Origin of the sequence: Pseudomonas sp. ES3-33 (assembly GCF_000952175.1) — a bacterium.
GTDB lineage: Bacteria > Pseudomonadota > Gammaproteobacteria > Pseudomonadales > Pseudomonadaceae > Aquipseudomonas > Aquipseudomonas gregormendelii.
The window spans coordinates 1-57,671 of record NZ_JZRI01000036.1 but is presented as its reverse complement, the minus strand read 5'-3'; the positions used below and the strand labels follow the sequence as shown (position 1 = coordinate 57,671).

At 59.8% G+C, this 57,671-nt stretch carries 54 protein-coding genes and 1 pseudogene (1 of these 55 running past the window's edge); 33 read left to right on the top strand and 22 right to left on the bottom strand.

The features are described 5' to 3' along the window. The 8 genes from UB23_RS04445 to ppnP all read left to right on the top strand — a co-directional run. On the top strand, positions 1-1,670 hold the 3' portion of the coding sequence (locus tag UB23_RS04445; protein WP_177328530.1) for an acyclic terpene utilization AtuA family protein. 121 nt of this gene lie to the left of the window's left edge; the window shows 1,670 of its 1,791 coding nt (coding positions 122-1,791); the start codon falls outside the window, past its left edge; the stop codon is at positions 1,668-1,670. 12 nt (positions 1,671-1,682) lie between these two features. Continuing rightward, positions 1,683-2,552, top strand: a complete 870-nt coding sequence (locus tag UB23_RS04440) for an SDR family oxidoreductase (protein WP_045058116.1) — start codon at positions 1,683-1,685, stop codon at positions 2,550-2,552. Between the two features lie 3 nt (positions 2,553-2,555). After that, positions 2,556-4,172 (top strand): geranyl-CoA carboxylase subunit beta, encoded by a 1,617-nt coding sequence (gene atuC / locus UB23_RS04435; protein ID WP_045058115.1) that lies wholly within the window; start codon positions 2,556-2,558, stop codon positions 4,170-4,172. A 24-nt stretch (positions 4,173-4,196) separates the two neighbouring features. After that, positions 4,197-5,354 carry a citronellyl-CoA dehydrogenase gene (gene atuD, locus UB23_RS04430; protein ID WP_045058114.1) on the top strand — a complete coding sequence of 386 codons (1,158 nt, stop codon included), beginning with the start codon at positions 4,197-4,199 and terminating at the stop codon, positions 5,352-5,354. Then, entirely contained in the window at positions 5,351-6,148 is a 798-nt protein-coding gene (locus UB23_RS04425; protein WP_045058113.1) for an enoyl-CoA hydratase/isomerase family protein, read from the top strand. Before atuD ends, UB23_RS04425 begins: the two co-directional genes overlap by 4 nt. Before the next feature lie 117 nt (positions 6,149-6,265). Then, positions 6,266-8,227 (top strand): acetyl/propionyl/methylcrotonyl-CoA carboxylase subunit alpha, encoded by a 1,962-nt coding sequence (locus UB23_RS04420; protein WP_045058112.1) that lies wholly within the window; start codon positions 6,266-6,268, stop codon positions 8,225-8,227. A 71-nt stretch (positions 8,228-8,298) separates the two neighbouring features. Beyond that, entirely contained in the window at positions 8,299-8,841 is a 543-nt protein-coding gene (locus tag UB23_RS04415) for an exonuclease domain-containing protein (protein ID WP_045058111.1), read from the top strand. A gap of 69 nt (positions 8,842-8,910) precedes the next feature. Further along, entirely contained in the window at positions 8,911-9,195 is a 285-nt protein-coding gene (ppnP, locus tag UB23_RS04410) for a pyrimidine/purine nucleoside phosphorylase (RefSeq protein WP_045058110.1), read from the top strand. 68 nt (positions 9,196-9,263) lie between these two features. On the opposite strand, the gene UB23_RS04405 is transcribed toward ppnP, so the two are convergent. Continuing rightward, a complete protein-coding gene (locus UB23_RS04405) occupies positions 9,264-10,070 on the bottom strand; it encodes an MOSC domain-containing protein (protein WP_045058109.1) in 807 nt (268 codons plus the stop codon). Positions 10,071-10,146: 76 nt separating this feature from the next. Next, on the bottom strand, positions 10,147-11,082 hold the full coding sequence (locus UB23_RS04400) for a chemotaxis protein CheV (RefSeq protein WP_045058108.1): 936 nt from the start codon (positions 11,080-11,082) through the stop codon (positions 10,147-10,149). Between the two features lie 260 nt (positions 11,083-11,342). Here UB23_RS04400 and UB23_RS04395 point away from each other — a divergent pair. After that, positions 11,343-11,549, top strand: a pseudogene (locus tag UB23_RS04395) (response regulator transcription factor); the annotation flags it as partial. Here UB23_RS04395 and yegS read toward each other — a convergent pair. The 3 genes from yegS to moaB form a co-directional block, all read right to left on the bottom strand. After that, positions 11,533-12,450, bottom strand: coding sequence for a lipid kinase YegS (gene yegS, locus UB23_RS04390; RefSeq protein ID WP_045058107.1), 918 nt, complete (start codon positions 12,448-12,450; stop codon positions 11,533-11,535). The pseudogene UB23_RS04395 and the gene yegS sit on opposite strands and share 17 nt — an antisense overlap. A 175-nt stretch (positions 12,451-12,625) precedes the next feature. Then, complete coding sequence (locus UB23_RS04385; protein WP_177328529.1) at positions 12,626-13,813, bottom strand: molybdopterin molybdotransferase MoeA; 1,188 nt, start codon at positions 13,811-13,813, stop codon at positions 12,626-12,628. A 22-nt stretch (positions 13,814-13,835) separates the two neighbouring features. Then, positions 13,836-14,375, bottom strand: a complete 540-nt coding sequence (gene moaB / locus UB23_RS04380; RefSeq protein ID WP_045058105.1) for a molybdenum cofactor biosynthesis protein B — start codon at positions 14,373-14,375, stop codon at positions 13,836-13,838. Positions 14,376-14,455: 80 nt separating this feature from the next. Here moaB and mobA point away from each other — a divergent pair, with 80 nt between their 5' ends. Both mobA and UB23_RS04370 read left to right on the top strand, forming a co-directional pair. Then, on the top strand, positions 14,456-15,058 hold the full coding sequence (mobA, locus tag UB23_RS04375) for a molybdenum cofactor guanylyltransferase MobA (RefSeq protein WP_045058104.1): 603 nt from the start codon (positions 14,456-14,458) through the stop codon (positions 15,056-15,058). Between the two features lie 77 nt (positions 15,059-15,135). Further along, the gene (locus tag UB23_RS04370; RefSeq protein WP_045058103.1) at positions 15,136-15,357 is read left to right on the top strand and encodes a YgdI/YgdR family lipoprotein; all 222 of its coding nucleotides are present in this window, start codon (positions 15,136-15,138) and stop codon (positions 15,355-15,357) included. Between the two features lie 68 nt (positions 15,358-15,425). Here UB23_RS04370 and UB23_RS04365 read toward each other — a convergent pair whose 3' ends face one another. The 3 genes from UB23_RS04365 to UB23_RS04355 all read right to left on the bottom strand — a co-directional run bounded on the left by UB23_RS04365 (position 15,426) and on the right by UB23_RS04355 (position 17,071). Beyond that, positions 15,426-16,316, bottom strand: coding sequence for a pseudouridine synthase (locus tag UB23_RS04365; protein WP_045058102.1), 891 nt, complete (start codon positions 16,314-16,316; stop codon positions 15,426-15,428). A 71-nt stretch (positions 16,317-16,387) separates the two neighbouring features. Further along, positions 16,388-16,705: a hypothetical protein gene (locus tag UB23_RS04360; protein ID WP_045058101.1), complete on the bottom strand. Its 318-nt coding sequence runs from the start codon at positions 16,703-16,705 to the stop codon at positions 16,388-16,390. Positions 16,706-16,834: 129 nt separating this feature from the next. Beyond that, positions 16,835-17,071: a glutaredoxin family protein gene (locus UB23_RS04355; protein WP_045058100.1), complete on the bottom strand. Its 237-nt coding sequence runs from the start codon at positions 17,069-17,071 to the stop codon at positions 16,835-16,837. Between the two features lie 205 nt (positions 17,072-17,276). On the opposite strand from UB23_RS04355, the gene UB23_RS04350 reads away from it, so the two are divergent. Next, positions 17,277-18,989, top strand: coding sequence for a cation:proton antiporter (locus tag UB23_RS04350; protein ID WP_045058099.1), 1,713 nt, complete (start codon positions 17,277-17,279; stop codon positions 18,987-18,989). Position 18,990: 1 nt separating this feature from the next. On the opposite strand, the gene UB23_RS04345 is transcribed toward UB23_RS04350, so the two are convergent. Then, complete coding sequence (locus UB23_RS04345; RefSeq protein WP_045058098.1) at positions 18,991-20,199, bottom strand: ammonium transporter; 1,209 nt, start codon at positions 20,197-20,199, stop codon at positions 18,991-18,993. Positions 20,200-20,504: 305 nt separating this feature from the next. Between UB23_RS04345 and UB23_RS04340 the strand changes: the two genes are divergently transcribed. The 9 genes from UB23_RS04340 to UB23_RS04300 all read left to right on the top strand — a co-directional run bounded on the left by UB23_RS04340 (position 20,505) and on the right by UB23_RS04300 (position 32,341). Continuing rightward, on the top strand, positions 20,505-20,819 hold the full coding sequence (locus tag UB23_RS04340) for a DUF883 family protein (RefSeq protein WP_045058097.1): 315 nt from the start codon (positions 20,505-20,507) through the stop codon (positions 20,817-20,819). Between the two features lies 1 nt (position 20,820). Beyond that, entirely contained in the window at positions 20,821-21,210 is a 390-nt protein-coding gene (locus UB23_RS04335) for a phage holin family protein (protein ID WP_045058096.1), read from the top strand. Beyond that, positions 21,207-21,548 (top strand): hypothetical protein, encoded by a 342-nt coding sequence (locus tag UB23_RS04330; RefSeq protein ID WP_045058095.1) that lies wholly within the window; start codon positions 21,207-21,209, stop codon positions 21,546-21,548. Before UB23_RS04335 ends, UB23_RS04330 begins: the two co-directional genes overlap by 4 nt. 135 nt (positions 21,549-21,683) lie before the next feature. Then, the gene (locus UB23_RS04325) at positions 21,684-22,847 is read left to right on the top strand and encodes an EAL domain-containing protein (protein WP_045058094.1); all 1,164 of its coding nucleotides are present in this window, start codon (positions 21,684-21,686) and stop codon (positions 22,845-22,847) included. Between the two features lie 69 nt (positions 22,848-22,916). Beyond that, positions 22,917-24,245 (top strand): deoxyguanosinetriphosphate triphosphohydrolase, encoded by a 1,329-nt coding sequence (locus tag UB23_RS04320; protein WP_045058093.1) that lies wholly within the window; start codon positions 22,917-22,919, stop codon positions 24,243-24,245. A 180-nt stretch (positions 24,246-24,425) separates the two neighbouring features. Then, the gene (locus tag UB23_RS04315) at positions 24,426-24,815 is read left to right on the top strand and encodes a response regulator (RefSeq protein ID WP_045058092.1); all 390 of its coding nucleotides are present in this window, start codon (positions 24,426-24,428) and stop codon (positions 24,813-24,815) included. Positions 24,816-25,066: 251 nt separating this feature from the next. Beyond that, complete coding sequence (locus UB23_RS04310) at positions 25,067-25,693, top strand: response regulator transcription factor (RefSeq protein WP_045058091.1); 627 nt, start codon at positions 25,067-25,069, stop codon at positions 25,691-25,693. An 8-nt stretch (positions 25,694-25,701) separates the two neighbouring features. Beyond that, positions 25,702-29,346 (top strand): transporter substrate-binding domain-containing protein, encoded by a 3,645-nt coding sequence (locus tag UB23_RS04305; protein WP_045058090.1) that lies wholly within the window; start codon positions 25,702-25,704, stop codon positions 29,344-29,346. Between the two features lie 49 nt (positions 29,347-29,395). Beyond that, positions 29,396-32,341, top strand: coding sequence for an HD domain-containing phosphohydrolase (locus UB23_RS04300; protein WP_045058089.1), 2,946 nt, complete (start codon positions 29,396-29,398; stop codon positions 32,339-32,341). Here UB23_RS04300 and UB23_RS04295 read toward each other — a convergent pair whose 3' ends face one another. Further along, complete coding sequence (locus UB23_RS04295; protein WP_045058088.1) at positions 32,342-32,824, bottom strand: GAF domain-containing protein; 483 nt, start codon at positions 32,822-32,824, stop codon at positions 32,342-32,344. Next, positions 32,821-33,711, bottom strand: coding sequence for an ATP-binding protein (locus UB23_RS04290; RefSeq protein WP_045058087.1), 891 nt, complete (start codon positions 33,709-33,711; stop codon positions 32,821-32,823). Before UB23_RS04290 ends, UB23_RS04295 begins: the two co-directional genes overlap by 4 nt. 166 nt (positions 33,712-33,877) lie before the next feature. On the opposite strand from UB23_RS04290, the gene UB23_RS04285 reads away from it, so the two are divergent. Beyond that, a complete protein-coding gene (locus tag UB23_RS04285) occupies positions 33,878-36,199 on the top strand; it encodes a hybrid sensor histidine kinase/response regulator (protein ID WP_045058086.1) in 2,322 nt (773 codons plus the stop codon). Here UB23_RS04285 and UB23_RS04280 read toward each other — a convergent pair. The 3 genes from UB23_RS04280 to msrB form a co-directional block, all read right to left on the bottom strand. Then, complete coding sequence (locus tag UB23_RS04280) at positions 36,183-36,641, bottom strand: MarR family winged helix-turn-helix transcriptional regulator (RefSeq protein WP_045058085.1); 459 nt, start codon at positions 36,639-36,641, stop codon at positions 36,183-36,185. The two genes, UB23_RS04285 and UB23_RS04280, sit on opposite strands and share 17 nt — an antisense overlap. Next, the gene (locus UB23_RS04275; RefSeq protein ID WP_045058084.1) at positions 36,638-37,123 is read right to left on the bottom strand and encodes a glutathione peroxidase; all 486 of its coding nucleotides are present in this window, start codon (positions 37,121-37,123) and stop codon (positions 36,638-36,640) included. Before UB23_RS04275 ends, UB23_RS04280 begins: the two co-directional genes overlap by 4 nt. Positions 37,124-38,179: 1,056 nt before the next feature. Further along, a complete protein-coding gene (gene msrB, locus UB23_RS04270; RefSeq protein ID WP_045058083.1) occupies positions 38,180-38,575 on the bottom strand; it encodes a peptide-methionine (R)-S-oxide reductase MsrB in 396 nt (131 codons plus the stop codon). Between the two features lie 226 nt (positions 38,576-38,801). Between msrB and UB23_RS04265 the strand changes: the two genes are divergently transcribed. After that, entirely contained in the window at positions 38,802-40,013 is a 1,212-nt protein-coding gene (locus UB23_RS04265; RefSeq protein ID WP_008030363.1) for a pyridoxal phosphate-dependent aminotransferase, read from the top strand. 318 nt (positions 40,014-40,331) lie between these two features. Then, positions 40,332-41,219: a protease HtpX gene (gene htpX, locus UB23_RS04260; protein WP_045058082.1), complete on the top strand. Its 888-nt coding sequence runs from the start codon at positions 40,332-40,334 to the stop codon at positions 41,217-41,219. 121 nt (positions 41,220-41,340) lie between these two features. On the opposite strand, the gene UB23_RS04255 is transcribed toward htpX, so the two are convergent. Then, positions 41,341-41,997 (bottom strand): thiopurine S-methyltransferase, encoded by a 657-nt coding sequence (locus UB23_RS04255; protein WP_045058081.1) that lies wholly within the window; start codon positions 41,995-41,997, stop codon positions 41,341-41,343. Between the two features lie 103 nt (positions 41,998-42,100). Here UB23_RS04255 and UB23_RS04250 point away from each other — a divergent pair, with 103 nt between their 5' ends. Beyond that, positions 42,101-42,868, top strand: a complete 768-nt coding sequence (locus UB23_RS04250; protein ID WP_045058080.1) for a DODA-type extradiol aromatic ring-opening family dioxygenase — start codon at positions 42,101-42,103, stop codon at positions 42,866-42,868. A 29-nt stretch (positions 42,869-42,897) separates the two neighbouring features. On the opposite strand, the gene UB23_RS04245 is transcribed toward UB23_RS04250, so the two are convergent. Beyond that, positions 42,898-43,611, bottom strand: a complete 714-nt coding sequence (locus UB23_RS04245; protein WP_045058079.1) for a UTRA domain-containing protein — start codon at positions 43,609-43,611, stop codon at positions 42,898-42,900. Between the two features lie 339 nt (positions 43,612-43,950). Between UB23_RS04245 and UB23_RS04240 the strand changes: the two genes are divergently transcribed. From UB23_RS04240 to UB23_RS04215, 6 genes are all read left to right on the top strand, one after another. Further along, a complete protein-coding gene (locus UB23_RS04240; RefSeq protein WP_045058078.1) occupies positions 43,951-45,015 on the top strand; it encodes an ABC transporter substrate-binding protein in 1,065 nt (354 codons plus the stop codon). A 119-nt stretch (positions 45,016-45,134) separates the two neighbouring features. Then, a complete protein-coding gene (locus UB23_RS04235) occupies positions 45,135-45,941 on the top strand; it encodes an alkaline phosphatase family protein (protein WP_045058077.1) in 807 nt (268 codons plus the stop codon). Further along, on the top strand, positions 45,938-46,783 hold the full coding sequence (locus tag UB23_RS04230) for an ABC transporter permease (protein ID WP_045058076.1): 846 nt from the start codon (positions 45,938-45,940) through the stop codon (positions 46,781-46,783). The genes UB23_RS04235 and UB23_RS04230 overlap by 4 nt, the downstream gene beginning before the upstream one ends. Then, complete coding sequence (locus tag UB23_RS04225; RefSeq protein WP_045058075.1) at positions 46,770-47,570, top strand: ABC transporter permease; 801 nt, start codon at positions 46,770-46,772, stop codon at positions 47,568-47,570. Before UB23_RS04230 ends, UB23_RS04225 begins: the two co-directional genes overlap by 14 nt. Beyond that, a complete protein-coding gene (locus UB23_RS04220) occupies positions 47,567-48,556 on the top strand; it encodes an ABC transporter ATP-binding protein (protein ID WP_045058074.1) in 990 nt (329 codons plus the stop codon). Before UB23_RS04225 ends, UB23_RS04220 begins: the two co-directional genes overlap by 4 nt. A 34-nt stretch (positions 48,557-48,590) precedes the next feature. Then, complete coding sequence (locus UB23_RS04215; RefSeq protein ID WP_045058073.1) at positions 48,591-49,244, top strand: HAD family hydrolase; 654 nt, start codon at positions 48,591-48,593, stop codon at positions 49,242-49,244. Positions 49,245-49,415: 171 nt separating this feature from the next. Here UB23_RS04215 and UB23_RS04210 read toward each other — a convergent pair whose 3' ends face one another. After that, the gene (locus UB23_RS04210) at positions 49,416-50,378 is read right to left on the bottom strand and encodes a zinc-binding dehydrogenase (protein ID WP_045058072.1); all 963 of its coding nucleotides are present in this window, start codon (positions 50,376-50,378) and stop codon (positions 49,416-49,418) included. Between the two features lie 139 nt (positions 50,379-50,517). Here UB23_RS04210 and UB23_RS04205 point away from each other — a divergent pair, with 139 nt between their 5' ends. Beyond that, entirely contained in the window at positions 50,518-52,599 is a 2,082-nt protein-coding gene (locus UB23_RS04205) for a carboxy terminal-processing peptidase (RefSeq protein WP_177328527.1), read from the top strand. A 130-nt stretch (positions 52,600-52,729) separates the two neighbouring features. Continuing rightward, on the top strand, positions 52,730-54,559 hold the full coding sequence (locus UB23_RS04200; protein ID WP_082069122.1) for a bifunctional diguanylate cyclase/phosphodiesterase: 1,830 nt from the start codon (positions 52,730-52,732) through the stop codon (positions 54,557-54,559). A gap of 43 nt (positions 54,560-54,602) precedes the next feature. Here the strand turns inward: UB23_RS04200 and UB23_RS04195 are convergent, their stop codons facing one another. The 5 genes from UB23_RS04195 to UB23_RS04175 all read right to left on the bottom strand — a co-directional run bounded on the left by UB23_RS04195 (position 54,603) and on the right by UB23_RS04175 (position 57,315). Further along, entirely contained in the window at positions 54,603-55,013 is a 411-nt protein-coding gene (locus UB23_RS04195) for a sel1 repeat family protein (RefSeq protein ID WP_045058070.1), read from the bottom strand. Further along, positions 55,014-55,385, bottom strand: coding sequence for a hypothetical protein (locus UB23_RS04190; protein ID WP_045058069.1), 372 nt, complete (start codon positions 55,383-55,385; stop codon positions 55,014-55,016). Next, the gene (locus UB23_RS04185) at positions 55,382-55,723 is read right to left on the bottom strand and encodes a helix-turn-helix domain-containing protein (protein ID WP_045058155.1); all 342 of its coding nucleotides are present in this window, start codon (positions 55,721-55,723) and stop codon (positions 55,382-55,384) included. Before UB23_RS04185 ends, UB23_RS04190 begins: the two co-directional genes overlap by 4 nt. 127 nt (positions 55,724-55,850) lie before the next feature. After that, complete coding sequence (locus UB23_RS04180) at positions 55,851-56,306, bottom strand: YkvA family protein (protein ID WP_045058068.1); 456 nt, start codon at positions 56,304-56,306, stop codon at positions 55,851-55,853. 292 nt (positions 56,307-56,598) lie between these two features. Further along, a complete protein-coding gene (locus UB23_RS04175; RefSeq protein WP_045058067.1) occupies positions 56,599-57,315 on the bottom strand; it encodes an FKBP-type peptidyl-prolyl cis-trans isomerase in 717 nt (238 codons plus the stop codon). Positions 57,316-57,671: the final 356 nt, after the last annotated feature.

Genomic DNA, 57,671 nt, shown 5'->3' with positions numbered 1-57,671 from the left:
TCACCCTGTCGATCATGGCCGGAGCGCGGATGAAAGATCCCCAGGCCGGTTATGCCAGCGATTTCGTCGAAGTTCTCACTCCGCTGCTCAGGCAACTCGCCGAGCAAGGCATTCGGGTGATCAGCAACGCAGGCGGGATCAATCCACAAGCCTGCGCTGCGACCCTGCAAGCGGCTTGCGACAAGGCCGGGGTGGGGTTGAAAATTGCCGTGTTGCTGGGCGACGACCTGCAACCGCAGCTCAAGCAGCTCAGGACCCTCGGCATCCAGGAGATGTTCAGTGGCGCGCCGTTGCCGGCGATGTGCGTCTCGACGAACGCTTACCTCGGTGCACCTGGCATCGTCGAAGCCTTGCGCCTGGGGGCGGATATCATCATCACCGGGCGGGTGGTCGACAGTGCCGTGGTCAGCGCCGCCCTGGTGCATGAGTTCGGCTGGTCGTGGCAGGACTACGACAAACTCGCCCAGGCCGCCCTCGCCGGCCACATCATCGAATGCGGAGCCCAATGCACCGGGGGCAACTTCACCGACTGGCGTGAGGTGCCAGACTACGAACACATCGGTTTCCCCATCGTCGAAGTCAGCCGCGACAGCCAGTTTATCGTCAGCAAACCCGAAGGCTCCGGCGGCCTGGTGACGCCGCTGACCGTGGGCGAACAGATGCTCTATGAAATCGGCGACCCGCAAGCCTACCTGCTGCCTGATGTGGTGTGTGATTTCACCCGGGTCAGGCTCGTGCAACAGGGTAAAAACCGGGTTCAGGTGCACGGCGCCAAGGGCCTGCCACCCACTGACCAGTACAAGGTCAGCGCCACCTTCCTCGACGGTTTTCGCTGCACTGCCAGTTGTCTGATCGCCGGGATCGATGCGGTCGACAAGGCCCGACGCGTCAGCGCCGCGATTATCAACAAAACCTCGGACATCTTCAGCCAGCGCGGCTGGTTGCCCTACAGCGAGGTCAATGTCGAACTGCTCGGCAGCGAAGCCACCTACGGTTCTCACGGTCAGCGCCAGGACACCCGCGAGGTGGTGATCAAGCTGGCGGTGAGGCATCCGGACAAACAGGCGTTGATCCTGTTCTCCCGGGAAATAGCCCAGGCCGCGACCGGCATGGCGCCAGGGTTGACCGGGATCGTCGGTGGGCGACCGACGGTGTACCCGCTGATCCGCCTGTTCTCATTCCTGATCGATAAATCCGCGTGCACCCTGGGTATTCACTTCGACGGTCAGCGCCATCCCTGTGCCCTGCCCGCCATCGCGACGCTCGACACCCAGGACTTGCCGGTGCCGCTCGACCCGCCCAAACCGGTCGGCCTGGCCGACGCCAGCGTCGAGCTGGTCAAGCTGGCGGTTGCGCGCTCCGGGGACAAGGGCAACCACAGCAATATCGGGGTCATGGCCCGCGAAGCAGAGTACCTGCCGTGGATCGCCGAAGCCTTGACCCCGGAGGTGCTGGTCGACTGGATGAGCCATGTTCTCGACCCGGTATACGGGCGAGTCGAGCGCTGGTACCTGCCGGCCACCCACAGCCTGAACTTCCTGCTGGAGAACGCCCTCGGCGGCGGTGGCGTGGCCAGTCTGCGCATCGACCCGCAAGGCAAGGCGTTCGCCCAGCAGCTGCTGGAAATCCAGATACCGGTGCCGCAAAGCATCGCCGACCAGGTCAACTAGAGGACCGTCACCGTGGCCTACGATTCGATTTTCAAAGCCGGCTTGTTTACCGGGCAAAACATCATCGTGACCGGTGGCGGCAGCGGCATCGGCCGTTGCACCGCCCATGAACTGGCGGCATTGGGTGCCCATGTACTGCTGGTGGGGCGCAACGCGGCCAAGCTGGACAACGTCGCCGGCGAGATAACCGCAGATGGCGGCCAGGCCGACTGGGTCGTGTGCGATATCCGTGAGGAAGAAACGGTGCGGCATATTGTCAGCGAATTGATCCGCGAGCATGGCCCCATCCACGGCCTGGTCAACAATGCCGGTGGGCAGTTCCCCTCGGCGCTGGCCTCAATCAACCAGAAGGGTTTCGAGACCGTGATGCGCACCAACCTGGTGGGCGGTTTCCTGATGGCCAGGGAAGTGTTCAATCAATCCATGAGCAAGCACGGCGGCTCGATCGTCAACATGCTCGCCGACATGTGGGGCGGCATGCCGGGCATGGGCCATTCCGGCGCCTCGCGCTCGGGCATGGACAACCTGACAAAAACGGCGGCATTCGAATGGGGGTACGCCGGCGTGCGGGTCAACGCGGTGGCGCCCGGCTGGATCGCTTCAAGTGGCATGGACACTTACGAGGGTGCGTTCAAGGCAGTGATTCCGACCCTGCGCGAGCATGTACCGCTCAAGCGCATCGGCACCGAATCGGAAGTCAGCGCGGCGATCGTTTTCCTGCTCAGCCCGGCGGCGACATTCATTAGCGGCAGCACCCTGCGCATCGATGGCGCGGCGAGTCTTGGCGGGCGGGCGTGGCCCATGCACAAGGCGCACAACAGCGAGTCGTACAACGGCTTTCACCGAGCGTACCTGCCCGAAGTACTTCAGGACAAGGACTAAGCCATGCCGGTCATACAGTCCCAGGTCGACCCCTTCAGCCAACATTTCGCGCAGAACCATGCCGCAATGCTGACGGGTATCGAGCAGGTGCGTCAGCTCGAACAGAATCTTCTGAACAAGGCTGCCGAGGCAAAATCCAGGTTCGACCAGCGCGGGCAATTGCTGCCCCGGGAACGTCTCAACCTGCTACTGGATCCCGGCGCGCCTTTTCTTGAATTGGCGAGTCTGGCCGGTTACAAGCTGCACGATGACAAGGATGGCCATTCGGCGGGTGGCGGCCTGATCGCCGGCATCGGTTACGTGTCGGGTGTGCGCGTGCTGGTGGTGGCGAACAACAGCGCGATCAAAGGCGGGACCATTTCCCCAAGTGGTCTGAAAAAATCCCTGCGCCTGCAGCAGATCGCCATGGAGAACAAGCTGCCGGTCATTACCCTGGCCGAAAGCGGTGGTGCCAACCTCAATTATGCGGCGGAGATTTTTGTCGAAGGCGCACGCAGCTTTGCCAATCAGGCCCGGATGTCGGCCATGGGCTTGCCGCAGATTACCGTGGTGCACGGCTCGGCCACGGCGGGCGGTGCTTATCAGCCCGGCCTCTCCGATTACGTGGTGGTGGTGCGCGGCAAGGCCAAGCTGTTTCTGGCCGGGCCGCCACTGCTCAAGGCGGCCACGGGCGAGATCGCCACCGATGAGGAGCTTGGCGGTGCCGAGATGCACGCACAAGTGGCAGGTACGGCGGAGTACCTGGCGGAAAACGATGCCGACGGCGTGCGCCAGGTGCGCGAGATTCTGCGCCTGCTGCCATGGAACGCACGCCTGGCCATGCCCCCTCGGCCATCGTTCGAAGAACCTCTATACCCCATCGACGAGTTGCTCGGGCTGATCCCCGACGACGCGAAAAAACCCTACGACGCGCGGGAGATCATTGCGCGGATCGCCGACGGGTCGAATTTCCTCGAGTTCAAGGGCGAGTACGATCAGCAGACAATCTGCGGGCATTTGCAGATCCAGGGTCGCGCCTGCGGCTTCATCGGCAACAACGGCCCGATCACGCCCAGGGGGGCGAGCAAGGCGGCGCAATTCATTCAGCTGTGTGACCAGAGCCAGACGCCCCTGCTGTTCTTTCACAACACCACCGGGTTCATGGTCGGCACCGAGTCGGAACAGCAAGGCGTGATCAAACATGGTGCGAAGATGATCCAGGCAGTCGCCAACGCCCGCGTGCCCAAATTGACCATCGTCGTCGGCGGTTCCTACGGCGCCGGCAACTATGCCATGTGCGGTCGCGGCCTCGATCCGCGCTTCATCTTCGCCTGGCCCAACAGCCGCACGGCGGTCATGGGTGGCGCCCAGGCGGGCAAGGTACTGCGCATTGTCACCGAGGCCAAACAACTCAAGGATGGCCTGGTGCCCGATCCGAAAATGCTCGACATGCTGGAGCAGGTCACTGCGCAGAAACTCGACGGCCAGTCCACTGCCCTGTATGGCAGCGCCAACTTGTGGGACGACGGCCTGATCGATCCGCGCGACACCCGGACCTTGCTCGGCTACCTGCTGGACATCTGCCACGAGGCCGAAGTGCGGCCATTGCACGCCAACAGTTTTGGTGTAGCCCGCTTCTAAAGGGCGATCAGGAGAACAATAAAAATGATCTTCACCCAGGAACACGAAGCACTGCGCCGCACGGTCCGGCAATTCGTCGACAACGAGATCAATCCCCACGTCGACGAATGGGAAAAAGCCGGGCGTTTTCCCATTCACCAGCTCTTTCGCAAGGCCGGCGAACTGGGCCTGCTGGGAATTTCCAAACCGGAGAAGTTTGGCGGCATGGGGCTGGACTACAGCTACTCGATCGTCGCGGCCGAGGAGTTCGGCACCATTCACTGCGGCGGTATTCCGATGTCCATCGGCGTACAGACCGACATGTGCACCCCGGCGTTGGCGCGTTTTGGTAGCGACGAACTGCGGGAAGAATTTCTGCGCCCGGCGATCACTGGTGAGCAGGTCGGTTGCATCGGCGTGTCGGAGGTCGGAGCCGGTTCTGACGTCGCCGGGCTCAAAACCAGCGCACGCAAGGATGGCGACGATTATGTGATCAACGGCAGCAAAATGTGGATCACCAACTCACCGAGCGCCGATTTCATCTGTTTGCTGGCCAACACTTCGGACGACAAGCCGCACATCAACAAGTCGCTGATCATGGTGCCCATGAATACTGCGGGCATCAGCCTCAGCTCGCACCTGGACAAGCTCGGCATGCGCAGTTCGGAAACCGCCCAGGTGTTTTTTGACAATGTGCGTATACCGCAGCGCAACCGCATTGGCCACGAAGGGGCAGGCTTCATGATGCAGATGCTGCAGTTCCAGGAAGAACGCCTGTTCGGTGCGGCCAACATGCTCAAGGGCCTGGAGTACTGCGTCGACAGCACGATCGAGTACTGCAAGGAGCGCAAGACTTTTGGCAATGCGCTGATCGACAACCAGGTGATTCACTTTCGCCTGGCCGAACTGCAAACCGAAATCGAGTGCCTGCGGGCGCTGGTCTATCAGGCCACCGAGCAATACATCAAGGGCCAGGACGTCACCCGCCTGGCGTCGATGGCCAAGCTCAAGGCCGGGCGCCTGGGGCGTGAAGTCAGCGACAGCTGCCTGCAATACTGGGGCGGCATGGGCTTCATGTGGGACAACCCCGTGGCACGGGCCTATCGGGATGTGCGCCTGGTGTCGATCGGCGGGGGCGCCGACGAAATCATGTTGGGGATCATCTGCAAACTCATGGGCATCCTGCCAGGGAAGAAGAAATGAACCGCTTGCCGGTATGCCAGACGTTGCTGCTCGAATTGCATAACGGCGTGCTGCACGTCACGCTCAATCGCCCGGAAAGTCGCAACGCCATGAGCTTGCAAATGGTTGCCGAACTGCGGGGCTTGTTGGCGAGCGTGCGCGAGGACCAAGCCATTCGGGCATTGGTGATCGGCGGCGCCGGGGGGCATTTTTGCGCCGGCGGCGACATCAAGGATATGGCCAACGCCCGAACTCAAGGCCCGGAAGGGTTTCGTGAGCTGAATCGGGCGTTTGGTGCGCTGCTGCAGGAAGTGCAGCACGCGCCGCAAGTGGTGATCACGGTGCTGCAGGGCGCAGTACTGGGCGGTGGCCTGGGGCTGGCGTGCGTGAGCGATGTCGCGCTGGCGGATCACCAGGCGCAGTTCGGTTTGCCGGAAACCAGCCTCGGAGTCCTGCCGGCGCAGATCGCCCCGTTCGTGGTCCAGCGCATTGGCTTGACGCAAGCACGGCGCCTGGCGCTGACGGCCGCGCGATTTGATGGCACCCAGGCGCGACAGATCGGCCTGGTGCACTTCGTCGAGCATGACGCCCAGGCCCTGGCCGAGCGGCTCGATGAAGTGCTGGCCCATGTGCTGCGTTGCGCGCCGGGAGCGAATGCACTGACCAAGCGTCTGTTGCTGGCCAGTGCCGGACAGCCGACTGATGCCTTGCTGGATGAAGCGGCGCAATGGTTCAGCGACGCAGTGACCGGGCCTGAAGGAGTCGAGGGGACTATGGCTTTCGTGCAAAAACGTAAACCAGGATGGGCTCTGTGACAGCATCGCAGGCAAGCCAGCTCCCACAGGGTTCGTCAACGCCACAGATCCCCTGTGGGAGCGGGCTTGCTCGCGTAGAGGCCCGAAAATCCACCGTGTAACCAGAGCGAAGACTCCATGCCCTCCTTCAACAAAATCCTGGTCGCCAACCGCGGTGAAATCGCCTGTCGCATCCAGCGCACCGCCCAAGCCCTCGGCTATCGCACCGTCGCCGTCTTCAGTGACGCCGACGCCGACGCACTGCACGTGCGCATGGCCGATGAGGCCGTGAACATAGGCCCGGCCCCGGTGCAACAGTCTTACCTGAGCATTGCGGCGATCATCGACGCCGCGCGCCGCACGGGTGCCGACGCCATTCACCCGGGCTATGGTTTCCTCTCGGAAAACGCCAAATTTGCCCTCGCCTGCCGGGAGGCCGGCCTGACCTTTATTGGCCCGAGCCCCGAAGCCATAGAACTGATGGGCAGCAAACGGCTGTCGAAAATCGCCATGCTTGCCGCAGGAGTGCCCTGTATCGATGGCTATCAGGGCGCTGAACAGGACGACGCGAGCCTCGGTCGTGAAGCCGCGCGCCTGGGTTATCCACTGATGATCAAGGCCAGTGCCGGAGGCGGCGGTCGCGGCATGCGCCTGGTACAGGATGCAAGTGACCTGCTGGCGCAGATTCACACCGCACGTTCCGAAGCGTTGAACGGTTTTGGCAGCGATGAGTTGATCCTGGAACAGGCGCTGATCGATCCTCGGCATGTCGAGGTGCAACTGTTTGGCGACCAGCACGGCAACCTGATTTACCTCGGGGAGCGCGACTGTTCGATTCAACGCCGCCATCAGAAAGTCATCGAGGAAGCGCCCTGCCCGGTGATGACCGAAGCCTTGCGCCAGGCCATGGGAGAAGCGGCGCTCAAGGCCGGCCGCGCGGTGAATTACGTCGGCGCCGGGACCGTGGAGTTCCTGCTGGACCGGCAAGGGCGGTTTTACTTCCTGGAAATGAACACCCGTCTGCAAGTCGAGCACCCGGTGACCGAAATGATCACCGGCCTCGATTTGGTGGCGTGGCAGTTGCTGGTCGCGCAAGGACTGCCGCTGCCGTTGCGCCAGGACCAAGTGCAGCTCACCGGTCATGCCATGGAAGTGCGCTTGTACGCCGAAGACCCAACCCAGGGCTTTTTACCGCAAACCGGACGTGTCGGGGTATGGGAGCCCGTCTTGCAAAGCACTGTGCGGATCGACCACGGCTTGATTGCGGGCCAGAATATCAGCCCGTTCTACGACCCGATGCTCGGCAAAATCATCGCCCACGGCGCCACCCGCGAGGAAGCCCGGCGCAAGCTGGTGCGCGCCGTGCAGGACAGCGTGCTGCTGGGCGTGCAGACCAATCAGGCGCTACTGGCGCGCCTGTTGGAACATCCACAGTTCGTCAGCGGTGAATTCAACACCGGGTTCATCGCGACCCATTTCGCCGATCACGACTGTTTGCGCCCGCGGGTGCCGAGCGCTGCAGAACTGGCGATCGCAGCCGCACTGTTCCATCACCATTCGGCCCGGGTGCATGCCGGGCCGCTGGCCGGCTGGCGCAGCAATGCCAGCGTACCCCTGCTCTATCGCCTGGGCTTGGCGGAGCAGGACTGGGCCGTGGAGTTGAATGGGCTTGCAGGACAACCGTACCGGGTACACATCGCCGGCCAGGCCCTGACCCTGAACGTGATCGAATGCGACGGCTGTTGGGCCATCCTGGACATCGACGGCATTCGCCAGCGCCATGCCTACCGTCTCGAAGCCGACCGCCTGTGGCTGTTCACCCGTCCCGGCAGCCTGTGCCTGGAAGACCGCACGCAAGCGCCGGTCAGCGCGCAGGCCAGTATCAGCTCCGGCACCCTCAAGGCACCGATGGATGGCGCCATCGTCGACGTACTGGTCAGCGAGGGCAGCACCGTGCACAAAGGCCAACTGCTGGTGGTGCTGGAGGCCATGAAAATGGAGCATCCGCTGAAGTCCGGCATCGACGGCGTGCTCAAGCGCCTGCAGGTCAGTGTCGGCGACCAGGTGAAAAATCGGCAGATTTTGCTCGAGGTCGAATAAGCCGCTAGGCGGAACCGCAGGGTTTGGCTACGCTCAAAGCCTATCAGGACGCGGATACCAGGAAACCTGCGATGCCCCATTGGCTGGTCATTGATCTTGAAGCCACCACCGATGAGGGTGGTTGGCCAGTAACGGAAATGGAAATCATCGAAATCGGTGCCACCCTGGTGGATCGCCAAGGTCGCGAGCTCGATCATTTCCAGCGTTTTGTCCGGCCGCTACGCCGTCCCTTGCTGACGCCGTTCTGCCGCGAACTGACGCACATCACCCAGGCCAACATCGACGCCGCGCAGCCCCTGGACGAAGTCTGGGCTGCCTTCGAGCGCTGGCTCGGCCAGCATGAATCACGCCTGGAGGGCTGGGCCAGCTGGGGCGACTACGATCGCCAGCAGCTGGTACAGGAGTGGCAACGCCTGCAACTCGACAGCCTGCTCGGTCGGGTGCCGCACATGAACCTCAAGCAGCGCTTCGCCAAGGTGCGCAGGCTGGAACGCCCGCTGGGCCTCAACGGCGCCCTGCAACTGGCGGGCATGCAGTTCACCGGGCAACAACATCGGGCACTCGAGGACGCACGCAATACAGCGCGCCTGTTGCCGCTGATTCTCCCCGCCTAGAGTGGTGACGGCGCCCAGGGGCTTGTGCATACTGGCCGGCCCTTTTTAGCCCTTTTCGAGGAATCGCCCATGTTTAAAGTCAACGAGTACTTCGACGGCACCGTCAAGTCCATCGCCTTCGGCACTGCAGAAGGTCCCGCGACTATCGGCGTCATGGCACCGGGCGAGTATGAATTCGGCACCAGCCAGCGTGAAATCATGCATGTCGTGAGCGGCGCACTGACCGTCAAGCTGCCAGACAGCACCGACTGGGAAACCTTCGCTGCAGGCAGCCAGTTCAATGTGCCAGCTAACAGCAAGTTCCAGCTGAAAGTGGCTGTCGATACCGCTTACCTGTGCGAATACCGCGGCTAAAACCGCGGGTTTTCATAGCGAAAAAAATGCCCGGGCATCTGACCCGGGCATTTTTATTTCCAGCGCCGTTATTCGAGCACCGTCACTGGCATGCCGACTTCCAGCCGGCCATTGCCGTCGTTCACCAGGTTCTGGCCGAACATCGCGCCGTCAGCCTGGGCCCGGTATTTCTGCAAGGTGGCCAAGGGTTCACGGTCTTCGCTGCGTTGACCGGTCTGTGGATCGATCGTGGTCAGGATGCAGCGCGAACAGGGCTTGACCACCCGGAACTCGACATCACCGATGCGAATGCGCTTCCAGCCGTCCTCGGCAAATGCGTCACTGCCTTCGATGACCAGGTTGGGTCGAAAGCGCTGCATTTCCAGCGGGCGCCCGACCCGTTGCGACAGGTCTTGCAGGGACGCCTGGCCGATCAGCAACAGCGGAAAGCCGTCGGCGAAAGCCACTTGATCATCGTCCTTGCCATAGCCGGACTGGGTCGTACGGGCACGATCGAGGGGGATTTGTACCAGTCGAGTAGGTTTGCCTATGAACTCGCTGACCCAGGCACCCGCCTCGTCTCCGGCATCGGGTACGCGCAGGCTGTCGCTAAAGATGGTCACTCCGCGCAGTTCGGCATCGCCGCCAGGCAGGGATATATCAATGGTCGAATGCCCCGGAGCGCTAAGCGTCAGGCCGCCCTGGGCATTCCACAAGGCGGACAACTGGCTCATCGTTGCCACCGCACGCTGGGTGAGGAAGCGGCCGGTGGCTTCGTCCACCAGCATCCAGCGTCGATCACCGTCCACGCCCAGTTTGTCCAGGCTGACCTGTTGCAGGGCCTCGCCTTTGCCGGATTTCAGGGGGTAACGGTAGAGTGCGCTCAGATGCAGCATGGCCAGGTTCCTGAGGGGAAAACGTCACCCTATACGAGCTTGGGGCCTGAATCAAAGAACGGGTGTCTGGCGTTGATCAAACCGGTACTTCATCCAGCATCAATCGCTGGCGCACCACATCAACCAACTTGTCCGGCTGGAATTTGGACAGGAAATTGTCACAACCCACCTTCTTCACCATCGACTCGTTGAACCTGCCGGACAACGACGTATGCAGCACCACGTAAAGCCCGCGCAAGCGCGGATCGTTGCGAATTTCGGTGGTCAGGCGGTAGCCGTCCATTTCCGGCATCTCGGCGTCAGTGAATACCATCAGCAACTTGTCGGTCATGTTCTCCCCTGTATCGGCCCAGGCCTTGAGCATCCTCAAGGCCTTGAGACCATCGCTGGCGATATGCATCTTTACGCCCAACTGGCCCAGGGTGTCGCGCAATTGCGCCAAGGCCACGTTTGAGTCATCCACCAGCAACACTTCACGGCCCCTTGCGCGCTCAAGCACCGGGTCCTCGAGTTTCTCGCGAGACACTTTGGCGTTGTACGGGACGATTTCCGCCAGGACTTTCTCGACATCGATGATTTCCACCAACTGGTCATCCACCTTGCTGATCGCAGTCAGGTAGTGCTGGCGGCCGGCGCTGGTCGGTGGAGGCAGGATGGCTTCCCAGTTCATGTTCACGATCCGATCTACGCCACTGACCAGGAATGCCTGCACCGAGCGGTTGTATTCGGTGACGATGATCGTGCTGGTCGGCCCCGGAACCAATGGCCGCATGCCGATAGCCTGGGACAAGTCGATCACTGGCAGGGTCTGACCCCGCAAATTGACCACGCCGCAGACGAATGGGTGGCGCTGGGGCATCAGGGTCAGCTTTGGCAACTGCAACACTTCCTGGACCTTGAACACGTTGATCGCAAACAGTTGCCGGCCTGCCAGGCGGAACATGAGGATTTCGAGGCGATTCTCACCCACCAGTTGTGTGCGTTTATCTACCGTGTCGAGAATGCCGGCCATTATGACTCCTGGGCTTGTACGGGTGAGTTCATTAAAACGGTTTATCGGCTGCCAACGGCAGACCTTGACCCCTTGATTAAGATGCCCCGCTCCTGTGCCCGACCGAATACGCGGACGCCATCCGCAACAGCAGGAACGCAGCCGCTCTTGGCCAAAACGGAGGAATGCCTGAGTCACTTGCAACCTGATCAGCAACGACAACGATGCGATCGATTGATCTTGTCGATGCACACCGACCCGGCAACAGGCCCAAATCAGTGACCCACAACCTGACGGCGCGCCAGCTGGAAATCCTGCGCCTGATCGTTCGCGGCAAATCCACCCGGGAAATCGCCAGCGGCCTGGGGCTGAGCATCAAGACCGTGGAAACCCATCGCTCGCAGATCATGAAGCGCTTGCAGATCTACGACGTGGCCGGGCTGGTCCTGTTTGCCGTGCGTGAGCGGATCATCAGTCTGGATGATTAACGATCGTCGAACCGGTCAACAAGGGTGAGTTCGCCGGCAGATGCACTCGAAGGGCTGCCGGACGCGCCGCGAAGCGCAGGTTGTCGCCTTCCAGTGGCTCGCCATCAAGGTTGATGTAGAGCCCTTCCGAAACCTTGATTTCGACCCAGGGCAAGCGGGCGCGCACGAACATGTTGTCCAGACCGAAGCCATCGGCCAGCAGGTTCTTCAGGGTGCCGACCACTTCCTGGGGTGCAGGCAGAATGCTGATATCAAGCAAACCATCGTCAGCCAGTGCTTCGGGGCACAGGACGTGCCCGCCACCGGCCTGTCGACCATTGCCAATGCCCAGTGCCAGGAGCTCGCCGCTCCAGTGGAAATCAGGCCCCTGCAACTCGCCGTAGGCGGCGTGCAACTCGCTGAAACGCGACAATCCGGTAAACAGATAGGCAGCTCCACCGAGCACTTTTTTCAGGTCTTCCGACGTGTTGGCGGTGACCTGGCTACCGAAACCACCCGTGGCCATGTTCAAGAAAACTTGCGAGCCGGCTTCGCCCAGGTCAATGGCACTGGCCGGAGCATCCAGTAGCTCCAATGCGGGCCCAGGTTCCAGCGGTACCCCGGCGGCGCGTGCAAAATCATTCGCGGTGCCCAAGGGCATCAGCACCAGGCTGGCATCTGCCGAGTGATTGGCGATTGCTTCGGCGATATCGCGCAGGGTGCCATCTCCGCCCCCGGCGATAATCTGCACATAACCGGCATCCAGTGCCTCATCGACCAGCCGCTGGGCATCGCCAGCCTCCCAGGTCACCCGTACAGCCAGGTCCCAGCCCTGCTGCCGTTTCTCTTCAACTGCGTTACGCACCGCTTCGTTGAGCGCTTGCTTGCCGTGCAGAATTAACAGCGCTTTGCGTTCGCTCATGGCAGTCACTCCCAGGATTGGATTCCGTATGGCAGATGTTGACCGCGCCCACGGCCAAAAAAGCCGTAAAAAAAACCAAATATTTAAGCGAGGCCAGAGGCGAGTCCTACAGCGGTGACCATGCTGGCCCGGTGACCGGGTGCAACACGCACCCCTTAGTTGCCAGCCACAGGTGTCAGCCCAGGACTTCACTCAGTGGAATGAACCCGACAAGCTCGCCTTCGACCAGCGTGCGATCCTCCCGCACCTCAACCAGTCCCTCGGCCCACGCTGCACTGCGTAACACACCGGAGCTCTGGTTCTTGTAGATGATCGCCCGGCCGTTCTCCAGACGCCCTCGCAGGTACTCTCGACGATTGCCTGCCATCGGCCAGTCGAAACCCGCCGGCACCTGGAACTTCAGGGGTTCTACGTCCTGCACGCCTTGACGGCGCAAGAGATAAGGCCGGGTCAACAACGCAAAGGTCACCAGGGTCGAGGCCGGATTACCTGGCAGACCGATCACCGGCACCCCGCGAAAGTGCCCGAAGGTCAGCGGTTTTCCAGGCTTGATGGCGAGTTTCCATAGCGTCAGCTCACCCTCCTCGCGCAAGGCAATTCCAAGAAAGTCAGCCTCACCCACCGAGACGCCTCCGGTGGAAAGGATCAGGTCAACGTCGTTGAGCTCGCCGAGGCGAGCGCGGGTAGTGGGCAGGTCGTCGGGGAGAATACCGGCGTCGATCACCTCGCAACCCAGGCGCTGCAACCAGCTGCACAGCAGCACCCGGTTGCTGTTGTAGATTTGCCCCGGGCCGAGGGGCTGACCGGGCTCGATCAGTTCATCACCGGTGGAAAGCACCGCAACGCGAACCTTGCGAATGACTTCCAGCTCCGCGCAGCCCAGTGATGCCGCCAGGCCCTGTTCGATCGGGCCCAAGCGAGTCCCGGCCACCAGCACCTGTTCTCCGGCAGTGGTTTCCTGGCCCTGGGGACGGATGTTTTGCCCCACTTTCAGACTTTGGGTGAACGCTACTCGCCCGTCCGGCTGGACCTCGGCGTTTTCCTGCATCTCGACGCAGTCGGCACCCGCCGGCACTGGTGCACCGGTGAAAATTCGCGCACACGTACCGGACTGCAGGGGCTGCGGCGCGTTACCGGCGAAAATCTTCTGGCTAACCACCAGCGCTTCGCCGGTCCAGTCGCCCAAGCGCAACGCATAGCCGTCCATGGCGCTGTTCGGCCAGGGCGGCAAATCCAGGGTTGAGATCAAGTCATCGGCCAGAACGCGGCCCTGCACCTGGGCCAGGGGCAAGCGTTCACGCTGCAGAATAGGCGTGGCGCCAGCCATTTCCAGCAGGCGTGCCAGTGCGGCTTCGACCGGCATCAAAGTGCCGGTCTTGCCGGACTTACCCGCGGGATTCACAGGGAGCCGCCTGTTTCAGGTGAGTCACGAAGTTGCACGGGCGGTGCCGCGAGTCCAACTGTTCGGCGAGGATGCCATCCCACCCGGTACGTACTGCATTGGTCGAACCCGGCAGGCAGCAGACCAGCGTGCCATTGGCCAGGCCGGCCAGCGCACGGGATTGCACAGTGGAAGTGCCGATGTCGGCTACGGAAATTTGCCGAAACAGCTCGCCAAATCCGTCAACCTGCTTGTCCAGCAGGCAGCTCACCGCTTCCGGCGTGCTGTCGCGGCCGGTGAACCCGGTGCCGCCAGTGATCAGTACGACCTGCACGACATCTTCGGCAATCCAGTGGGCGACTTGCGCTCGAATTTTGTACAGATCATCTTTGAGCAGTACCCGCTCGGCCAGGCGATGCCCGGCAGCGCTCAGGCGGTCGACGAAGACCTGGCCAGAAGTGTCGGTTTCCAGGGTACGGGTGTCGCTGACCGTGAGCACCGCAATGTTCAGCGGCGCGAAAGGTACATCAGCCTTGGCTTTCATAGGCTCGTCCAGTTGTAGGAAAAACAGGCCGGTGTTATATCACAGCCCTCACTTTTTTCGCCGCCCCATGAAGGCTCGCCATGACCCTCGAGACCCAACTGCCGCCCTGCTCCATTCTGCTCCTGGCCGGCGGTCGCGGCCAACGCATGGGGGGGCAGGACAAAGGGTTGCTGGACTGGCACGGCGAGCCGCTGATTGCGCATCTGCACCGCAAGACCCGGCCACTGAGCGATGACCTGATTATTTCCTGCAATCGCAATCTGGACAAATACGCACCCTATGCCGACCGCCTGGTGCATGACGATGAAGGGGATTTCCCGGGGCCCCTGGCCGGGATTCGCGCAGGCCTGCAGGCCGCACGGCACCGCTTCATGATGGTCTTGCCGTGTGATGTGCCGCGCATTGATGCCGCGCTGCTGCAGGCCATGCGCGAAACCGCCAGCCGGCATCCCGAAAAACCCTTGATGCTGCGCCATGGCGAGCATTGGGAACCGCTGTTATGCATCATCCCCGCGGAACTCTGCCAGGCATTCGATGAGGCTTGGAGTGAGGGGGAACGCAGTCCCGGCCGGATAATGCGCAAACTGGGTGCGATCGCCCTGCAATGCCCCGAAAACGACCCGCGGCTGGCCAACCTGAATACCCCGGAGCTGTTAAGCAGCCACGGCACTGTGTCAGACTGACACTAGCCAAGGAACTTGCGCGCGTTGTACACGTCTACAAGATCAGTAACCAAAGAATTCATATCGGAGACACACTCATGACTCAACGGACCCTCGCCACTTTCATGCTCGCACTGGGCCTCGCGACCCTTGCCGGTTGCTCTTCGCCTACCGTGATCACCTTGAATGACGGTCGCGAAATCCAGGCTGTTGACGCACCAAAGTATGATGAAGATTCCGGTTTCTACGAGTTCCAGCAACTCGACGGTAAAGAAACCCGCATCAACAAGGATCAGGTTCGTACCGTTAAAGAGCTGTAATCTTTACGGCATAGCCCGATACAGAAAAGCCCGCTTCTGCGGGCTTTTTCATGCCTGCAATACCGTCATCACCAGTCCAGAAACAGCGAGCTTTCAAAACAACGCTCCTGCCCGGTGAGCGGGTCCACGAAACGCAAGCCCTGGGCCAGCAGCTTCAAGGGATTGGCATAGTCATCGACGACGTCCTTGAGCACCTGGGGATAGAACGGATCATTACAGATGCCCGCGCCCAGGGCGGCCATGTGCACGCGCAGCTGATGTTTCTTGCCCGTGACCGGGTACAGCGCATAACGCCAGAGGTCGCCATTCTTTTCCCTAACGTCCACGGCTGTCTCGGTATTGGTCGCGCCGGGACCTTCCTGCATGCGGAAAAAAGGTTCGCCCTCCACCAGCCGACTTTTGTGCACCAGCGGGAAACACAGCCCGGGCAACGCAGGAGCAATAGCTTCGTAGCGTTTTTCGATCTGCCGGGTCGGGAACAGGGACTGGTAGGCCGAGCGGCTGTCAGGATGGGCTGAAAACAGCACGAGGCCCGCTGTGTGGCGATCAATGCGATGCAGGGGCACCAGATGCGGATTATCCAGGCGATGGATCAACCTGCGTAGCAGGGTTTGCTCGACGTATTCACCGGCAGGCGTTACTGGCAGGAAGTGCGGCTTGTCCGCCACCACCAGATGCTCATCTGCGTACAGGATCGACTCGACCACCGGAATCGGTTTTTCATCCGCGACTTCCCGAAAATAATGAATGCGCAGACCTTCCTTGTACGGCAAGTCGAGGGGGATAGGTTGCCCAAAGCCATCCAGGACACGACCGCGGGCGATGCGGTCGAGCCATTGCTCGCGGCCGATGGCACTGAAGTGCTCGCACAGGCAGTCGAGCACGGTCTGCCACGCACCCGGGGGCAGATACAGAGTACTGGCTTGAGTGCGCGCAGCACAAAACGATGAAGTGGACATAAGAACGCTCTGACCCCTAATGCAGGTCAGCATTATCCTGCAGCGGCCAGAACGATCCTAGAAGAGATTACTCACGCCGGTATCCGGTCGCGGGCGGCGGCCTCGGTGAACTTCTTGAGCCAGCGCAACACGTCGACCGCCTCCCAGCGGCCAGGGTCATACAATGCGTACAGCAAGCCCTGGTAACCGACCACATCCAGCTGCCGGTGATACCCTGCACGCTGGAACAAGGCTTCGATTTCGGCGAAACAGGTGTTGAAATGCAGTTTGTTGAAGGGGGTCTTCCCTTCGGTCACCAGGCCGTCCAGGCGCAGTTCGAGAACGGCCTCTCGCACCACGTCCGCCGACATGCGGTTCACGCTGTTCTTCAACTGTTCGACATTGACCATGACTCATCCTCTGACTCGCAGGATCGCCCGCAAGACAGGCCATCCGAATAACTGTATACACATACAGTAACCGAATCAGCGAGCTTTCGCCAACGGATCAATCGGGCAGAGCGATAAGTGGAGCGCTGTTCAACGCAAAAAAGCCACTACCTGCTCGGCATCGAATGGCCAGTCCAGCTCCGCTCCAGTATCCACGCGGCGCAGCACCGGGATTCGCAAGCCGTAGTCCTCGACCCAGTCCTCGTTCTCGGCAATGTCGATCAGCTCGACCAGCAAACCGTGTTCGACCAGGGGCATCAACTCTTCTTCGGCAAGTTCACACAGATGGCAACCAAGGGTGCCGAACAGCTGGCATTCAGGAGGCATGGCGAGGGGCCCAGGCAAAGTAGGGGTTCATTCTAGGCCCACGATTCAAGTCAGTCGAGACGAAGCCTGCAGCCCCTGGGCAATGGCGGTTCGAGGTACCTGGCAATCCCCTGACTCAAATCATTCCCGGCAAATGCCATATGAGTGATGCTCGGTATTTTTTTGCCTCTACGCTTCATTAGCCAACTTCAAATTCGGAGAGTCCGTGTTCGCCAATCTGCTGATCATCCTCGCCTCCTCACTGGTGGTGATTGCGCTGTTCCAGCGACTGCGCCTGCCGCCGGTCCTGGGCTACCTGTGCGTAGGGCTGATGATCGGACCCACTGCGTTCAATTGGGTCAATGAAAGCGAAGAGCTGCCCGATCTCGCCGAGCTGGGCGTGGTGTTCCTGCTATTTTCCCTGGGGCTGGAATTTTCCCTGTCGAAAATGCTGGCACTGCGACAGGTGGTGTTCGGCCTTGGCAGCCTGCAAGTGCTGATATGTGCGGTATTGCTGGGAAGCCTGCTGATGCTGTTCGGCATGCCGGGTATACCTGCGCTGTTACTGGGTGCGGGGCTGGCCCTGTCATCCACCGCCATCGTCAGCAAGGAGCTTGGCAGCCTTGGTGAAATATTCAGCAGCCACGGCCAGAACGCCATCGCCGTGCTGTTGTTCCAGGACGTGGTCGCCGTTCTGTTGCTGACACTGGTGCCCGTGTTTGCAGGCAGTAGCGAGCAACCCTGGTACTGGGCGCTGCCCATGACGCTGGGCAAAACCCTGGTGTTGTTTGTCGGCTTGCTGATGGCCAGCCGCTGGCTGTTGCCGCGGTTATTCCATGAGGTGGCGGCGGCTCGCTCCGCAGAGCTGTTTGTGCTGCTGGCGCTGGTGATTGTCCTGCTCACCGCGTGGCTGACCCACCTGCTAGGCCTGTCGCCTGCACTGGGGGCGTTTCTCGCCGGCATGTTGCTGGGGGAAAGCCACTACCGCCATCAGATCGAGGCTGACATCCGCCCCTTCCGCGACATCCTCCTGGGATTGTTTTTTGTCAGCATCGGCATGTTGATCGACTTGCAGCTATTTGCCAGCCATGGCCTGCTGATCCTGGGGTTGACGCTGGCGTTGCTGCTGATCAAGGGCAGCGTTGTCGCGCTGCTGGTCAAATGGCGTGGCAGTGACACCGAAACCGCCTGGCGCAGCGGCCTCGCGCTGGCCCAGGGCGGGGAGTTCTGCTTTGCGCTGATGGCGCAAATGCAAACGAGCAAAATGCTTGCGGGCGACTTCGCCGCACTGCTGCTTGCCGCCACTTTTTGCTCGATGCTGGTGGCGCCCTTGCTCCTGCGCGCAGCGCCGCGTATAGCAGCGCGCTTGCATCGCAAACCTAACGAAGAAGCGCAGCTGGAACAAATCAGCGCACTCAATGCTGGCCTGGACGGTCACGTAGTCATCTGCGGATACGGCCGGGTTGGCCAGTCCATCGGCCGCTTCCTGCGCCATGAACATCAAGCCTACATTGCGCTGGACAACGACCCGGTGCGAGTACAGGAGGCCGCTGTCAGCGAACGTTGCGTGCACTACGGCGACTCCCGCCGCGGCGAACTGCTGCTCGCAGTGGGACTGGACCGCGCCCGGCTGCTGGTGATTGCCGTGGACCGGGCCGACATTGCCATGCTCATCCTCAAGCAGGCGCGCGTGCTCAACTCGAGCGTGCCGATCCTGGTGCGCACTCGCGATGACAGCCAGCTCGCCGAATTGAATGCAGCAGGGGCCAGCGAGGTCGTCCCGGAACTGCTGGAATCGAGCCTGATGCTCGCCTCCCACGCGCTGATCATGCTCGGCCTGCCCGCACAACAGGTTAAGGACCGGGTAGACCAGGTTCGCAGCGATCGCTATCGCCTGTTGCACGACTTCTATCCAGGTTCGGACGACGATGAACGTTGAATCAATCCTGGCTGACCGCGCCGATCTTGTGGATCGCCAGGTCCGCACCGTGATACTCATCTTCCTGGCTCAAGCGCAGGCCATGCAGCGCCTTAATGCCGCCATAGATCGCCAGGCCGCCGAGCAGTGCCACGATTATGCCCAGCGCCGTACCGATCAACTGGCTGATCAGGCTGACGCCGCCCAGGCCGCCCAGTGCGACTTGGCCGAATATCCCGCAGGCGATCCCACCCCAAACCCCGCACAGGCCATGCAGCGGCCACACTCCCAGCACATCGTCGATGCGCCATTTGACTTGCGCGGCAGTAAAACACCAGACAAACAGCGCCCCGGCAATCGCACCGGTAACGAGAGCGCCCACCGGGTGCATCAAATCGGAACCGGCGCAGATCGCAACCAGACCGGCCAACGGCCCGTTATGCAGAAAGCCGGGGTCGTTGCGCCCGACGATCAGTGCCGCCACAGTACCGCCCACCATGGCCATCAGCGAGTTCACTGCCACCAGTCCGCTGACGTCACCCAGGGTCTGCGCGCTCATGACGTTGAACCCGAACCAACCAACGATCAGAATCCACGACCCCAACGCCAGGAACGGAATGCTCGACGGCGCGAACGCAACCAGACGGCCGTCGCGATATCGGCCCTGCCGTGGTCCCAACAGCAACACGGCCGCCAGCGCCAGCCAGCCGCCCATGGCATGGACTACCACCGACCCGGCAAAGTCATGGAAGCTGGCGCCAAAACGCGCCAGCAGCCAGGCTTGCAGGCCGTAGTTGCCATTCCACATCATGCCTTCGAAAAACGGGTAGATGAACGCCACGATCAAAGCTGTCGCGCACAGCTGTGGTACAAACCTTGCGCGCTCGGCGATGCCCCCGGAGATGATGGCCGGGATTGCAGCAGCGAAGGTCAGCAGGAAAAAAAACTTCACCAGTCCATAACCATGATCGGCGTTCAATATCGCCGCCGGTTGCATGAAGGTGACCCCATACGAGATCCAGTAGCCTATAAAGAAATAGGCAAGGGTCGAAATGGCGAAGTCACTGAGGATTTTCGACAGCGCGTTGACCTGATTTTTCTGGCGAACCGTGCCGACCTCGAGAAAGGCGAAACCGGCATGCATGGCCAACACCATGACGGCGCCGATCAGAATGAACAACGTATTGGAGCTGTGAACCAGAGTGTTCACAGCGCTTTGCAGATTTTCCATGGGATCGGCAGACCTTAAGGCTAAAAAAGCACCAAAGCAGTTCGCGCAGAAGATTTATGCACCAAGTTGCGCCTCGGCAGGGTTCTCAAGTGAAGCCTGGGGAGCCGTTTTGGTGCGCAAGGTCATGACCTATGCGCGGGTTTCAATTATTTGAGTTATGGTTTTGCTCAAACCGTGCCCAGCAACAGCGCAACGGCGCGGGCTGGCGCACCATGGCAAAGCAAAAGCTGTACCAGTCATTTGGACTGAACCTTCGCTTACCGCTCATACTCGAACGCAACAGACGCCACTTACGGAGATCACCAATGGCCAGCATCAAGGCAAAGACTGCTCAAGAAATACTGATGAATGATTTTCAAACATTGGTCAGCGACACTGAACGGTTGCTGGAACACACCAAAACCATCGCTGGTGATCAGGCTGATGAATTGCGCGACCAGATTCACGACAGCCTCCTGCGCGCCAGGGAAACCCTCAAACTGACCGAAGACTCCCTGCGCGAGCGCGGTCAGGCTGCGGTCACTGCGACCGAAGATTACGTCCAGGCCAACCCGTGGCAATCGGTCGGGATTGCCGCCGGCGTGGGTTTCCTGATTGGCCTTCTGGCCACCCGGCGCTGATATGGCGATCGGCGAATCCAGCTCGTCCGCGACGGGCCCAAGCTCCTCACCGCGGCGCTTGGGTGCCGCTTTTCTCGGGTTGCTGCACAGCCATGTCGAGCTCTTCGGCATCGAGTTGCAGGAACAGAAAGCCCGCACCGTAAGCCTGTTGTTGTTTGCGGGCCTGGCGCTGGTGTTTGCCCTGCTGTTACTGGTGGGCCTGTCGACCCTGGTCATGATCCTGTTCTGGGATACCTACCGCCTGGCAGCCATCATCGGCCTCTGTGTGTTCTACACGCTGGCAGCAATCTTCTGCGCGGTGCGCCTGAAGGCAGCGATTTTCGATGAATCCTCGCCATTCCACGGTACGCTGGAAGAACTGGCCAATGACCGGGAGCGCCTGTTGCCATGAGTCTGCCCGAACTGCCACACAACACCTCACGCACTGAAATGCGCAAGGCGCTGATCCGCCTGCGCATGGAAATGCATCGCCAGGAAATTCGCCACGAATCCGCGCAATTGCTGCAGCCTTTGCACCGAGTGCGCGGGATGACACAAAGCATTCAAGGCGGGTTTGGCATCAAGCATGCGCCGCTCTGGGGCGTCGCCGCAGTGACACTGCTGGGCTTCCTGACGGGCAAAGGCGCCAAGAGCGGCGGCGCCGGTGGCGTTACCCGGCTGATTCGCCTGACTACGACCCTGGGCCCGTTGATCAAACTGGTCATGCAGGGCTCATCGCGCAAACACTAAGCAAGCTGGCTGTATTCTTGCAACATCATGCGGGGTTGGATCTCTTGGACAAGAGGTTCAACCCCGCGTGCCTACTGCTGCGTGCCTGACAGGTACCCGGATAATCCCAGAACAAGAATTTAGCAAGGAGGCCTCGTGATCGACGGGCAACCGCTCGCCTGTTTCCAACCGTTCATTGATACCGCCACCGGTCGCATCGCAGGCGTCGAGGCCTTGGGAAGACTGCGTCAGGCGGACGGCCAGTTGACGTCGGTCGGCCCATTGTTTGCCGATCCCAGAATCCCTGCAGCCGCCTTGCGTCGCCTTGACCGGCAGATCCGCGACCACGCCTTGAGCCGCCTGCATGCAGCCCCCGCAGACTGGTTCCTGAGCCTGAACATGTCACCACGATGGGTCAATCGCCTGCGTCCAGAGCAGGACCTGCCAAGCCTCAAGCAGATGACCAGGCATGACGTCGACCCGCAACGCATCGTCTACGAAATCACCGAGCTCGGTGGCGACATCCAGCGCCTGGCCGATGTGGTCGCGCGATATCGCCGGGCAGGCGCCAGGATTGCCATTGATGATTTTGGTGCCGGGTATTCCCAGCTCGATCGGGTACTGGCCCTGCAACCGGATATTCTCAAACTCGACATGCGCCTGTTTCAGGCTGCAGCGTTGGGCGGGCCGAGTTGCGATGTGGTCAAGGCCCTGGCGCAAATGGCCGAAAAGACCGGTTGCTGGATCATCGCCGAAGGGGTGGAAACCGATGCCCAGCTCAATTTTGCCCTGGAGTGCGGTTCGCGCTACGTCCAGGGCTTTCTGTTCGCCCGGGCCGAGGAAGACTTCTTCCACACCGATGCGTTCGTCGACCATTTCGCCCAGTTGCGCCACCGCTACGTCCAGCAAAAACTGCTTGAGCGTGGCCGCCTAATGGTCATGCGCCAGCAGCTGAGCGAGCTGATGGGCATTCTGCAGGACTGGGCCCAGGCTAGCGCACCGCTCAGCGCTCTGCCCCGGCTCGATGCCTTCCCCTGGTTGCTGCGGTTTTACCAATGTGATCGACACGGCACACAACTGACGCCGAACCTGGAATGGAGCCAGAATGGCTGGAAAGCCGACAATCGCTATCTGGGCCACAACTGGTCATGGCGCCCATACTTCTATCACCTGCTGGCCGAAGGCTGGGACGAGCGCCGCCTGACGCTCTCCAATACTTACCGAGATGCCACCACCAACCAGTATTGCCTGACCGCCGGACAGTTTTTCGCCCATGGAGAAAGACTGTTACTCATCGACATCGACGCCGCCGGGCTTTAGTTCCGCTTGCACGTCCCGACCTGAACCCGGAAGCTTAGGCCATCAGTCACCTGACGGAGAGAATCAGCCTTGGATTGGCAAACCCTGCTCACTCGCGAACGCCTCGGAAAGCCCCTGCACAGTCCGGAAGAGCTCGGACGCAGCCCCTTTCACAAGGACCACGACCGCATCATCTTCTCCGGAGCGTTCCGTCGCCTGGGGCGCAAGACCCAGGTTCACCCGGTCACCAGCAACGACCACATCCACACTCGCCTGACGCACTCGCTGGAAGTCAGTTGCGTCGGGCGGTCCCTGGGCATGCGCGTTGGCGAGACCATCCGCAACGCCCTGCCCGACTGGTGTGAACCCAGCGACCTGGGCATGGTGGTGCAATCGGCTTGCCTGGCGCACGATATTGGCAATCCGCCGTTCGGCCATTCCGGCGAAGACGCCATCCGCCATTGGTTTCAGCAGGCCGCCGGGCGCGGCTGGCTGGATGCGATGAGCGAGGTCGAGCGCAATGATTTTCTCAATTTCGAAGGCAACGCCCAAGGCTTCCGGGTGCTGACGCAACTTGAATACCACCAGTTCGATGGCGGCACCCGTTTGACCTACGCCACTCTGGGGACTTACCTCAAGTACCCATGGACGGCAAAACATGCCGACTCCCTGGGCTACAAGAAGCACAAGTTCGGGTGCTACCAGAGCGAGCTGCCGTTACTGGAACAGATCGCCCACAAACTCGGCCTGCCGCAGCTTGAAGATCAGCGCTGGGCGCGCCATCCGCTGGTCTACCTGATGGAGGCTGCCGATGACATCTGCTACGCGCTGATCGATCTGGAAGACGGCCTGGAAATGGAGCTGCTCGAGTACGCGGAAGTCGAGGCGCTGTTGCTGGACCTGGTGGGTGACGATCTGCCTGAAACCTACCGCCAGCTAGGCCCGGCGGATTCGCGGCGGCGCAAATTGGCGATCCTGCGCGGCAAAGCCATCGAACACCTGACCAACGCCGCCGCGCGGGCGTTTGTCGAGCAACAGGACGCACTTCTGGCCGGCATGCTGCCCGGCGATCTGGTGGAGCACATGCACGGTCCGGCAAAACGCTGCGTGCTGAATGCCAAGGACATGGCGCGTAAAAAGATCTTCCAGGACAAACGCAAGACCCTGCATGAGATCGGGGCCTACACGACCCTGGAGATCCTGCTGAATGCCTTCTGCGGTGCGGCGCTGGAACAGCACGACGGTCGAACGCCGTCCTTCAAGAGCCGGCGCATCCTGGATTTGCTTGGCAACAATGCACCCGACCCTCGCGGCCCGTTGCATACGTCATTCTTGCGCATGATCGACTTCATCGCCGGCATGACCGACAGCTACGCCAGCGAAATGGCCCTTGAAATGACCGGTCGTTCCAGTCACTGACCGACACCTGCTGATCGCCCATTACGCCCTGCGTGTGGCCGATCAGCCCTCAGTAGCCCTGAAACACTCAAGGCCTGACGAATCGTCCTACAGCGCATGTCGCGCCGGCTGATCGATTGCTCCCATCTGTTGCGAAATAATCACCCTCCGTCAGCTCGACGGCTCAGTGTGAGTATCCCGATGAAAGAAGCAGACTTGCGCATCCTGTTGGTTGAAGATCACGGCTTCCAACTTCGAGCAACTCAAATCCTGCTCCAAAGTTACGGTTTCGAACACATCACCACGGCCGGCAGTGCCGAGGTCGCCCTGCAAAGGATGCGCTCGACGCCTATACCCTACGACGTCCTGTTGTGTGATCAATGTTTGCCCGACTTGCGCGGCTTGCAACTGATCGAAGCGGCAACGCACATGGGAATGATCAAGCGCGCGATACTGCTCAGTAGCCTGACATCAGTGGAACTGGACGAACTTGCACAGTCGGCGATCAGACTGGGATTACCGCTATCAGGTTTTCTGATAAAGCCTCTGAAACATCTGGAACTTATAACACTGTTGACTTCAGCCAAGTAATTAACGCCAAAATCTCGCAGACTTAAACTCAGTAAAAATCGCTCTGGAGCTTTTTTTAAAACTTATCGTCGCCCGCTAGAAACCTTGCAACTTTTAACTATCCAAGAAAATCACTAGTTGGAACGTAGTACTTTTCCTGCTCTGCTGTAGGAATCATCTGATATTAAGGATAGAGGTAGACCTGTTCATGCGATAGCGGAACCTTCTGAGCTAAGGTGCGCGCTTTATCTACATTCGCATGGGATTTGATTATGAACTCCGTTTTTATCGTCGACGACCACCCAGTTATCCGCCTTGCCGTAAGAATGTTACTGGAGCATGAAAAATTCAAAGTCGTCGGTGAAACGGATAACGGCGTAGACGCGATGCAGATGATTCGCGAATGCATGCCTGACCTGGTGATTCTCGACATCAGCATTCCCAAACTTGACGGGCTGGAAATTCTCACCCGACTCAATGCCATGAATACCCGCATCAAGACTTTGGTATTGACGGCGCAATGCCCGACACTGTTTGGCATACGATGCATGCAGTCGGGCGCCTCCGGATATGTGTGCAAGCAGGAAGGCTTGAGTGAACTGGTGAGCGCAATCAACGCTGTATTATCAGGATACAACTACTTTCCAAGTGCGGCGCTCAATCCCATTCGTGGCGACCACATTCGCCACGCCGAGATCGAACTGTTCAAATCAGTCAATGATCGAGAACTGATGGTGCTACAACTTTTTTCCCAGGGCCGCAGTAACAAGGAAATTGCCAAGGCCATGCTCCTGAGCAACAAGACCGTCAGCACTTATAAAAAAAGACTCATGCAAAAGCTGAAGGCCAGATCGCTGGTCGAACTCATTGAACTGGCAAAACGCAACGCACTCGTGTGAGAAACAGCATGCCCAGTCGCGCCAAGGAATACCTGATGCTGATGACCGTAGCTCTTTTCCCGAGCAGTTCGGTACAGGCCGCGCCGATCGAAAGTCAAAGCTACTCCTTGCTCAGTCGGGCCACGGCCGCACAACATGAGGTGCAACTGGATCGACCGCAACGACTCTGGTTGCTGAACAGGTCCGAGCTGGTTCTGGGCACCTCAGCCCCCGATTATCCGCCCTTCGACATGACCATCGACAGCAGCCAGGATTATGAAGGGTTGACCGCCGACTATGCAGGTCTGCTCGGCGCGACCACCGGTTTACCGATCAAGGTCAGGCGGTTCTCCACCCGGGACGATGCCATCGAGGCGCTGGAGAATGGCGAAGTCGATTTGCTGGGCACGTCCAACGGCTTCGAAGCCGAACATCCGGACATCCTGCTGTCCGCACCCTATGCCGTTGATCAACCGGTGCTGGTCACGCGCGAGGAAGAAACCCGATCCCTGTCCGATGGGCTGAGGGGTTTACGAATGAGTATGGTCTATCACTATCTGCCGCTGAGGGAAGTCAAGAGGCTATACCCCAACGCGGTCATCACGCCCTACCCCTCCTACCAGAATGCGATCAATGCAGTGGCCTTCGATCAGGCCGATGTTTTTCTCGGCGACACGATTTCAACTCACTACATGATAAACAAGGGCTACCTGAACAACATCCGCATGGCGAGCTTCGGCAAGCATGAAGCGCATGGCTTCAGTTTCGCGGTGCATAAAGACAATCAGCAATTGCTGGGCATCATCAACTCGATGCTGGCCGCACTCCCACCCAGTGAAAAAGACAACATCGGCAAGCGCTGGAGCGCCGGCAGTGACATTCTGCTCAGCGATCAAAGCCTGCAGTTCACCGATCGCGAAAAGCGCTGGATGGCAGCCCATCCGGTGGTGCGTGTAGTGGTGAACGAAGCCTATGCACCGCTGACGTTCTTCGACCGCGACGGCAACTTTCGCGGCGTCACGGCCGATCTTCTGGAATTGATCAGGCTGCGCACCGGCTTGCGCTTCGATATTCAGCGCAGCCGCAATGATGGCGAGATGATCAAGCGCGTCGCTGACAGGCAGGCTGACATGATCACCGCCCTGCTCCCCAGCACCCAACGTGAAGCTAACCTGAATTTCACACGGCCCTACCTGCAGAACTCGTTTGTCCTGCTGACGCGAAAACTGGCCGATAGCCCAACCAATCTCGAACAGATGCAGGGCAAGCGCCTGACCATCGCCCAGGGCAATCCGATGGTGGATTATCTGCGTCGCGAATTCCCGCAAATAAAACTGATCGAGACACCCGACACCTTCAGCGCCGTGGAAATGCTGTCCGACGGTCGCGCCGACGCTGCGGTCAACTCACTGGTCATCGCCAACTACTTCATGTCCGCGCGGATTTTCGAGCACGATCTGCAGATCAGCACCACTATCGGCACTCAGCAGGCCGCGTTTTCTCTGGCGACTGCGCGGGACTCCAGGGAGCTGAACTCGATTCTCGACAAAGCGCTGCTGAGCATCGCACCGGACGAACTGGGGGTGATCAACAGTCGCTGGCGCGGCTACTCGGCATCGGCGCAGGACTCCTGGCAAGACTACCAACGCATTTTTTTCCAGATCGTCATCATTACCGGCGTACTGCTGCTGATTTTAGCCGCCTGGAACGCTTACATGCGCTGGCAGATCAAACTGCGCCAGGCCGCGGCGCGTGCGCTGAGTGATCAATACGAATTCATGCGATCGCTGGTCAATGGCACGCCGCATCCCATGTATGTCCGCGACCGCCAGGGGGTGCTGCAAAGCTGTAACGACAGCTATCTCGAAGCATTCAACGCCAAACGCGAAGACGTCATCGGCAAAAGCGTGATGTCGGGCAACATGAGCAACGCGTTCGAGGCCCGGGAATATCAGGCCGACTATGAGCGCGTGGTTGCCGAAGGCACCCCGCTGGTGCTTGACCGGGCTTTGCACATCGGTGGACGCCGGCTGACCATTTATCACTGGGTACTGCCCTATCGTGATTCGCGCGGCATGGTCCAGGGCATCATCGGCGGCTGGATCGACATCAGTGAACGGCGCCAATTGTTCGAAGAACTGCGGCATGCCAAGGAGCGCGCCGATGAAGCCAACCGAGCCAAAAGTAATTTTCTGGCGACCATGAGCCATGAAATCCGCACCCCGATGAACGCCGTCATTGGCATGCTGGAGTTGACGCTCAAGCGCATCGAACAGAATCACCCGGAGCGGCCCGCAATCGACGTCGCCTACAACTCGGCGCGGGACCTGCTGGAGCTCATTGGTGACATTCTCGACATTGCGCGGATCGAATCCGGCCGCCTGGAATTGAACCCGGAACGGGTCAACCTCCACGCTGTCGTCGCGTCGGTGGTCAATATCTTCGAGGGCCTCGCGCGGCAGAAAAAACTCGAGCTACTGCTGGAGTTTCACTGCGACAACCCCGCTATTGATGTGCTGCTGGACCCTATGCGGTTCAAGCAGGTGCTGTCCAACCTGATCAGTAACGCCATCAAGTTCACCCCCCAGGGCCATGTCCGTATCGTCGTCGACCTGAGCCCCACCGGGCCGGACGAAGTGCAGATGCATCTGAGCGTTGAGGACAGCGGCATCGGTATCAGCGAAGACGATCAGAGTCGGCTGTTCGCCCCTTTCGCCCAGGCAGACAACGGTGCCAAAGCGGGCCGTGGCGGAGCAGGCCTGGGGCTGATGATCAGTCGCAGCCTGTGCAAGTTGATGGGCGGCAGCCTGCAACTGAGCAGTCGCCCAGGTCTTGGAACTCAAGTGCAGGTCTCACTGCACCTGCCAGCTCTGGCGCAGCAACAGGCGGCATTGACCATTGAACAGGCACCCCAGCCGCCCAGGACAGTCCTGAAAGTCCTGGTGGTCGATGACCACCCTGCCAACCGGCTGCTCATGTGCCAGCAACTGGAATTTCTGGGTCATATGTCCTGGGTTGCGGAGGATGGCGCAGTGGCGCTCAGCCTCTGGCAGACCGAGGCGTTCGACCTGGTGATCGCCGACTGCAACATGCCGGTCATGAGCGGGTATGAACTGGTTCGCGCCATTCGCGACGAGGAGCAACGCCTGCAACGTGCACCCACGGTCATTTTGGGTTTCACTGCCAATGCCCAGCCGGAAGAGATCGCCCGCTGCAAAGAAGCCGGCATGGATGACTGCCTGTTCAAGCCGCTCACCCTGACCGCATTGAGCCACTGGATTGAAAACCTCAATCCCGAGGCGCAGTCCCCGGCATTCAACCTTGAGGGGCTGCAGCAACTGACGGGAGGCAACCCGGCGCTGGATCTGCGATTACTCAACGAACTGCTCAAAAGCAATCGTCTGGACCGCCAGGAGTTACTGGCGGTGCCCAGCACCGCTGAGCCACAGGCATTTTTGGATATTGCCCACAAAATCAAGGGCGCAGCGCGGATCATCCAGGCCTCGTGCCTCATCGACAGCTGCGAATCACTGGAGGCAGCCTGCCAGGGTCCGTTGGACGCGGAGGCCGTATCCGACTGCACCCAGGCGATGGCACGCGACATGGTGCAACTGGAACTGGCTCTTTTGCAGCAAATAAGCGAGCACGAGCGCAGCACAAAGGGGGAGCCTTAACTATGCTTGGGCGCTAAGCAGTGAGTTAAATCCCATGGAGAACACTGCAATGCCCAGCCCACTGCGCCCGGATCCGCGGCGTTTGCCGTTGCATATCCATATCAGCGTCATGTTCACCTTGCTGTTGCTGCTGACCGGCGTAGTGCTGGGGATCTTCAACTATCGACAGACCACCCAGATCATATTGTCGAGCAGTGAAAAGCTCTTCGAACGGATCGAGCAGGACGTGCGGCTTGACCTGCACGCCACCTACCAACCCATTCGTCATCTGTTGAGCCTGCTGGCGGACTACCCGGCCACCCAGGCCACAGACCTCGAGCAGCGACTGGCTTTGCTCAAGCCTTTGAGCCAGGCGCTTACGGACAATCCAGACCTGGCATCGCTGTATCTGGGTTATGGCAACGGTGATTTCTTCATGGTGCGGCCCTTGCGCACCTCGGACATGAAAGCGCGCACCCAGGCGCCGGACGCCGCCGCATTCCAGGTCTGGAGCATCGAGCGCGACCGCAGCGGCCAGGTCAGGTCCCAATCACTGTTTTTTGACCGCAACCTGAGGCTCCTTGGCCGTCTGGACCACCCCGACGACGACTACGATCCGCGGACTCGCGCCTGGTTTTCCAGCGCTCGCAGCGAGCAGGAACAGATCACCACAGAGCCTTACGTGTTCTTCTCCACCCACAACGTAGGCACCACGCTGGCCCGACGCAGTGGCGAACAGGCAGTCATGGGCGCCGATCTGACATTGGCCGAACTGTCAGCCACCCTGGCGAAACACGTCGTGACCCCGGCAACCGAAATCGTGCTGTTCGACGCCCAGGGCAATGCCATTGCCTATCCCGACAGCAGCAGGCTGATTGTTGACGACCAGAGCGCCCGCTTGATCAAGGCGGCCGATTTGAGCCCGGGCCTCGGCGCCCTGCTGAACAACCAGGCGCCGGGCAATCGGCTGGAGGCCGGTGGTCGACGCTGGATTGTGGCCCAAAGCAGCATCCAGGAAGGTGGTCCAAAGGGATTGCACCTGGCTTTGCTGGTGCCCGAGGATGAACTGCTCGTCGATGCGTATCGCCTGCGCTGGCAAGGTGCGCTGGTGACCTTGGCGACGTTGCTGTTGTGCCTGCCGCTGGGATGGCTGACCTCCCGAATACTGGTCCGCCCCCTGCGCGCGCTGGTTCAGGAAGCTGACGCTATTCGCAGTTTCGACTTTAATTTTCCCTCCGTCAGGCGTTCACCGGTACTCGAAGTGGACCAGTTGGGCGTGTCGATGGAGCGCATGAAAGACACCTTGGCCAGTTTCTTCCAGATCACCGACAGCCTCAGCGCCGAGACCCGCTTTGGCCCGCTGCTGGAGCGCGTGCTGTTTGAAACGGTAAAGATCGGCCAGGCCCAGGCCGGCCTGATCTACTTGCGGGAAAATGACGGTGACCGCTTCGCTCCCCTCGGCCTGGTGATCGACGGCGCGTCCCAGGATTTGCCCACATTCGACGTTCAGGCGCACGAGCCGAAGTCTGCGCAGAGTCCTGCCTGGCTTGGGCAACTGGTGGAAGTCGACACCATGGTGACCAGTCTGGGGTTCGAAGAGGCCGGGGATTGGCGCAAGGTGCTGCTGGCGTTGGAGTGCCCGCGGGTTCACCTGATCGGCATTCGCCTGCGCAACCGGCATAACGAGACGGTGGGCCTGCTGGTACTGCTGCTGGCCGACAGCGGCCACCCGAGCGACCTGGAAAAACTGCGCCCGGATCGCATCGCCTTTCTGCAGGCGGTTTCCGGAGCGGCGGCGGTGAGCATCGAAAGCCAGCGCCTGCAAACCAGACAGAAACAGTTGCTGGACTCGTTCATTCAACTGCTGGCCGGTGCAATCGACGCGAAAAGTCCCTATACCGGCGGCCACTGCCAGCGGGTGCCGGCGCTGACCCTGATGCTCGCCCAAGCCGCTGCCGCCAGCCAGGCGCCGGCGTTCAAAGGCTACCAGCCGACCGAAGACGAGTGGGAAGCCTTGCACATCGCTGCCTGGCTGCACGACTGCGGCAAGGTCACGACCCCGGAATACGTGGTCGATAAAGCCACCAAGCTTGAAACCCTGAATGACCGTATCCACGAAATCCGCACCCGTTTCGAAGTGCTCAAGCGCGACGCCTGGATCGATTACTGGCAAGGCGTGGCTCAGGGCGCAGACGAGCAGCCACTGGCTGACTTGCGAGAGACCAGCCTGGCGGCGCTGGATGAAGACTTCGCCTTCATCGCCCGCTGCAACCTGGGCAGCGAAGCCATGGCTGAAGATGATCTGCAGCGCCTGCGCAGCCTCGCGCAACGCACCTGGAACCGCACCCTGGACGATCGCCTGGGAGTTTCCTGGGAAGAGAACCGCCGTCAGGCGCGCACCCCGGCGCCGATCCTGCCGGTCAATGAACCCCTGCTGGCGGACAAACCCGAGCATCTGTTCGAGCGGGCAGAGAGTGAGCTTATTCCTGCGGAAAATCCCTGGGGCTTCAAGCTCGACGTGCCCCGCTACAAGTTCAACCGGGGTGAGTTGTACAACCTGAGCATTGCCCGCGGCACGCTGACTCGTGAGGAGCGCTACATTATCAATCACCATATGGTGCAGACGATACTGATGCTCAGCCACCTGCCCTTTCCCGGCCACCTTGACAACGTCGCGGAAATCGCCGGCGGGCATCACGAAAAAATGGACGGCACCGGCTACCCCAAGCAGTTGAAGCGAGAAGAAATGAGCCTGCCGGCGCGGATGATGGCGATTGCCGATATCTTTGAAGCGCTGACCGCCGCCGATCGTCCCTACAAGAAGGCCAAGTCCTTGAGCGAAGCACTGGGCATCATGGCGACGATGTGCCGGGACGCGCACATCGATCCCGAGTTGTTCGAATTGTTCATCGATGCCGGAATCTACCGGCAATACGCAGAGCAATTCCTCGATCCACAGCAGATTGATGTGGTAGACACTGCAAGCCTGCTGGTCAAGGCAGGCTTGCAGGGGTGATCAGCAATCGGTCAGGCGCAGGAAAATCGCGGCCAACTGCTCGATGCCCGCCTGGTCCAGCGCGGTAAATCTGGCCAGTTTCGGACTGTCGAGATCGAGCACGCCAATCAGCTGACCGTCCTTGACCAGAGGCACCACCAACTCGCTGTTGGAGGCGCTGTCGCAGGCGATATGCCCGGCAAACGCATGAACATCCTCGACCCGCTGAGTCTGTAAAGTCGCCGCCGCAGCCCCGCATACACCCCGTCCGAAAGGAATGCGCACGCAGGCGATCTGCCCTTGGAACGGCCCCAGCACCAACTCATGGTTACGGTTGAGATAGAAGCCGGCCCAGTTCAAATCATCGAGCTGATTGAACAGGAACGCGGAAAATTGCGCTGCGTTGGCAATGAAATCGCGCTCGTCCGCCAGCAGCGACTCCAATTGCGCCTGCAACATGCCGTAGCCTTCGAGGCCCTGGCCGCTCTGTTGTAAATCGATCATGCCTTGTGCTCCAACAGCTTTAATCCGACCCAATAACGGGCAAATTGATAGGCGCAACGGCCGTTGCGGTTGCCGCGTCCGGTGGCCCAGCGCACGGCGAGGATATCCAGCGCTTCGTCACGCTGCCATTTGAGGCCTGCCTTGTCAGCCAGTTGCCCGATCCAGTGTTCGACCACGTTCAGGAAGTGCTCCTGAGTGAACGGATAGAACGACAACCACAAGCCGAAGCGGTCCGAGAGTGCGATCTTGTCTTCCACCGCTTCGCTGGGGTGCAGTTCACCGTCGACGCGTTTCCAGTTTTCGTTGTCACTTTCCTTTTCCGGCACCAGGTGCCGGCGGTTGGAAGTGGCGTACAGCAATACGTTGTCCGGGGCCTGCTCGAGGGAGCCGTCGAGTACGCTCTTGAGCACCCGGTAATCGCCCTCGCCGGATTCGAACGACAGGTCGTCGCAAAACAGCACGAACCGCTGGGGCAGCTTGGCGATCTGTTCAACCACGCGGGGCAGGTCCGCCAGGTGATCGCGCTCGATCTCGATCAGGCGCAAGCCTGCCTGGGCATGTTCGGCCAGCAGCGCCCGGACCAGCGAGGACTTGCCGGTCCCCCGGGAGCCCCACAGCAGCGCATGGTTGGCGGGCATGCCATCGAGGAATTGTTGAGTGTTGCGACCCAACTGCTCCAACTGCCGATCGACGCCGATCAGGTCGCTCAAGCGCATGTCGAGGCTGACTTCCAGAGGCAGTAGAAATCCGCTGCGCACCTCGCGCTGCCAGCGCGCAGCCAGGCAAGTGGTCCAGTCGATGGCCTGCCGGGGTGCGGGCAGCAGCGGTTCGATACGGGCCAGAACGGCATCGGCGCGCTCCAGGAAAGCATTCAATCGGGAATCCACGTCTTCTCCTTGGGCACATTCACATTAATGATTGCGCAACAGCGATAATCCACAACGACCAGGTGCCTGTCCCAACCCATGTTTGAGGGCTCGCGACAACAGCGGTATCCATGCATCATCGACTATGCTTGAGCAGCGAAGGGAAACGGAAGTGGTTCAACACCCTATGGATATCAAATTCACCAACCGGCTGTCTTACAAACAAGCCCGGCTGACCGTGGTCGTGGGTTTCATTCTCGGCACGCTGCTCAGCCTGCTGCAGATTGGCATCGATTATGCCAGTGAAGATGCCTCCATCAACCGGGAAATCCAGTCTTTGCTGGAAATCAGCCATAACCCGGCCTCGCGCATCGCCTATAACATCGATGCAGAACTCGCCCAGGAGCTGACCTTGGGCCTGTTGCGTTCGCCCGCCATCATCGGCGCGCGATTGATCGACAATAACGGCACGGTACTGGCCAACGTCAAGCGACCCGGGCAGCAAAGCAATTACCGGATGATCAGCGACTTCATGTTTGGCGCCGAACGTCAGTTTGAAGACCGCCTGTACCTGGATCACTTGCCCGCCGAGTCCCTCGGCACCCTGCGCCTGGACGTCGACACCTACGCATTCGGCAGCCGCTTTCTGCGCCGGGCCGAAGTGACGCTGCTCAATGGTTTTGCCCGCAGCCTGTTGCTGACTGGCATCCTGCTCGCACTGTTCTATGTGATGCTGACCAAACCGCTGGTGCGCGTTATCCGCGAACTGAGTGGCCGCGATCCACGCAGCGTCGAACCGACCTGGCTGGAGTACCCGGCGGGGCATCAGAACGATGAAATCGGCGTGCTGGTCAAGGTCGCCAACCAGCAATTCGAGAACATCGCCACGGAAATCCAGCAAAGGCGCAATGCCGAAAACCGCCTGACTGACTACCTCGCGCAACTGGAGAACATCGTCTCCGCCCGGACTGCGGAGCTCAAGGCGATCAACAGTCGGCTCAGCCAGTCCAACCAGGAACTGGAAATTGCCCGCAGCACCGCCCTGGATATGGCGGAAGCGCGCTCGGTGTTTCTGGCCAACATGAGCCACGAAATCCGCACGCCGCTCAATGGCCTGCTGGGGATGATCGCGTTGTCCCTGGACGGTCCGCTCAATGCTGAGCAGCAGCAACAACTGTCCATCGCCCATGACTCCGGCAAGGTCTTGGTGGAACTGCTCAACGACATTCTCGACCTGTCGAAATTCGACGCTGGCCAGCTCGAACTCGAACACATTCCATTCGACCTCGGTGCGCTGGTCGAGGACACTGCCAACCTGCTGTCCCAGAACGCCGCGCCCAGTGTCGAACTGACCTGCCTGATCGATCCGCAGTTTCCGGCACTGGTGTTGGGTGATCCGACTCGGGTTCGGCAAATCGTCAGCAACCTGCTGTCCAACGCGCTCAAGTTCACTCGTTTCGGCCGCGTCGATGTGCGCCTCGGCACCTTCAAGGACGGCGTCAGAATCGAAGTCTGCGACACTGGCATCGGTATCCCCCAGGACGCCCAAGTGAAGATTTTCCAGCCGTTTACCCAGGCGGGTGCCGGCATTACCCGACAATTTGGCGGCACCGGCCTGGGCCTGGCCTTGACCTACAACCTGTGCGAAGCCATGAAGGGACGACTGTCCATCAGTTCGGAGGCCGGGTTTGGCAGCCAGTTCTGCGCCGACCTGCCGCTGCCCTGCCACACCCGCGCCCTGGCGCCTGCACCCTTGCAGGGGAAGGTCATTGCCATCACGGCAGCCAGCAGCGGCCTGGCAGAGCTGCTCAAGACCGTGTTGCCGGTGTGGGGGCTCGAGTATCAACAGCGCTCGATCGATGATTCGATGATCGGCCTGGACCCCGACGTGGTCATCACCGATTGCCCCGAATGCCTGTTTGTCCTGCGCCCCGCCTGCACTGCGCCGATCCTGCTGGTGACTGCCTACGGCAGCTTCATGCCCAGCGAACAGGCCAGCGCCCTCGCCCCTTTGCAACAGCAGGCGCGGCCGCTGGCGCGAAACGCACTGTTCCAGACATTGCGACGGGTACTGCAACCTGAGATCAATACGATCAACGATGCGCGACTGCAAACGCTGTCACCCCAGCGCCGCGGGCGGGTGCTGCTGGTGGAGGACAATCCGGTCAATCAGCTGGTAGCCAAGGGCATGCTGGGCAAGCTCGGTTGCGAGGTCATCGTCGCCGCGCATGGTGCCGAGGCCCTGGATCTGCTTGAGCACGATGAGTTCGACCTGGTGCTGATGGACTGCAACATGCCGGTGATGGATGGCTATGAAGCCAGTCGGCAAATCCGTCGCAGCGGACGCTGGCCACAATTGCCTATTGTGGCCTTGACCGCCAATGCCATGTCCGAGGAACGCGAGCGCTGCCGTGCCGCGGGCATGAGCGATTACCTGGCCAAACCCTTCCGCCGCGAAGAGCTGGCGGCCCTGCTGGATTCATGGATGCCGGCTACGACAACGCCTTGATCTGCCCCAGCAAATGATCGAGCCCTTCACGCAAATCATGCAGCCGATCCAGATCCACGCCGCTGTCGCACAGTAGCCGGGCCTTGAGCGGCGCGACCCGATCACGCAACGCCTGGCCCGCAACCGTAAGGCTCAGGTGCACTTCGCGTTCATCCCGTAATGAACGCTGGCGCTGGACCAATTGCAGCTGTTCGAGTCGTTTGAGTAACGGCGTCAGAGTCCCGGAATCAAGCGCCAGGCGTTCACCCAGGGCCTTGACTGTTGGCTGCTGTGGGGCCTTTTCCTGCCATTCCCACAGCACCAGCATCGCCAGGTACTGCGGGTAAGTCAGCCCGAGCTGGTCCAGCATTGGTTTGTAGGCCCGGATCACCGCACGGGACGCGGCGTACAGCTTGAAGCACAGCTGGCTGTCGAGCTGCAGGGAGTCGAACGGCGGATTCATTTGAGCAGGGCTTCAATCTCGCGGCCCAGGTCCTGCGGTTTGGTCGCCGGTGCGAAGCGCTTGACCAGTTGACCGTCTTTGCCGATCAGGAATTTGGTGAAGTTCCACTTGATGCCTTGGGAACCCAATAACCCGGGGGCGCGTTTTTTCAGCTGGACAAACAGTGGGTGGGCGCCGGCGCCGTTGACTTCGATTTTTTTGAACAGCGGGAAGCTGACGCCGAAATTCAGTTCGCAGAATTCGGAGATCGCGCCTTCGTTACCGGGTTCCTGTTTGCCGAATTGGTTGCAGGGGAAACCCAGGACTACCAGGCCCTGATCCTTGTAGGTCTGCCAGAGCGCTTCGAGTCCTTTGTATTGTGGGGTGAAGCCGCATTTGCTGGCGGTGTTGACGACCAGTACGGCTTTGCCGGCGTAGTCGGCCAGGGTTTTCTGTTCACCGGTGATGGTGGTGCAGGGGATGGTCAGCAGGGGGTCGGTCATCGTTTGGCTCTGGGGGTCTAGGGGTGGCCTGTTTAAAATAGTTCGCAATTGAATTGTGTGCAATTTAATTTTGGGTTGGTTGGTTTCTTGGCTTCTTTGGGACGGGGGCAGATCCGTTTTTTTGGTCAGGGCTGCTTAGGGTTCCGCCCTTACGGCGGGTCACTTTTGAAAAGCGCGAAAGTAACCAAAACGCTCTTGCCCCACCACTTGGCACCTCGCCCAGGCTCGGTGTGCCCTCACTCCGGCATTGCTCCGCGGGTCGCCGCGATGGGCCATCCCTGGCCCAGCGCGGCTAAACCGGCATCCTTGCCGGTTTACCCGCTACGCAATGCCTGCGTTCGGCCAGCGTGGTTAACGGGGCGCCTGCAATCTACAGCTCGCCGTGGCGGCCTTCGGGCCGACCAGGGCATCACGCCGGCGCGCTTCGCTTGTTGGGTCGTGCACCTTTTCTGGATATGAAATGAGCGCTGTGAGGTGGTATTTGTGGAAAGTGGACTTTATGGAAAGTGATCCCTCTGGAAAGTCATCTCTGTGGAGGGATTGATACCTGTAGCAAAGCTTGCTCGCGATGACGGTTTCGCATCCAACATTGATGCTGACTGTCACCCCGCTATCGCGAGCAAGCTTTGCTCCCACAGGAACAACATCAGCCCGAAGGCAGTCAAGCTTCGCTCCCACAGGTACAACACCAGCCCGGAAGCAGTGCACATCAGAGAAGCGCAGCGTGCCGGCTTGATGCCTTGGTCGGCCCGAAGGCCGCCACGGCCCGGTTCTTGATCGCGGACGCCCCGTTAACCACGCTGGCCGAACGCAGGCATTGCGTAGCGGGTAAACCGGCAAGGATGCCGGTTTAGCCGCGCTGGGCCAGGGATGGCCCATCGCGGCGACCCGCGGAGCAATGCCTGCGTTCGGGCACACCGAGCCTAGGCGAGGTGCCGAGTGGTGGGGCAAGAGCGTTTTGGTTACTTTTGCGCTCTATCAAAAGTGACCCGCCGTAAGGGCGGAACCCTAAGCAGCCCTGACCGCAGAAACGGATATGTACACCAACACACAAGGTCATTCCCGAGGCACAAGCTCCAGACACACCGAATTGATGCAATACCGCAACCCGGTCGGCGGCGGCCCATCCGGAAACACATGCCCCAAATGCGCATCGCACTTGGCACACACCACCTCAGTACGAATCATCCCGTGACTCACATCACGAATCTCAACCATCGCACTGTCACCGATCGGCGCATAAAAGCTCGGCCAGCCGCAGCCTGAGTCAAATTTGGTCTTCGAATCAAAAAGCGGCTCGCTGCAACAGATACAGTGATAGACACCATCAGTTTTGGTGCCATTGTATTTGCCGGAAAACGGACGTTCGGTGCCCTTGAGACGGCAAACGTTGTACTGCTCCGGATCGAGCATGGCCTTCCATTCTTCAAGGGTTTTTTCCAACTTTTCCATCGTCACACCTCAGCAGCTGAAAAAGCCCGATCTGTACCTTTTCCACGGATCGGGCGGCACGTATGATTGCGCCTCGTCAAACGCCAGTCTGGCAGCCAGACCACGCGCATTCAAACGGATTTACGGGTGCTGCCTTTCAAGGCGCCAGGCCTGTGTGAATACGCAGGATTCCCAGTACGGTAGTTCATATGCCGCCTGGATCGTTCATTTTCAGGAACACATCGCCATGCAGGTCAGCAAATCGAACAAGCTCGCCAACGTCTGCTACGACATTCGCGGCCCAGTGCTCAAGCACGCCAAACGCCTGGAAGAGGAAGGCCATCGCATCCTCAAGCTGAACATCGGCAATCCTGCGCCCTTTGGTTTCGAAGCACCGGACGAAATTCTCCAGGACGTGATCCGCAACCTGCCTACCGCCCAGGGCTACAGCGACTCCAAAGGGCTGTTCAGCGCACGCAAGGCCGTCATGCAGTACTACCAGCAAAAGCAGGTGGAAGGCGTCGGCATTGAAGACATCTACCTGGGCAACGGCGTTTCCGAGCTGATCGTGATGTCGATGCAGGCCCTGCTCAACAATGGCGACGAAGTGCTGGTGCCGGCCCCGGACTACCCACTGTGGACCGCGGCTGTCAGCCTCTCGGGCGGCAACCCGGTGCATTACCTGTGCGACGAGCAGGCCAACTGGTGGCCGGATCTGGCCGACATCAAGGCCAAGATCACGCCGAACACCAAGGCCCTGGTGATCATCAATCCGAATAACCCGACCGGTGCGGTGTATTCGAAAGAAGTCCTGCTGGGCATGCTGGAACTGGCCCGCCAGCACAACCTGGTGGTTTTCTCCGACGAGATCTACGACAAGATCCTCTACGACGATGCCGTGCACATCTGCACCGCGTCCCTGGCGCCGGACCTGCTGTGCCTGACGTTCAACGGCCTGTCCAAGTCCTACCGCGTGGCGGGCTTCCGTTCCGGCTGGATTGCCATCTCCGGCCCGAAACACCACGCCCAGAGCTACATTGAAGGCATCGACATGCTGGCCAATATGCGCCTGTGCGCCAACGTGCCAAGCCAGCACGCGATACAGACCGCTCTCGGTGGCTACCAGAGCATCAATGACCTGGTGCTGCCCCAGGGCCGACTGCTGGAACAGCGCAACCGTACGTGGGAGCTGCTCAACGACATTCCCGGCGTAAGCTGCGTTAAACCGATGGGTGCCCTGTATGCCTTCCCACGGATCGATCCGAAAGTCTGCCCGATCCACAACGACGAGAAATTCGTGCTCGACCTGCTGCTGTCGGAAAAGCTGCTGGTGGTGCAAGGCACGGCGTTCAACTGGCCATGGCCCGATCACTTCCGGGTGGTGACATTGCCACGAGTGGATGACCTGGATATGGCCATAGGCCGCATCGGCAATTTCCTCAAGTCCTACCGCCAGTAACACCGCCAGTCACCGTGCGACCTTCATTCCCGTCGCACGGTGACTAATTCAGCAATACATATTTCCCCCCTACCCTGCAACGCTAAGGCGCTCACAGACCTGGACGCGTTTTCAGGCCGCGGTCTAACAACGACGGGGCCCGGACCTCGGAAATGCCCTACAGGAATTTCATCAGACCGAGTCGCAAGCGTCCTTCAAACAGCTAGTCTTTTGCCGTAGGACACAGTTTGAAATAGTCACCCGGTTGAATAGCCCGTTGCAGCACCTTATATACCCCGCAGTACGCTACATCTTTAGCTTGAGGAGATTTCTACAACCATGATGCGCATCCTGCTGTTTTTGGCCACTAACCTGGCGGTCGTGCTGATTGCCAGCATCACCCTGAGCCTTTTCGGCTTCAACGGGTTCATGGCGGCCAACGGGGTTGATCTCAACCTCAATCAGCTGCTGATCTTCTGTGCGGTCTTTGGTTTTGCCGGTTCCCTGTTCTCGCTGTTCATCTCCAAGTGGATGGCGAAGATGAGCACCAGCACCCAGATCATTACCCAGCCGCGCACACGTCACGAGCAATGGCTGCTGCAAACGGTGGAGCAACTGTCCCGGGAAGCCGGGATCAAGATGCCCGAGGTCGGTATTTTCCCGGCCTATGAGGCCAACGCCTTCGCCACCGGCTGGAACAAGAACGATGCACTGGTTGCGGTCAGCCAAGGCCTGTTGGAGCGCTTTTCGCCGGATGAGGTCAAAGCCGTTCTGGCCCACGAAATTGGTCACGTTGCCAACGGCGACATGGTCACCCTGGCGCTGATCCAGGGTGTGGTGAACACCTTCGTGATGTTCTTTGCGCGAATCATCGGTAACTTCGTCGACAAAGTGATTTTCAAGAACGAAGAAGGCCAGGGTATCGCGTATTACATCGCGACCATCTTTGCCGAACTGGTGCTGGGCATCCTGGCCAGCTCGATCGTCATGTGGTTCTCGCGTAAACGCGAATTCCGTGCAGACGAAGCCGGTGCCCGCCTGGCGGGTACCAGCGCGATGATTGGTGCCTTGCAACGCCTGCGGGCTGAACAGGGGTTGCCAGTACATATGCCGGACACGCTGAATGCATTCGGTATCAACGGCGGCATCAAGCAAGGGTTCGCTCGCATGTTCATGAGCCACCCGCCGCTGGAAGAGCGTATCGACGCACTGCGTCGTCGCGGCTGACAGGTTGCGCTAAAACAGAAAGGCCCGCACAGATGCGGGCCTTTTTTGTCTGTCCAGATTTGTGCTGCTGACCTTATGTAAGAGCGAGCCTGCTCACGAATCGCCAGCGCAGACAGCTTTCTTACCGGGCAGAAACCCGATAAACCCGCTCTTCAAGGCGCGTCACGCCACTCTCGATAAATTTCCAGCTCTCACCCAGCACATCCTGATCTTCCAGGATCTTCAGCGCCCAGAAGTTGCCGAACAAGTGCCGTACCTCATCATCAAGCACAGCGAACGGCGGTCCGTCCTTTTGCGTCTGATCGTAATCGAGGGTTATCAGCAACCCCATCGCGTCCTTCGGCAGTATGCGGTTCAGGTGCGCCGCGTACTGCTCGCGCATGGCGGGTGGCAGCGCAATCAGCGCAGCACGGTCGTACAGACCGGCGCAGTCGGCCACATCCCCTGCAGTCAACTCGAAAAAGTCCCCGCACCACAGTTCGATCGAACCGGCGCGATAAACCTTGAACGGCCCCTGTTCACTGACATCAGGATCAAACTGATGCTCGCTGAAGAAGTCCTCAACGGCCTTTTCCGACAGTTCAATCCCCAGTACTTCATGGCCCTGATGAGCAAGCCACAGCAAATCCAGACTTTTTCCACACAACGGCACCAACACGCGAGCGCCCTCTTCCAGGTCCAATTGTGGCCAGAACCGTTGCAGATAAGGATTCACTTCCCGCAGATGGAAGCCGATCTGATCTGACTGCCAACGCTTGTGCCAAAACTCCGGCTGCATAAATAACCCCGAAAATTCGATCAAAACACCCTAAAACTTATATTAGATTTAGATCAATGATCTGACTGAAGATGAGCCCATCTTAACTCTCAGGAGCTCCTACATGTTCCCCAGCCTGTATATATCCCACGGCTCCCCCATGCTGGCGCTGCAACCGGGCGCCAGCGGCCCCGCACTGGCGAGGCTTGCGGCCCAATTGCCGCGACCCAGGGCGATCGTGATTGTCTCGGCGCATTGGGAGAGCAATGAACTGCTGGTCAGCGCTAATCCGCATCCGGACACCTGGCACGACTTCGGCGGTTTCCCCAAGGCGCTGTTCGAAGTGCAATACCCCGCGCCCGGTGATCCGCAACTGGCGGTGGAGGTAGTCGACCTGCTCAAATGCGCCGACTTGCCCGCTCGCATCGATGCCAAAAGGCCGTTTGACCACGGTGTCTGGGTACCGCTTTCGCTGATGTACCCGCAGGCCGACATCCCGGTGGTACAGGTCTCTCTGCCCACACGGGGCGGCCCCGCGTTGCAGACTCAGGTCGGACACGCCCTCTCCAGCCTGCGTGAACAAGGGGTGCTGTTGATCGGGTCAGGCAGCATCACCCATAACCTCGGTGAACTGGACTGGCACGCCGGCCCGGAAAGCGTGGAGCCCTGGGCCGAAGCGTTCCGTGAATGGATGATCGAGAAACTCTCTGCCAACGATGAAGCCGCGCTGCATGATTACCGCCGCCAGGCGCCAAATGCCGTGCGTAACCATCCCAGCGATGAACACCTGCTGCCGTTGTATTTCGCTCGCGCTGCCGGAGGTCCGTTCAGCGTCAGCCACAAGGGCTTCACCATGGGCGCCTTGGGCATGGACATCTATCGATTCGGATAAAGAGCTGTTGCAACCGCCGGCGACCTGGCTCAGGTGACATCGACGCCCACGTGAATGGCATCGTGTCGCCAGAATTCCAGGTCGCAATCGATCAGTCGCTCGTGCTGGTCGTAGTTGACCCGGGCAATACGCAATCCCGGGCTACCCACCGACACTCGCAGCGCTGCCGAAGCGTCCACGGAGAGCGCCGTCGGCACGATTTCAAAACGTACCCTGCCGTAGTACAGGTCGTAATGCCGGGCGTACAGTTCGGTAATGGACTGATTCAGGTCGAAGTCGAGTATTCCCGGGAAAAACCGTGGGTTCAGATAGTGCTCGACGTACAGCACCAGCCGCTCGTCAATGCGCCGCGCCCGGCAGATCTGGATCACGCTGGACAGTGCGGGTAACTGCAACCAGGCACAGACCGCCGCTGACGCCGGTTGCAGGCGAGCGCTAATCACCTCGGTGGACGGCACCCGGCCCTGGGCGCTGACCATTGCGTGAAAGTGACTGCGTTGCATCAGGTTATAGGCCAGGCGTGGTGGCGAGACGAACCAGCCCCGGCGTTCCTCGCGATAGATCTGCCCTTGTGCCTCCAGTTGCAACAACGCCTCGCGCACGGTAATTCGGGTGGTACCGAACAACTCACTGAGCTTGCGCTCCGCTGGCAGTTTGCTTCCGGGCGCCAACAGCCCGTGATCGAGCTGTTCCTGTAGCACCTGCCCTATGGCTGTCACCGCTTTGGTGGTCTCGACGCGCATCAACGTTACCTATCTGGACTAGACCAGCACTGTTTCGGGGCGGAACCTGCATTGGTTTACCCTCCAAGTAGCCTAGGCCCTGCATGTGACTGGTGGATGACAAACGTGCCGAACGGTGTTGAACGTTGCCTGCAATATTACGGCCATGTCCTTTCATATCAGCCTCTTAGCCATGGTCTACGCTTACTTTGCAGCCTGAGTGTTCCCCTACAGGAAATTTGGGCAGGCCACTCATCGACATCAAAATGTCATCCAGACCGCCTAGATTGGCTCAGGTATTGCTGACCTAGACCAACACAACCGCAATCGCAGCGTTGAAAACGCCCAAAGGAGCTTCGGATGAAACAGCTTTTCCTGGCATCACTGTTAGGCTCGACCATTGCCATGTGCACCGCCGCCATGGCGGCTGATGATTTGAAAACCCTTGAGGCCGCAGCGAAAGCGGAAGGCACAGTCAACAGCGTCGGCATGCCCGATGACTGGGCCAACTGGAAAGGCACTTGGGATGACCTGGCCAAGACCTACGGCCTGAAACACATCGATACCGACATGAGTTCCGCGCAGGAAATCGCCAAATTCGCCGCCGAAAAAGATAACGCCAGCGCGGACATCGGTGACGTAGGTGCAGCTTTCGGGCCTATCGCAGTCAAGCAAGGCGTGGTGCAACCGTATAAACCAACGACCTGGGACCAGGTGCCGGACTGGGCCAAGGACAAGGATGGCAACTGGGCGCTGGCCTACACCGGAACCATCGCCTTCATCATCAACAAAAAACTGCTGCACGGTTCCGAAGCACCGACCAAGTGGGCCGATCTCAAGAGCGGCAAGTACAAGGTCTCCATTGGCGACGTCAGCACTGCGGCCCAGGCGGCCAACGGTGTCCTGGCTGCCGCATTGGCCAACGGGGGTGACGAGAAGAACATCCAGCCAGCCCTGCTGATGTTTGCCGACATTGCCAAGCAAGGCCGCCTGTCGATGGCTAACCCGACCATTGCCACCATGGAAAAGGGCGAGATCGAAGTCGGCGTGGTTTGGGATTTCAACGGCCTGAGTTACAAGGCCAAGATGGCGAATCCGGATGATTACACCGTGCTGATCCCTTCCGATGGCTCGGTCATTTCCGGCTACACCACCATCATCAACAAATACGCGAAAAACCCTAATGCGGCCAAACTGACCCGCGAATACATCTTCAGCGACGCCGGCCAGACCAACCTGGCACGCGGCAACGCCCGCCCGATCCGCGCCGAACACGTGAAGCTGCCGGATGACGTCAAAGCCAAGCTGTTGCCGAACGAACAGTACAAAGGCGTGACGCCGATCAAGGACGCAGATGCGTGGGAAAAAACCTCCAAGTCGCTGCCGCAGAAGTGGCAGGAAGAAGTGATTATCAACATGCAGTAATGCTGCATCCGTAGGAGCTGGCGCAGGCTGCGATCTTTGTTTTTTCAAGCAACATCAAAAGATCAAAGCCTTTGGCAGCTCCTGCACCGTTCAGCAATGATTCTGGAGTCATCGCCCCTATGAACCACAACGTCATCCTTGTCGTGCTCGACGGCCTCAACCATGAGGTTGCTCGCCACGCCATGGGGCACCTGCAGGCGTACGTCGGCGCAGGACGCGCGGCGCTCTACAAGCTGGAGTGCGAATTGCCGGCGTTGTCCCGTCCGCTTTACGAATGCATCCTGACCGGCGTCACGCCAATTGACAGCGGTATCGTTCATAACAATGTCTCGCGCCTGTCCAGTCAGCGCAGCATCTATCACTACGCACGCGACGCCGGGCTCAAGACTGCGGCGGCGGCCTATCACTGGGTCAGTGAGCTGTACAACCGATCACCGTTCGTGGCCGCCCGGGACCGTCACACCGACGATCCCGACCTGCCGATCCAGCATGCGCATTTCTACTGGAATGACCACTACCCCGATTCACACCTGTTTGCCGACGCCGAACACCTGCGCCAGCGCCACTCGCCAAACTTCCTGCTGGTCCACCCGATGAACATCGACGACGCCGGGCACAAGCACGGCCTCGACTCCGCGCAATACCGCAACAGCGCCCGCTCCGCCGACATCATTCTCGCCGACTACCTGCAAGGCTGGCTCGACGCGGGCTACCAGGTACTGGTGACCGCCGATCACGGCATGAACAATGACCGATCGCACAACGGCCTGTTGGCCGAAGAACGCGAAGTACCGCTGTTCGTGCTCGGCGACGCCTTCAGCCTCGATGCCGGTGCTGCGCCGAAACAGATCGAGATCTGCGGTACGGTCTGCGAGCTGCTGGGCGTGGCCCACGATAAACCTGTGTGCCGGGAGCTGCTCAAATGAACACCATGACTCGTGGCAAATGGTTGGCAGCCCTGTGCCTGGTGCCTTTTGCACTGTTCTTTATCGTGTTCCAGATTGCCCCGCTGCTGTGGGTCATGATCAACAGCCTGGAATCACAGGAGTTTGGCTGGGGCCTTGCCAACTTTACGAAAATCTTCAATTCAAAGTTCTATCTGCAGGCGATCCAGTACAGCCTCGAGATCAGTTTCTGGTCGAGCGTATTCGGCATCATCATCGCGGTGCTCGGCGCCTACTCCCTGCGCCGGGTCGATTCCAGGCTGCGTAACTTCGTCAACGCCTTCGCCAACATGACCAGCAACTTTGCCGGCGTGCCCCTGGCGTTTGCGTTCATCATCCTGCTGGGATTCAACGGCAGTTTCACCATCCTGCTCAAGCAGGCCGGGATCATTCAGGATTTCAACCTGTACTCGAAAACCGGGCTGATCATTCTCTACACCTACTTCCAGATTCCCCTCGGTGTGCTGCTGCTGTATCCGGCATTTGATGCGCTGCGTGAAGACTGGCGCGAGTCTGCGGCGCTGCTCGGTGCCAGCGGCTGGCAATTCTGGCGCCACATCGGCCTGCCGGTGCTGACGCCCGCGCTGCTAGGCACCTTCGTGATCCTGCTGGCCAACGCGCTGGGTGCCTACGCCACGGTTTACGCCCTGACCACCGGCAACTTCAACGTACTGCCGATCCGTATCGCCGCCATGGTTTCCGGCGACATTTCCCTGGACCCTAACCTCGCCAGCGCCCTGGCCGTGGTACTCGTGGCGTTGATGACCCTGGTGACCATCGTGCATCAGTTGCTGTTGAAGAGGAGCTACCATGTCTCGCGCTGAACTGGGTCCCGCCGGCATCTACCACCGGGTTGTGGTGTACCTGCTGTTTGCCATTCTGTTGCTGCCTCTGGCTGGCACCCTGATCTATTCAATCGCCAGCAGTTGGTCGGCGACCATCCTGCCGAGCGGCTTCACGTTCAAATGGTACGTGCAATTGTGGAGTGATCCGCGCTTCCTCCATGCATTCGGCCAGTCGCTGCTGGTGTGCGTCGGTGCGCTGATCCTGTCAGTGGTGCTGATCTTGCCGCTGTTGTTCGTGGTGCATTACCACTTCCCGAAACTCGACGCGTTGATGAACATCCTGATCCTGCTTCCGTTCGCGGTGCCGCCGGTGGTGTCGTCGGTGGGGCTGTTGCAGCTGTATGGTTCCGGCCCGTTCGCAATGGTCGGTACGCCGTGGATCCTGATCGGCTGCTACTTCACCGTGGCGCTGCCCTTCATGTACCGGGCAATCACCAACAATCTGCAGGCGATCAACCTGCGCGACCTGATGGACGCCGCCCAATTGCTCGGCGCCAGCACCTGGCAAGCGGCATTCCTGGTTGTCCTGCCGAACCTGCGCAAAGGTCTGATGGTGGCACTACTGCTGTCGTTCTCGTTCCTGTTCGGTGAGTTCGTGTTCGCCAACATCCTGGTGGGCACCCGTTACGAAACCCTGCAGGTCTACCTCAACAATATGCGTAACAGCAGCGGCCACTTCACCAGTGCGCTGGTCATTTCCTACTTCTTTTTTGTGCTGGTTCTGACCTGGGTGGCCACTATTTTGAACAAGGACAAAAGCGAATGAGCTACGTCAGCGTCCAACATCTGGAGAAAAATTACGCAGGCACCACGGTGTTCAGTGACATCAACTGCGAAATCCACAAAGGCGAGTTTGTCACCTTGCTTGGGCCGTCGGGCTGCGGAAAATCAACCCTGTTGCGCTGTATCGCCGGGCTGACCCCGGTAGATGGCGGGCAGATTTTGCTGGACGGTGTCGACCTGGTGCCCATGAGCCCGCAAAAACGCGGGATCGGCATGGTGTTTCAGAGCTACGCGCTGTTCCCGAACATGACCGTGGAGCAAAACGTGGCATTCGGCCTGCGCATGCAGAAGGTCAATGCCGACGACAGCCACAAACGCGTCGCCGAAGTGCTGGGGCTGGTGGAGTTGAACGATTTCGCCGCTCGCTATCCCCACCAGCTGTCCGGCGGCCAATGCCAGCGAGTCGCCCTCGCTCGCTCGTTGGTGACGCGTCCGCGGTTGTTACTGCTCGATGAACCGCTGTCGGCGCTGGATGCGCGAATTCGCAAGCATTTGCGCGAACAGATCCGTCAGATCCAGCGTGAACTGGGCCTGACCACGATCTTTGTCACACATGACCAGGAAGAAGCCCTGACGATGTCTGACAGAATATTCCTGATGAATCAGGGAAAGATCGTACAAAGCGGCGACGCGGAAACCCTGTACACCGCGCCAGTCGATGCATTTGCGGCCGGCTTCATCGGCAACTACAACCTGCTGGATGCCGACAGTGCCTCGAAACTGCTGCAAAGACCGGTCACCGGACGCATCGCCATTCGTCCGGAAGCCATCGAGCTCAGCCTCAATGGCGCGCTGGATGCCCAAGTGCGCAGCCACAGCCTGCTAGGCAACGTGATTCGGTACCGGATCGAAGCACGCGGCGTGGAACTGGTGGTGGATGTGCTCAACCGCTCAGCCGCGGATCTGCACCCCGATGGTCAGCGCCTGGCACTTTCCATCGATCCGACAGCCCTGTGTGAGGTAGCCTGATGGCCTTGCTGATGTTGAAGAGAGAACCGTACTGATGGCCCTGGCAATTTTTGATCTGGACGAAACCTTGATTCACGGCGACTGCGCCACCCTCTGGAGCGAACAGATGGGCAGGCTGGGCTGGGTCGATCCCGAGTCGTTCATGCGCCAGAACAACGAACTGATGGACGCTTACAGCCACGGCAAGCTGCGGATGGAGGATTACATGACCTTCAGCCTGGAACCCATGATCGGTCGCACCCCCGAAGAGGTCGATCATCTGGTGGGACCGTGGGTGGAGGATTTTATCGAGCCGATTATCTTCAGCGACGCCACCAAGGCCATCGCCGCCCACCGCAAGGCAGGCGACCGGATCCTGGTGATTTCCGCCTCGGGCACCCATCTGGTCAGGCCGATTGCCGATCGCCTGGGCATTGACGAGATTCTCGGGATAGAGCTGGAAGTCGCACATGGCGTGTACAGCGGCCACACCGTCGGCACCCTGACCTACCGCGAAGGCAAGATCACCCGGTTGCTGGAATGGCTGGATGCCGAAGAAGAGAATCTGGAAGGCGCGAGTTTTTATTCGGACTCACGTAACGACCTGCCGCTGTTGCTCAAGGTGGATTTCCCGCACGTGGTGAACCCGGACCCGGTGTTGCTTGAGCACGCCGAAAAAGCCGGCTGGCCGATCCATCTCTGGAAATAACGCAAAACCCTGCAGGAGCACGGCTTGCGCGCGAGGTACGATAACGCGGGTAAGCTGGCACGCCGAGTCGAACCCATCGCGGGCAAGCCTTGCTCCCACAGCTCAGCTTCGCTTCCATAAGCTCAGCTTTGCTTCGACAAGCTCAGCGTTGCCCCCAAAGGTCGCGTGTTGTCAGGCGAGGCTCTCGTCGATCAACAGCACCACCTTTCCCGCCACGGTATTACTCGCCAACTCTGCAAACGCCGCTTCGGCATCCTTGATCGCAAAAGTCTTGGCCAACTGCGGACTTAACCGTCCTTCGGCAAACAGCGGCCAGACGTGCTGACTCAAGTCGCTGAACAGGTCGGCCTTGAACTGGTCATCTCTGGCGCGCAGCGTCGAACCCAACAGTTGCACGCGCTTGGCCAGCACCTGGGCCAGGTCCAGCTTGGCCTCCCGACCGCCCATCAGGCCGATCAGGACCCAGCGGCCATCACTGGCCAGCAGCTTGAGATTCAGCGCTGCGTAATTGCCCCCCACCGGATCGAGGATGACATCGAACGGCCCCAGGTCGCTCAGGCTGTCCAGGTCATCGCCACGGATCACCCCACCCTGGGCTCCCAGAGCCTCGCAGTAGGCCAAACGCTCTTTCGACCCGACGCTGACCCAGCACGGGTTGCCAAATGCCTTGCACAGCTGAATGGCAGCTGAACCGATTCCACTCGCTCCGGCATGCAGCAGAACTTTCTCACCGGGTTTGAGCGCCGCAAGTTGAAACAGATTCAGCCAGACAGTGGCGTAAACCTCAGGCAGCGCTGCCGCTTCGGTCAGGGACAATCCGTCCGGGACCGGCAGCACATGCCGCCCGTCGACAACCACCTCTTCGGCCATCCCACCCCCTGCCAACAACGCGCAGACGCGATCACCCACCTGCCATGAAGACCCCGCGCCGACCTCGCTGATGATCCCGGAACACTCCAGCCCCAGCACATGACTGGCCCCGGGAGGGGGTGGATACAGTCCCGCTTTCTGTAGCAAATCCGCCCGATTGAGTCCCGCAGCCGACACTTGAATGCGAACTTGCCCTACATCACAGGTAGGACTGGGCACTTGCGCCCATACCACTTGACCTTCCACGCCTTGCAATGCTTTCACAGTGCCTCCATAGTGAGTCTGGACTGAGCCCGTAGCTGTAGCGTCGGGCTTTCTTGCATTATGCGACCGGCCCTCGTGGAACCGGCGACTTCAAAGACGGCCTAATATGCGTGATCAATTGTCCCCGCGTCGAATCAGCATGAAGCATTTTTTCCCCAGCACCGCCCTAGCTCTAGTCATTGGTATCGGCCTGCTGCCGATGTCGACCAATTCGTTTGCAGCCAATAGCTGGGACAAGCTTCAGCCTGATCGTGACGAAGTGATCGCCAGCCTGAACGTCGTCGAGTTGCTCAAGCGCCATCACTACAGCAAGCCGCCGCTTGACGACGCGCGCTCGGTGATCATCTACGACAGCTACCTGAAGCTGCTGGATCCGTCGCGCAGCTATTTCATGGCCAGCGACATCAACGAATTCAACAAGTGGAAGACCCAGTTCGACGACTTCCTCAAAAGCGGCGACCTCAACGCCGGGTTCACCATCTACAAGCGCTACCTGGACCGCGTCAAGTCGCGTCTGGACTTTGCCCTTGCCGAGTTGAACAAGGGCGTCGACAAGATCGACTTCACGACCAAGGAAACCTTGCTGATCGACCGCAAGGACGCACCTTGGCTCAAGTCCACTGCCGAGCTCGACGACCTGTGGCGCAAACGCGTCAAGGACGAAGTGCTGCGTCAGAAGATCGCGGGCAAGGACTCCAAGCAAATCCAGGAAACCCTGACCAAGCGCTACAAGAATCAACTGGCGCGTCTGGACCAGACCCGCGCGGAAGATATCTTCCAGGCCTACATCAACACCTTTGCCATGTCCTACGACCCGCACACCAATTATCTGTCACCGGATAACGCGGAGAACTTCGACATCAACATGAGCCTGTCCCTCGAGGGCATCGGCGCCGTGTTGCAAAGCGACAATGACCAGGTGAAAGTCGTGCGCCTGGTGCCCGCTGGCCCGGCCGACAAGACCAAGCTGGTGGCACCCGCCGACAAGATTATCGGCGTTGCCCAGGGCAACAAGGAAATGGTCGACGTGGTCGGCTGGCGCCTGGACGAAGTGGTCAAGCTGATCCGCGGTCCAAAAGGCACCGTGGTGCGCCTGGAAGTGATTCCAGCCAGCAATGCGCCGAATGACCAGACCACCCGGATCGTGCCGATTACCCGCGAAGCGGTGAAGCTTGAAGACCAGGCGGTGAAGAAGTCGGTCCTCAACCTCAAGCAGGATGGCAAGGACTACAAGCTGGGAGTGATCGAGATTCCAGCGTTCTACCTGGACTTCAAGGCCTTCCGTGCAGGTGATCCGGACTACAAGAGCACCACTCGTGACGTCAAGAAACTGCTGACCGAGTTGCAGAAAGAGAAAGTGGATGGCGTGGTCATCGACTTGCGCAACAACGGCGGCGGCTCCCTGCAGGAAGCCACCGAGCTGACCAGCCTGTTCATCGACAAAGGCCCGACCGTCCTGGTGCGTAATGCCGATGGCCGTGTCGATGTCCTGGAAGACGAAAACCCCGGCGCTTTCTACAAAGGCCCGATGGCGTTGCTGGTCAACCGCTTGTCGGCCTCGGCTTCGGAGATCTTCGCCGGCGCCATGCAGGACTACCACCGTGCACTGATCATCGGCGGCCAGACCTTCGGCAAAGGCACCGTGCAGACCATTCAGCCGCTGAACCATGGCGAATTGAAACTGACCCTGGCGAAGTTCTACCGGGTATCCGGCCAGAGCACCCAGCATCAGGGCGTTCTGCCGGACATCGACTACCCGTCGATCATCGACACCAAGGAAATCGGTGAGAGCGCGCTGCCCGAGGCCATGCCGTGGGACACCATCAAACCCGCCATCAAGCCGGCAGCCGACCCGTTCAAGCCCTACCTGGCGCAGCTCAAATCCGAGCACGACCTGCGTTCGGGCAAGGACGCCGAGTTCGTGTTCATTCGTGACAAGCTGGCACTGGCCCAGAAGCTGATGGAAGAAAAAACCGTCAGCCTTAATGAAGCCGAGCGCCGCGCCCAGCACGCCGATATTGAAAACAAGCAGCTGGTGATGGAGAACATCCGCCGCAAGGCCAAAGGCGAAGAGCCGCTCAAGGAGCTGAAGAAGGAAGACGAAGACGCCCTCGCGGCGGAGCCGGACAAGACCAAACCGGAAGACGACGCTTATCTGAGCGAGACCGGTCGCATCCTGCTGGACTACCTGAAGCTCAATACTGCGGTGGCCAAGCACTAGGATGATGGCGATATAACGGCGACGCTCTGCGGAGCGTCATCAAATAGTCATCAATCTGTCGTGAAATACGGGACCGGAAGCGCGCTTGACCAAGCGCTCGTCCGGTCCTTTTTTTTTGCCAGAGATTGCCATGACCACAACCGAACAGCTGAGCGCACTGGGTTCAATATTGACTCAGGGTGGATTGCACAGCCTGTTCCAGCCAATTGTGTGCCTCTCGGAAAAACGCGTGATCGGCTACGAAGCCCTCAGTCGCGGCCCCTCCAACAGCCCGCTGCACTCCCCGCTCGCATTGTTCGCCGTGGCCCGCCAGGCAGGCCGTCTGAGCGAGCTGGAGATCGCTTGTCGCCAGAGTGCCTGCCGACGCTTCAATGAACAGCAACTCCCCGGCAAGCTGTTCCTGAACGTCTCGCCGGAATCGCTACTGGAAGCCGCGCATCAACCCGGACGCACGTTGCAGTTGCTGCAGGACTTCGGGATTCCGCCCAGCCAGGTGGTGATCGAGCTGACCGAACAAACCCCGACTGATGACTTCCAGCTGTTACAAACCGCGTTGCATCATTATCGGGCCATGGGTTTTTCCATCGCACTGGATGACCTGGGCGCAGGGTATTCCAGCTTGCGGCTATGGTCGGAACTGCGCCCGGACTACGTGAAGATCGATCGGCACTTCATTGACGGTATCCATCAGGACGCGCTCAAACGCGAATTCGTCGGCTCGATCCTGCAAATCGCCAAGGCCTCCCGTGCGCAGGTGATCGCCGAAGGCATCGAGCTGGCGGAAGAACTTGCAGTGCTGACGGAGATGGGGGTCGACCTGGTCCAGGGCTATCTGCTGTGCCGCCCTCAGGAGCAACCGCCGAGGGATGCGCGCAAAATGCTGCCCAAACACGACAGCAGCACCGTGGCGCTGAACGATGAAGGTTGCGACCTCAGCGCCTTGCTCAATGAACAACCGGCGGTGGCCCGCGAGACGCCGACAGCCACGGTACTGGAAGCCTTTCGCCGCCAGGCCAACCTGAACTCGCTGGCGGTACTGGACGCCCAGGGCCACCCCTGTGGCATCGTCCACAGGCATTCCCTCTCGGACGCATTGCTCAAGCCCTTCGCCACAGACCTGTTTGCCCGCAAGCCGATCAGCCGCCTGATGAACGATGACTTTCTAGCCGTGGAGATGACCCAATCGCTGCAGCAGGTCAGCCGGCTGATCACCAGCAGGGCGCGGCAGCGCATCGAAGAGGATTTCATCATTACCCTCGATGGCGGCTACCTGGGCCTGGGCCGGGTAATCGACGTGCTGAAGCTGATCACCGAACTGAAGATTCAGCAGGCCCGCTACGCCAATCCGCTGACCTTGCTACCAGGCAACGTGCCAATCCAGCAGTGCCTCACTCGTTTGCTCCAGCAGCAACGTGAGTCGGTGATCTGTTACGTGGACATCGACAGCTTCAAGCCCTTCAACGACATCTATGGCTACGGTCGTGGGGATGAAGTGCTGCTGTGCCTGGCGCAATGCCTGAATGACCGCGTGGACCCCTCCCGCGACTTCGTTGGCCATATCGGCGGCGATGATTTTTTGCTGGTACTTGGACCCGAAGACTGGCGCAAACGCTTGAACCAGCTGGTGGATGATTTCCAGAGCCAATGCCGGCGGTTCTACCGCAGCGAACACCTGGAGGCCGGCTGCTTTATCGCCCCAAACCGGCAGGGTGTGCGCCAGGAATTTGCATTGCTGTCATTGTCGATTGGCGTGGTGCACCTGCATCCTCAGGCATGCGCGCAACTCGATGCGAGTCAATTGGCGGAGATGGCCTCCCAGGCCAAGCATCATGCGAAGAATGTACCGGGGTATAGCGTGTATTTGATTGATAGTCTGGTGATGTCCGGGCGGGCGCCTTCGCGGGCAAGCCCGCTCCCACAGGGACCTGTGTTGGTAAAGGATTTTGCAAACGACACATAAACCTGTGGGAGCGGGCTTGCCCGCGAAGGCGTCAGACCAGGCACTAATTATCCAAAGGACCGCGAGACGCCAACTCCTGCAGCTTGATCTCAGCCAACGGATGCCCGGCCTTCGCCGCAATCTTCCAGAACCGCGTCGCTTCAACCGGATCCGGCGCCTTGCTCGCCGTCCCGGCCAAACTGAACACGCCTACCTGATACGCTGCCTTGCCATCCCCCGCCAACGCCGCCAGACGCAACAATCGCACGCCTTCCTCACGAGCACCCAGGCCGACACCACGAAAGGCCAGGATGTGCCCATAGAAGCTTTGCGCCCCTGCATCGCCCAGGTTGGCCATGCGTGCGAACTGACCTTCGAGCCAGCTCCACCCCCGGGGCTGACGCACGAACCACGACCAGTGGAACAGCCGGCGGGCCAGCCAGTAACCGGCCCGAGCCTTGAGCTTGAGGAACACTCAGGCCTCTGCCGATTCGGGGTATTCGTACTCAAACACCCGAACCACCTCCGAAGCGTGCCAGGACGCGGCGGCCACACCATCCGACGGCCCGGAAAAACGCCCAAGGCGTTCAACACATTCGAAAAAACCGGTACGTGGCAGGCGGCTGGCACCCTGGCTGATCACCAGCGAGCTGCGCAATGGCTGTTCCGCCTTGGCGTCCAGTGCGGCCAGGTGCTCAAGTGCCGCAGTCAGGGTCTGCATGGCAGGTGTCGGCAGCTGCAATCGCTCCAGCAATGCGCGGTAGGTCAGCAAATGTCGCTGTCGTCGCGCCTGATCCAGCTCTCCCAGCAACCCGTCCCAATGTTGACGACTGATGCGTACCGTCACGATTCGTCCCTCCACCCTGGCACCGTCAGTTCCCAGGCCAGGCTGCGGCGAATCGCAGCGTCGGGTAGACGCTCGCCACTTTCAATCAAGGCCAGATAAGACGGGCTGATGCCTACCGTGCGGGCGAGCGCCTCAATGGCGATGCCCTTTGCTTCGCGCAAACTGCGTAGTTGATCCAGACCAGGAAGAATCTGGTCCGGGTTTGCCACGGGAGGTTGTGGTGCGACCCGCGGCGATGGCTGGTCGATGCCTGCTGCTTTCAATAAAGCCTGGTACTGAGCCCACGGCAAAACCGCATACTCGGGCTCGCCTTCGCGTGTGATTATCTGAATATCCATGACTTCCCCGTAGGACAACGACACTTTGCGAGTCGGCACTTTTCCCTTGAAGTGTAATCCTAACAGCGACCACGGTCGCGGACCACGGTCACGAGGTGCATGAATACAGGGACGATTTTCTGTCAGATCATGGTTTTTTCGGATTTTGCAGCTGAAGTTGCTCCGGTGTGTCAGGCAGCCGTTCCACCACTGCCAGCTTCTCCGGCAGTTGGCGCTTGCGCCAGGCACGAAAGGCAGACAACTCGTCATCCAGTACTTTCATGAGCCAGGCCAGCACGGCGATATCATCCAGCATCCCGAACATGGGAATGAAGTCGGGGATCGCGTCTACGGGACTGAGGAAATACATCAAGCCGGCCACTACCGAAATCAGCGCCTTGGGGCTGATCGCGCGGTACTCTCCTCGCCAATAGGCCAGGCACAAGGCCTGCAGCAGGCGCAGGTCTTCCTTGAGCTTGCCCAGGCGGTTGCCTTGACTGGCACCTTTGCTGGCGACAGCGAACAGCAAAGTCGGCAGACGGCCCCGAGCAAGCAGCCGGCCGGCCAGTGGCAGGAAACGGGCAAAGTTCCAGGGTGCTTTCATATTTCCTCCCGCTGAAATGTTATCCACACAAATTGTGGATAACCTTGTGAACAGAGCTGCATTTTGTCGCTGAAGCCCCCGTTTCATAAGGGCTGAGCTCAGATCGGGCGTTTTTTACTCACATAAAAAAACCCAACATTTCATTGACTTGGCGCCCCAGCGCGGCTAGCGCAGGCGTCTTCAATCGCTATGACTGCATCCTGCCACGTCCGTTCGTTTTGTTTGCGTTCGTCAAATCCCGAATGCAACAACGCCCCGCATGAGCGAGGCGTTGGTTCAAAACAGACGCAAATTACTTGGCTGCGTCTTCCTGTTTTGCCGGATCCTTGATCGCCAGCAGTTCCAGGTCGAATACCAGCACCGAGTTGGCCGGGATTGCCGGGCTTGGGCTTTGCGCGCCGTAAGCCAGTTCGCTAGGAATGTAGAGCTTGTACTTCTCGCCTACGTGCATCAGTTGCAGGCCTTCGACCCAACCCGGGATCACACCGCTGACCGGCAGGTCAATCGGGCTGCCACGTTCAACGGAGCTGTCGAACACGGTGCCGTTGGTCAGGGTACCGGTGTAGTGCACAGTCACTACGTCGGTCGGCTTGGGCTGGGCGCCGTCGGCCTTTTTGACGACTTCGTACTGCAGGCCCGAAGCAGTGGTGGTAACACCCGCTTTCTTGGCATTGTCTTCGAGGAATTTCTTGCCAGCGGATGCCGACTCTTCGCTCATTTTAGCCATGCGCTCTTCAGCACGCTTCTGCAGCGCGGCGAAGGCTTCGACCAGCTCTTCATCCTTCAGTTTCTGTTCTTTCTTGCCAACGGCATCTTCGATGCCCTGGGCAACGGCTTTGGAGTCCAGATCATCCATGCCTTCCTGAGCCAGGCTTTTGCCCATGTTCAGGCCAATCCCGTAGGAAGCTTTTTGCGCCGGGGTTTTCAGCTCTACGCTGGTCTGCGAATCACAACCCGCAAGTACCAGGCTAACCAGGGCCACCGCCGCCGCCAACCGATGCTGTTTCATGCTATTTCCTTGTTCATGCGCCTAAAGGGCAATCGAATAAAGCCGCGAGCTTATCAGGCGGCCACGACCAATGGCTACCGGCATGAGAGCAGGAAACGTCTGATAAGTTCAGGTGTTGTAACGCATTTCGGCATTCGGCGGGTGAAGCTTCTGTCATCTACTCCCCACGGCGGCTAATGTCTTGCGGTGGTGCAATGACGCTGACACGGCAAAAGCCAAATCGCAGACGAAAAAAAGCCCGCACTAGGCGGGCTTTTCCGTGGTGACCTGGCGTTCAGCGTTCCAGATTACCGAATATGGCGCAGCGGACGGGACTCGAACCCGCGACCCCCGGCGTGACAGGCCGGTATTCTAAC

Coding starts and splice junctions, on each gene's coding strand:
- atuC (WP_045058115.1), top strand. CDS start 2,556: ATGCCGGTCATACAGTCCCAGGTCGACCCCTTCAGCCAACATTTCGCG.
- atuD (WP_045058114.1), top strand. CDS start 4,197: ATGATCTTCACCCAGGAACACGAAGCACTGCGCCGCACGGTCCGGCAA.
- UB23_RS04425 (WP_045058113.1), top strand. CDS start 5,351: ATGAACCGCTTGCCGGTATGCCAGACGTTGCTGCTCGAATTGCATAAC.
- UB23_RS04420 (WP_045058112.1), top strand. CDS start 6,266: ATGCCCTCCTTCAACAAAATCCTGGTCGCCAACCGCGGTGAAATCGCC.
- UB23_RS04415 (WP_045058111.1), top strand. CDS start 8,299: ATGCCCCATTGGCTGGTCATTGATCTTGAAGCCACCACCGATGAGGGT.
- ppnP (WP_045058110.1), top strand. CDS start 8,911: ATGTTTAAAGTCAACGAGTACTTCGACGGCACCGTCAAGTCCATCGCC.
- UB23_RS04405 (WP_045058109.1), bottom strand. CDS start 10,070: ATGCTGCATCTGAGCGCACTCTACCGTTACCCCCTGAAATCCGGCAAA.
- UB23_RS04400 (WP_045058108.1), bottom strand. CDS start 11,082: ATGGCCGGCATTCTCGACACGGTAGATAAACGCACACAACTGGTGGGT.
- yegS (WP_045058107.1), bottom strand. CDS start 12,450: ATGAGCGAACGCAAAGCGCTGTTAATTCTGCACGGCAAGCAAGCGCTC.
- UB23_RS04385 (WP_177328529.1), bottom strand. CDS start 13,813: ATGCCGGTCGAAGCCGCACTGGCACGCCTGCTGGAAATGGCTGGCGCC.
- moaB (WP_045058105.1), bottom strand. CDS start 14,375: ATGAAAGCCAAGGCTGATGTACCTTTCGCGCCGCTGAACATTGCGGTG.
- mobA (WP_045058104.1), top strand. CDS start 14,456: ATGACCCTCGAGACCCAACTGCCGCCCTGCTCCATTCTGCTCCTGGCC.
- UB23_RS04370 (WP_045058103.1), top strand. CDS start 15,136: ATGACTCAACGGACCCTCGCCACTTTCATGCTCGCACTGGGCCTCGCG.
- UB23_RS04365 (WP_045058102.1), bottom strand. CDS start 16,316: ATGTCCACTTCATCGTTTTGTGCTGCGCGCACTCAAGCCAGTACTCTG.
- UB23_RS04360 (WP_045058101.1), bottom strand. CDS start 16,705: ATGGTCAATGTCGAACAGTTGAAGAACAGCGTGAACCGCATGTCGGCG.
- UB23_RS04355 (WP_045058100.1), bottom strand. CDS start 17,071: ATGCCTCCTGAATGCCAGCTGTTCGGCACCCTTGGTTGCCATCTGTGT.
- UB23_RS04345 (WP_045058098.1), bottom strand. CDS start 20,199: ATGGAAAATCTGCAAAGCGCTGTGAACACTCTGGTTCACAGCTCCAAT.
- UB23_RS04340 (WP_045058097.1), top strand. CDS start 20,505: ATGGCCAGCATCAAGGCAAAGACTGCTCAAGAAATACTGATGAATGAT.
- UB23_RS04335 (WP_045058096.1), top strand. CDS start 20,821: ATGGCGATCGGCGAATCCAGCTCGTCCGCGACGGGCCCAAGCTCCTCA.
- UB23_RS04330 (WP_045058095.1), top strand. CDS start 21,207: ATGAGTCTGCCCGAACTGCCACACAACACCTCACGCACTGAAATGCGC.
- UB23_RS04315 (WP_045058092.1), top strand. CDS start 24,426: ATGAAAGAAGCAGACTTGCGCATCCTGTTGGTTGAAGATCACGGCTTC.
- UB23_RS04310 (WP_045058091.1), top strand. CDS start 25,067: ATGAACTCCGTTTTTATCGTCGACGACCACCCAGTTATCCGCCTTGCC.
- UB23_RS04305 (WP_045058090.1), top strand. CDS start 25,702: ATGCCCAGTCGCGCCAAGGAATACCTGATGCTGATGACCGTAGCTCTT.
- UB23_RS04300 (WP_045058089.1), top strand. CDS start 29,396: ATGCCCAGCCCACTGCGCCCGGATCCGCGGCGTTTGCCGTTGCATATC.
- UB23_RS04295 (WP_045058088.1), bottom strand. CDS start 32,824: ATGATCGATTTACAACAGAGCGGCCAGGGCCTCGAAGGCTACGGCATG.
- UB23_RS04285 (WP_045058086.1), top strand. CDS start 33,878: ATGGATATCAAATTCACCAACCGGCTGTCTTACAAACAAGCCCGGCTG.
- UB23_RS04280 (WP_045058085.1), bottom strand. CDS start 36,641: ATGAATCCGCCGTTCGACTCCCTGCAGCTCGACAGCCAGCTGTGCTTC.
- UB23_RS04275 (WP_045058084.1), bottom strand. CDS start 37,123: ATGACCGACCCCCTGCTGACCATCCCCTGCACCACCATCACCGGTGAA.
- msrB (WP_045058083.1), bottom strand. CDS start 38,575: ATGGAAAAGTTGGAAAAAACCCTTGAAGAATGGAAGGCCATGCTCGAT.
- UB23_RS04265 (WP_008030363.1), top strand. CDS start 38,802: ATGCAGGTCAGCAAATCGAACAAGCTCGCCAACGTCTGCTACGACATT.
- htpX (WP_045058082.1), top strand. CDS start 40,332: ATGATGCGCATCCTGCTGTTTTTGGCCACTAACCTGGCGGTCGTGCTG.
- UB23_RS04255 (WP_045058081.1), bottom strand. CDS start 41,997: ATGCAGCCGGAGTTTTGGCACAAGCGTTGGCAGTCAGATCAGATCGGC.
- UB23_RS04250 (WP_045058080.1), top strand. CDS start 42,101: ATGTTCCCCAGCCTGTATATATCCCACGGCTCCCCCATGCTGGCGCTG.
- UB23_RS04245 (WP_045058079.1), bottom strand. CDS start 43,611: ATGCGCGTCGAGACCACCAAAGCGGTGACAGCCATAGGGCAGGTGCTA.
- UB23_RS04240 (WP_045058078.1), top strand. CDS start 43,951: ATGAAACAGCTTTTCCTGGCATCACTGTTAGGCTCGACCATTGCCATG.
- UB23_RS04235 (WP_045058077.1), top strand. CDS start 45,135: ATGAACCACAACGTCATCCTTGTCGTGCTCGACGGCCTCAACCATGAG.
- UB23_RS04230 (WP_045058076.1), top strand. CDS start 45,938: ATGAACACCATGACTCGTGGCAAATGGTTGGCAGCCCTGTGCCTGGTG.
- UB23_RS04225 (WP_045058075.1), top strand. CDS start 46,770: ATGTCTCGCGCTGAACTGGGTCCCGCCGGCATCTACCACCGGGTTGTG.
- UB23_RS04220 (WP_045058074.1), top strand. CDS start 47,567: ATGAGCTACGTCAGCGTCCAACATCTGGAGAAAAATTACGCAGGCACC.
- UB23_RS04215 (WP_045058073.1), top strand. CDS start 48,591: ATGGCCCTGGCAATTTTTGATCTGGACGAAACCTTGATTCACGGCGAC.
- UB23_RS04205 (WP_177328527.1), top strand. CDS start 50,518: ATGAAGCATTTTTTCCCCAGCACCGCCCTAGCTCTAGTCATTGGTATC.
- UB23_RS04200 (WP_082069122.1), top strand. CDS start 52,730: ATGACCACAACCGAACAGCTGAGCGCACTGGGTTCAATATTGACTCAG.
- UB23_RS04185 (WP_045058155.1), bottom strand. CDS start 55,723: ATGGATATTCAGATAATCACACGCGAAGGCGAGCCCGAGTATGCGGTT.
- UB23_RS04180 (WP_045058068.1), bottom strand. CDS start 56,306: ATGAAAGCACCCTGGAACTTTGCCCGTTTCCTGCCACTGGCCGGCCGG.
- UB23_RS04175 (WP_045058067.1), bottom strand. CDS start 57,315: ATGAAACAGCATCGGTTGGCGGCGGCGGTGGCCCTGGTTAGCCTGGTA.